Raw genomic sequence first — 57,671 nt, 5'->3', positions numbered from 1 at the left:
GCTAAATTATTGTTCGAAGTTTTTGGGGAGTCTTGGAACGCACACTTTGTCTTTGTTGCGGGAGTCCATCCCTTTAGACCTTAAGCGAGCAAACAATTCGCATGCCAGCTACTTTGCACCGTCCTCTGCCGGGCTCAAGCACGCCAGTTGGCCAGTTGCACGGTGGAAAGCCTATTGTGAAACGTTACCGACGCCTGCTGGGAATCGCTTCGCTTGCTTTGGCACTCACTCTCACCACAGTTTCTTGCACGCCGGGCCCTGCAATCCTCAGCCAGCATTCGGCTCTGCCCACCACAGCAAGTGGCCAAGACTCTGGTCTGCCAACAACCACTCCGTTGGAGACGCCCACAGCCAACCAGAAAATTCCTGTCTACTGGTTAGGGCACAGCAATGAATCGGTTTTTCTCTACCGTGAGTTTTCACCAGTGCCCACCACAGATGATCCGATCGTCGCTTCTCTTCGCATCATGATGGCTGACAAACCCCAAGACCCTGACTTCTTTTCGGTGTGGAATGAACCCTCTCAACTGGGGGCATCCATCTCTGCCAAGAACGTCATCACCATTGACATCTCCTCCGACGCCTTCGCCCAGAAAGTCGATGCAGGTATTGCAGAGCGCTCGATCGCACAGCTGGTTTACACAGCAACTGCGTCGGCGTCCATGTCAGGGCTCATCGACCCGTCAGCAAATATTGGTGTGTCCATCCTGGTGGATGGACACACTGGCTATAACGCTTTCGGGCATGTGCTCCTAGATAAGCCGCTCACGCGAAACACCGGGTTCGTAGCACCCGTGTGGATCACGGAGCCTAGCAACGGAACAGTTACCAAGGCCCTTCCTTTGAACGTCAGTGGATCGGGTATGTCTCCTACCGGAAAGCTTGTCTGGATCCTAGAAGCAATGGAGGACGGCAAAGTCTCACACGTAGCCATGTCCGGCACTGTTGAGATTAGCCAAGGACCTAATGAGCTAGGCTCTTTCAATTTCGTGTTGGTACCGCCGTTGGGAAACTATCAGGTCTCCGTGTTCATCGAAGATCCGAGCAGACCCGGGGTACGCGTCGGCGTCGACACCAAAGTCCTTTCGATCTCCGCGCCCTAAGACATAAGCGTCCAGGCCGATTTTTACCAGCGACCCAGTTCTGCGCTCAACAGGACGACGGCGGCCGGACCGGCTGTGGAGGAACGCAAGACATGCGGCCCCAGCAACGCAGTACGTGCTCCGGCTAGGCGAAATGCCGAAACTTCCGCAGGGCTCATGCCACCTTCAGGACCTACGATCAACACAATGCGACGGGGTACCGGAGCACTCGTGACCTCGTGCCTATTTTGCTCCGCCTGCCATGATCGAAGCACATCCGGCAGAGACTCGGTGGCATCCTCATGGAGAATTAAGGCCAATGAACAATCCCGGATCAAGTCGCAAAGAGCAGCCGTACCCACCAGTTCGCCCACCCAAGGAATACGCGAGCGGCGGGCTTGCTTTGCTGCCACAGCGACAACAGTTCTCCATTTAGTGACACCCTTGAGAGCCTTCTCTGACTTCCAACGCACAATGGAACGCTCTGCTTGCCATGGAACGACGCCGTTCACGCCCAGCTCAGTGACCGTCTCGACAGCAAGTTCATCACGATCGCCCTTGGCCAGTGCCTGCACCAAGACCAGCTCGTAGTCCTCTAGCTGATCGAAGCGAATCTCCTTGACCTCTACATCCAATACGCCAGCTGCTGCGGCTGCTACGACGCACACAAGACGGCGTCCAGCGCCGTCGCACAGGTCAACGGGCTCCCCCGCGCTTAGTCTCTTGACCGTTACAGCGTGCCGGCCCTCAGCTCCGTCCAGCGTATGGTGGTCGCCAACGCTAAGCTCTGCGAGTTGCACGGGATCGGCATAGAAGACTGGGTTACTCATAGCACTTAGAGGTTGCCGAGTTTATCGCGCAGCTTAGCAAACATCCCGCCGCTTGACACCAACTTGCCCTCGGTGAAGGTCTCCCCGCGAAGTGCCGCCAGTTGCTTGAGCAACTCTTCCTGCGCGGCGTCGGGCTTCGTGGGCGTCTCAACATGGACGTGCACCAACAAGTTACCGCGCCCATAGCCGCGCAGGTGCGTGACACCGAGGTTGCGTAAGGTCATGACTTCCCCTGCTTGAGTGCCGGGTTTGATGGAAATTGGCTGTTCACCATCGAAGGTTTCCAATGTGAGCTCAGTTCCCAAGGCTGCAGCTGTCATGGGAACACTGAGGGTTGCGTGAAGGTCATCTCCATCACGAAGGAAATTGGGATCGTTGCTGACCTTCATCTCTACATACAGATCACCCGCGGGACCACCTGCTGGCCCGGCCTCACCCTGTCCGGCAAGTTGTATACGAGTACCAGTTCCCACACCGGCAGGGACCTTGATGGTCAGTGTTCGCCGACTGCGGACTCGTCCTTCACCGAGGCACTCATTACAGGGGTCCTCGATCCGAGTTCCAAATCCTTGGCAGGAATTGCATGCAGCCAGTGTCATGACGTTACCCAAGATTGAGCGCATGGGACGCTGAATCTGTCCACTTCCGTGGCATACGTCGCAGGTGATGGGATGAGTACCCGGGCGGCAGCAGTCACCATCGCAGCTGGTGCACGTCACAGCAGTGTCTATTTCCAGCTTTTTGTTGACACCGAAAACGGCCTCCGCCAATTCCACGCGCACTGTGATCAGTGCGTCTTGTCCGCGTCGTGTCCGTGATGCTGGACCGTGGCTTTGGCCACTGCCGCCAAAGAAGGTCTCGAAGATGTCCTGGAACGCAAATCCCTGGCCATCATAATTCCCGGCACCGTTACCGTTGCTGTTGCCGTTCTCATTGCCGGTGGTGTCGTAGACCTGGCGTTTTTGCGGATCAGAAAGAACCTCGTACGCGTGAGTAACGGCTTTGAAGCGATCCGCGGCGTCGGGAGCATCGTTCACGTCCGGGTGCAGCTTGCGGGCAAGCTTCCGGTATGACTTCTTGATTTCTTCCGGCGTTGCGTTACGCGAAACGCCAAGTGCATCGTAATGGTTAGTCAAAATTATTGCTCTCTTTTGTGAAAGGTCGATACGGAAAAGCCCAGCTAGTATCAGCCGGCCAAAATTCTGGAAAGATAGCGTGCGACGGCACGAACGCTGGACATGGTGTTGGGATAATCCATCCGAGTAGGCCCCAACACGCCAAGCTTTGCGGTTTCCCCGCGACCGTAGGTGGTAGCTACAACAGACGCCTCAGCCAATGAATCATGGGGATTTTCCCTGCCGATGCTCACCGCCATGCCGAGGGAATCCTGTGCCATCTCTTCTAGGAGACGCAACAGGACCACCTGTTCTTCCAAGGCATCAAGAACTGGACCGATGCTCAGCGGGAAGTCCACGTTGGAACGCGCCAGATTGGCAGTTCCGGCCAGGACTATGCGGTCCTCACGGGCCGCCTGAGCCAGCTGCTCCAGACCGCGTGCAAGCTTGTAGGCCAGCTCTTGCTCATTCAGCGGCACAGTAGCCGGAATACCGGACAGTGCTGCCGGAAGTGAAGCAACAGTCAGGCCATAAACGCCGCCAAGGAACTTCTGACGTAGCCCGGTCAGCACACTTTCCACACAAGGTGTCTCAGCGTCGATCACAGATTGTTCTACCTTGCCGGTGGCCAGGATCAACACGATCAGCACTTGGGATGGGCCAAGTGAGACGAACTCTATGTGGCGCACCGTGGCCTTGGCGGCCCGTGGATATTGGACCACTGCCACCTGATTCGTTAGCTGCGCCAAGGTGCGTACAGTCCGATCCAAGACATCATCCAAGTCCGTAGAACCATCCAACAGCACAGCAATTGCTCGACGCTCAGGAGCTGAGAGCGGCTTGACGCTGGAAATCTGATCCACAAACAATCGGTAGCCCTTGTCGGTGGGAATCCTCCCAGAACTGGTGTGAGGAGCGACGATAAGCCCCTCTTCTTCCAATGCCGCCATGTCGTTACGGATCGTTGCACTGGAAACGCCTAGATGATGGCGCTCAACTAACGCCTTGGAGCCAACGGGTTCCCGGGAATGAACATAGTCCTCAACGATGGCGCGCAGAACCTCGAGTTTTCGTGGCTCACTCATGCTGATGCACCTCCCTCGTCGCTCTCCACATCGCCTTAGCAAAGTTGTTGACATGTACTTAGCACTCTAGGTGCCCAAGTGCTAAGTCTAATACCTTTAAACACCTACATTCCGGCACGTTGCCATGGTCTTGCCGCCGTGCCACGCTAGCATGGGCTTTTACCCAACTACGCACCACCAAGATGGCTTCAACACAAACGCGAAGCCACACCGGAAGACAGGGCCAAGAACGCAGTGCAGGATGAGAAGCATAGTGCAGTATGAGAATTGGGGTCCCCAGGACCTCAGCGCACCTAAACCTCGAACGCTGCGCAAGGTCCAGGCCAAACGCGAACTCGTCCTTGAGGACGTTCACACCGGCTGGGTTGGGGCCATCGTCAGGCTGGAAAAGTCAGGCGGCATGCTCATTGTGGAACTTGCGGATCGCAAAAACAGAATCCGCGCTTTCCCTTTGGGGCCTGGCTTTCTTCTCGACGGTGAGCCCATAGAGCTAGTCTCCCCTGCGGCAGGCCCTGTCACCACGGCACCCGTCCGGACAGCCTCGGGATCCAGGAAGGTCCAGGGGATGCGGGCCCAGGTCGCTAAAGCCAGCCGCATTTGGGTAGAAGGTAAGCACGACGCCGAACTCGTGGAAAAGGTCTGGGGCGACGATCTGCGCGTTGAAGGAATCGTGGTGGAAGCCCTTCGCGGGATCGACGATCTCACAGCAGCGGTGAATGACTTTCAGCCGGGGCCGGAGCGTCGTTTGGGAGTCCTTGTCGACCATCTTGTGCCGCACTCGAAGGAATCACGAATTGTGGCGGATCTCATGAGATCGCCATCAGCGAAATTCAACGTCCTGGTGGTGGGTCATCCCTATATTGACGTTTGGCAGGCCATTAAGCCTAGTGCCCTTGGAATCAGCTCCTGGCCAACGGTTCCACGCACTAAGGAATGGAAATTAGGAATTCTGGAGTCATTTGGATGGCCCCACCAAACGAAAGAGGACGTCGGCCTGGGATGGCAGCGGCTGTTATCCCAAGTGAACAGCTACGCGGATCTGGAACCATCCCTGTTGGGCAGAGTTGAAGAAGTCATCGATTTTCTCACGGCACCCGTATCCTAGAAGGTAGCGCGACAAAACGACCGTAGAACACAATGTCCGCATGGTGAAAGGGACACAACAGTGAGCAACCAGGGGAATTCTTCCCGCAATCCGGCCAAGCCCGCGCTCTCGCCTGCCGAAGACAATCAGTGGGCTTTCTTGGCACACTGTGGCGGAATTTTGGGCTGCATCCCGTCAGCGGTGATTTACTGGCTTTTTGCCACTCGAGGCCCGTTCACTGCTCAAGAATCTCGAGAGGCACTGAACTTCACTCTCCCACCCACTGTCCTGGCAATAGTGCTCTACATCATTGCTTTGCTCACCAGCACTGTATCCGCGGGCGCTGCATCAGTCTTTCAGCTTCTGGCCCTGATTGTGTGGGTTTTCTTGACGGTGTTTTCCGTTCTCGCTGCACTGGCGGTCAACCGTGGCAACCCGTACCGCTACCGGTGGAACCTGCGCCTGATGAAGTAATCAGCGATCGAACGCAATACCGGAAAAGCGAAGAGGTGCCATCGAGTACAACGTGTGGGTTCGGCACGAAAAAGTATTCTAGGCAAGTAGTGCCCGGGTCACTGCGTCACCGAGCAAACGCCCCTTCCGTGTGAGAACCAATGTCCCATTAAAGGCCTTGAGCGGATCAACAAGCTCTGCGGCGATGAGCCCGGCAATGGCCTTGCGGCCCTCTGGACTGAGTACACCCGTATCGAGACCTTCAGCTAGACGAGAAGTTAGCATGATTCTTTCCATGGTGCGCGTGTCAACGTCAAGGGTTTCACGCCCTGCAGCAGGAGATTCACCCTTACCGAGCCGATTGGCATAGGCCGTAGGATGCTTGACGTTCCACCAGCGCACACCACCAACGTGAGAATGTGCTCCTGGGCCGATTCCCCACCAGTCATCACCGCGCCAGTAGGCCATGTTATGTTGGCAGGCGTCGCCCGGAGTTCGGGCCCAGTTGCTCACCTCGTACCAGTCCAAGCCTGCCTCGGTGAACAGGGTATCGGCTAGCTCATACTTCACGGCATGGTCGTCGTCGTCGATATTTGGAACCTGTCCACGGCGGATTTGCGCGGCAAGTTTGGTTCCCTCCTCGACGATCAACGAGTAAGCGGAGATGTGGTCTGGATGGTACGACAATGCCGTGCGCACTGAGGTTTCCCAATCAACAAGGGACTCCCCCGGAGTCCCATAGATCAGGTCCACACTGACCTTTAGACCTGCTTCGCGTGCCCAAGAAACGGCTTGCGGGACGCGTTGGGGACTGTGGGTCCGGTCAAGGACCTTGAGTACATGGGGAACCGCCGATTGCATACCAAAGGACACGCGGGTAAAACCGCCCGCACGTAATTCCGCAAGAGACTCGGCCGTCACAGAGTCCGGATTGGCTTCCGTGGTCACCTCAGCACCGTCCTTGATTCCCCATTGCTTCACCGCTGCCCGTAGAACGGAAACAAGATCACCGGCAGGTAAGAGCGTGGGGGTGCCACCACCAAAAAAGACTGTGCTCAATTTTCGAGCGGGAACATTCGACTCTGCAAGCGCTCGCGCAGCAAACTCAATCTCCTGTATGGCAGTTGAGGCATATGCATCCTGGGATGCACCGCCACCTAGTTCGGTGGCCGTGTAGGTGTTGAAGTCGCAATAGCCGCACCGTACAGCACAGAACGGAATGTGCGTGTAGAGCCCAAATTGACGGGCCTGAGCCCCGACGGCAGCCTGCTCAGGCAGGATTCCGTCAGCTGGGGCAGGGTCGCCAAGGGGCAGTGCGGACGGCGTCACTTCTTCGACTTGTCCTTGGCAGATTCACCGGTCGTCAGGGCAGCGATGAAGGCTTCCTGAGGAACCTCAACCCGGCCCACCATTTTCATGCGTTTCTTACCCTCTTTTTGCTTTTCCAAAAGCTTGCGCTTACGTGAAATATCGCCTCCGTAGCACTTGGCAAGAACATCCTTTCGGATGGCCCGGATGCTCTCGCGGGCGATGATCCTTGCCCCGATGGCTGCCTGAATGGGTACTTCAAACTGTTGACGGGGAATGAGTTCGCGCAACTTTCCGGTCATCATAACCCCGTAGGCGTAGGCCTTGTCCCGGTGCGTGATGGCACTAAACGCATCAACTTGTTCACCCTGCAACAGGATGTCGACCTTGACAAGATCAGCGACCTGGTCGCCGTCGGCCTTCCAGTCTAAAGAACCGTAACCGCGGGTCTTAGACTTTAAAATATCGAAGAAGTCAAAGACAATTTCCGCCAACGGCAGACGGTAGCGAATCTCTACCCGATCCTCGGAAAGGTAGTCCATGCCACCGAGTATGCCGCGCCGGCTCTGGCACAACTCCATGATGGCGCCAACAAACTCGGTAGGGGCCAAGATGGTGGCAGCAACCATAGGTTCCCGGACCTCGGCAATTTTGCCTGTTGGATATTCGCTGGGATTAGTGACCTGCACGACCTTCTTGTCCTCGAGAGTGACTTCATATTCCACATTGGGAGCCGTTGAAATCAGGTCAAGGTTATGTTCACGTTCAAGGCGTTCGCGAGTAATTTCTAGGTGCAGCAGACCTAAGAAACCTACGCGAAAACCAAAGCCTAGAGCCGCTGACGTTTCGGGTTCGTAAATGAGCGCAGCATCATTGAGCATGAGCTTTTCAAGAGCATCACGGAGCACGGGATAGTCGGCGCCGTCCATTGGGTACAAACCCGAGAAAACCATAGGTTTTGCGTCGTGATAGCCGGCCAGTGCCTGGGTCGCTGGCTTACTGAAAGTGGTGACGGTATCACCGACCTTGGACTGGCGCACATCCTTAACGCCAGTGATCAGATAGCCGACTTCGCCCACTCCGAGCCCCTTGGACGGGACAGGTTCCGGGGAACTAACACCTATTTCCAACAATTCGTGGGTGGCGCGTGTGGACATCATTTGGATCTTCTCGCGTGGACTCAAGCTTCCATCGATGACCCGCACATACGTCACGACTCCACGATAGGTGTCATAGACGGAGTCAAAGATCATGGCCCTGGCCGGTGCATCCGGGTCCCCCTTCGGAGAGGGAAGATCACGGACAATCTGATCCAGAAGAGCCTCCACGCCGACGCCGGTCTTACCGGAGACCATGAGAACGTCCTCAGGCTTTCCACCGATCAGATTTGCGAGCTCTGCCGCATACTTTTCTGGTTGCGCCGCAGGAAGATCGATCTTATTCAGCACCGGGATGATCGTCAGATCGTTTTCCATTGCCAAATAAAGGTTGGCCAAAGTCTGGGCTTCTATCCCTTGAGCCGCATCGACAAGGAGGATGGCACCCTCGCAGGCGGCCAAGGACCGTGAGACTTCGTAGGTGAAGTCAACGTGCCCTGGGGTATCGATCATGTTCAAGCAGTAAGACGTTCCATCAAGCTCCCAGGGAATACGCACTGCCTGGGACTTGATCGTGATGCCACGTTCACGCTCAATATCCATGCGATCAAGATACTGTGCCTTCATGTCACGCTGCTGAACAACACCTGTCAGCTGGAGCATCCGATCCGCCAGGGTCGATTTGCCGTGGTCGATGTGAGCAATGATGCAGAAGTTTCTGATGATCGCCGGATCGGTTGCGGCGGGCACCGGGGCAGTGCGGGCCATGGGTGACACTGGGGTTTCCTTACTGTTGCATGAACGCAACGGACAAGCCTGGTCGGGCCACACCGTGCAGGGGGTTGTGTCCGCGCAAAGGATGCCGAACACTCATTGCCAACAAGTCTCCCACGTAACTCTCCGCGACAAAGAACCGGCGGATTTTTACTTGATCCTGGACGCATGACCTTGCTGTCACGAATCGATATCCTTGGAGCTATGGCTTCTACTAGTAAACGTCTCTTCTCCCTGCTGCGCGGCCTTGCCGAATCTCTCCTAAAGGCCGGAACCAGCGCCGCGCCCAAAAGATCCGCTGGCAGCCAGGCACCTCGCCCTCTCCGGCGCCCTGCCTCTACTTCTCCAGGGCGGAAGGCTTCCGGGAATGACCTCTCCCCCCTTTCCTCTCCCTATCCAGGCGATTTCAAGGGCACGGGCGCCGTGGTGTACTCGCCTCATCCAGACGGGAAGCCAGATCCCGGGGAAATCGTCTGGACATGGGTTCCATTCGAAGAAGATTACAGTCAGGGCAAAGACCGTCCCGTCCTCTTGATAGCTCACAACGGCAAACGACTATTGGGGCTGATGTTGACAAGCAAGGATCACTCGAATGACCACCGAGACGATAACGACTATCTCGATATCGGTACTGGTCCGTGGGATAGAGCGGGCCGTCCCAGCGAAGTTAAGCTCGATCGAGTGATACAAATCAACATGGCCGACGTTCGCCGCGAAGGAGCGATTTTGGATGCCAAACGCTTTTCTGGTGTAGCCAATGTCCTGCGGACACGGTACGGCTGGAAGTGAAAACCGCCGCGCGTATCTGCTAGACTTTTTGGTAGTGTGCACCCGTGCAGGTCGGCGGTTGCAACAGCTTGGCCTGACGTTCACCATAATTCGAGCATCCCCACGCCGCTGTCAATGGCCAAGCTACGCCCTCTACGACCGTATTTTCGTATCAAAAGAGAGTTATACAACGTGGCTAATATCAAGTCTCAGAAGAAGCGCATTCTCACTAACGAGAAAGCGCGTCAACGCAACATTTCGGTGAAGTCCGAGCTAAAGACCGCCATCCGTGCGGTCAATACGGCAGTGGCCAAAGCTGACAAGGATAGCGCTACGACTGCCCTGGTGAATGCAGGCCGTAAGCTGGACAAGGCTGTCAGCAAGGGCGTCATTCACGCCAATAACGCTGCCAACCGCAAGTCGGCCATCTCCAAGAAGGTTAACGCCCTCTAAGGAAGCTGATTCGCTTCGCAACTCATGTGTTGACCCCCACCCTTTGGTGGGGGTCAACACGTTTAAGCCGTATCTATAGCCAGACTCTCTGGACCCAGAATCATTCTCACAAAGCCCTGCCCGAGACTTACTCTGGATTCAGGACACCGCACTCTCACGACGCCCGCCAATATTCGAAGTTAGCGCCGGGCTGAGTTCGAGATGAGTGTCACGGCTCGTTCGACGGCGTAGACGGGGTCTCGCGACGCACCCTTAACCTCCGCGTCGGCCAAGGCAAGCGCCTTGATGGCTGCCACGAGACCCTCACTGGTCCAGCGTCCAGCATCGCGACGTGCAGAATCCACTTGCCATGGAGCCATGCCAAGTTCCCGCGCAAGTTGGGCGGAACTACCGTGAGCGGCGAATACTTTAGCTACTTGGCGAACTTTCATGGCAAGCGCTGCAACGAGAGGCACGGGATCAACCCCAGTCGCCAGGGCATGCCGCAGAGAAGACAGAGCCAAGGCAGCGTTGCCAGCCAGGGCGGCATCAGCCACCCTAAAGGCAGTGGCCTCTACCCTGCCGCCGTAGTATTTATCAACGTCATCACTGCCCACCAGGCCGTCGGTGTCAGAAATTAGTTGCTGGCAGGCAGCCGCGAGTTCAGAGAGGTTCGCACCGACTGCGGCAACGAGTGCCCGAACCGCGGCGTTATCTATGCGCCGCCTCGCGGCAAGAAATTCGTGACTGACGAACTGCGTCTTGTCTTGGTCCTTTTTGAGAGCCTGGCACTCGATGCGGGGGGCCCCGCAAGCCTTGAGCGCATCCAACAGTTTCTTCCCCCGGGTGCCGCCACTGTGCCAGAGAACCAGCGTCACATCCGGGGCCGGATCTTTCAAATAAGCGATCGCGTCGCTGAGAAAATCATCTGTCATAGCCGAAAGGCCTGAGACTTCGATGAGCTTTGGTTCGCTGAAGAGTGAGGGGCTGGCCACCATGGCCAAAGCTCCAGGAGTATATTGTGCGGCCTCGAGGGCGCTCAGCTCCAGCTCAGGGTCGGACGCTCGCAATTTTGCCCGCAAGTTCTCCCTTGCCCGGGAGGCAAGGTAGTCTTCTGGACCAAACAGCAACACGATGGGGGCAAGTGGTACGTCCCGCCAGTCTGATGCACCAGAGGCAGCCTTGGATGCCGGGCTCACAGTGCCTCGATGTTCGACTTTTTCATCATCAACTGCCGCCCGTTTCCCTGCTCCGCAATCAAAGGCTGCCCTTTTCGGCACTTTACGATTAACTGCTGGGGGATCGCTTGCTGCGCGTTTCGCTGCCGTGTGATTCTCTGCTGCGCGATCAATGGTCTGTTCACACACTCAACTCTGCCATCTGGACCCCCGATTCCCAAGCCGCTCACAATCCACCGATGGCCAGCGTCATTAGGGCACCGATTCCGGCAGCCAAAGCTGTTAGTGGACCGAAGCCTAGGAGAAAGCGCCACCGCCGAGACACCCTAGACTTGATCCAGGTAGAAACGGTAGAAGCGAATTTTGGATTTGCCAAGCTGGCTAAAGCCAGCATTATCAATGCTCCCAAAGTGGCCATGAGGACCACACCCGGCGCCCCCGACGGCCAAGCGACGCTGGAACCTGGCATCGCTGAGACCCAACGGGCAACCGTTCCAACCCACCATGCGCCGGCTCCGCTGATCCCCGCGCACACATCAGCGACTGCCGGCACAAAGACGGTGACCGCCATTCCTAGAGTCCCTACCGTTGTCACCAACGCCACAACGGGAGCGACAGCGATGTTGGCTGGAATCGAAAAAGGTGTCAGGCGAGGTTGGAGTAGCACCAATACGGGGGCACAGAGCAACTGGGCAATCATCGGAATCGCTGCAGCTTGGGCCAACCACTGTGGCATCCAAATACCGAGCCAGTAGGCGCAGCGTTTGCCAAAGAGGTGCAAACCCAAGGTGGCCACCACAGAAAGAATGAAGGCGTAGTCCAAGGCCAGCCATGGATCCATGACTATCAATGCGATGATACTCATCGACAGCAGCGTCCCTACCCGCCGGGGCCTTCCGCCCACCATTGCCAATGCACCTATGGCACCCATAGTCGCGGCTCGGAGCACACTGGGGTCCGGGCCGACCACAGCCACGAATCCCCCCAGTCCGAGGACTGCGACCATGACGCTGAGAAATCTAGGAATATGCCAAGACCGCAGCAGCGTCATGAGAAGTGTCAGGACTAATGTGCAATTTGCACCAGAGACTGCCGTCAAGTGGGTCAGCCCCGCTGTTTTCATGGCAGCTTCCAAACCCGGCGCCATGAGGCTTCGCTCACCCGTCACCATTCCTGGAAGCAAGCCCTGCGTGTCTGGTGATGCATGCCCCCATACGCGGCGAGCAGAAGCCTCCCACCCATTTCTGAGGGTACGCGAAGGCGAATCGACTGCTACCACAACGTTAAGGGGTGCAGTGGCCGGGTGTAGATATCCCACCGCCGGATCCTGCAATGGCGTTGGAGTGATCCGTCCCGAGGTGCTCACCTCCGAACCTTCTGCCAGGTCTTCCCATCCAGCTCCTGCTATGACGTGAACCCTGATGATCCCAGCGATAGCACGACCTTCAGCTCTTGCTTGAACTACGAGCGCATCAAAGATCACTTGGCGTGGTCCATGGACTGAATCCAGTGGTCTCGGTGCGGACATCAGCCGAAGCGTCATGGAAAGCTGCTGACCGTGGGCTACGGCTATGGATAGCGGGGTTGTAGTCCGCTCGTGTTGGCGAAGGCCAATGCTGAATAGCAGCGTGCTTAGACATACCATCAGCAGCACCGCAGAGAGCATCAGTCCGATCGATCTGAAGGGAGCACGAACCGGGACAATTCCGATCTGCGCCAACCTGATCACCAAGGCCAGTATGGCACCCACCACGAGTGCTACCAGGGATCCTGCGGCTGACCAGGCCCACGGGAGCGTGATGAATATGCCAGCACCGCTCCAAGTGGCAAAGGCGGCTGGCACGAGCCGAATATCCGCTCGCTGCCGTCGTGGCTCTGCCACGACATAACGTGACCGCTCCCCCATTCTGACGGCCAGAGCGCGAAGGGTCGATGGCCTCGGTCTTCTTGGCACTCGGACCCAGCTGAGTCTATGCTCCCCCTGGCCTTTTCCTTGCGCTGCTAAAGTGCGGATTGGGAGAAGATTTGAATCCGTATCAGAAGTGAGTTCTGCAGGCGTTTTCATTGCCAAACGCGTGTATTTGGCCCAAGGCGGACTCTCATCGTTCAAGAGACAACCACTAACGGGCGCAGTGCCTCAAGCAGCTTTGGACCCACGCCTGAGACGCCATCCAATTCGTTTATTGACTTAAATGACCCAAAATCCGCGCGCCACTTTACGATACGTTCGGCCATGACCGGACCAACCCCGGGCAAGGTATCTAGTTCCGCGGCGGTTGCGGTATTCAAATTGATCATGCCGCCTTGAAGTCCTGACTGCCCCTGCCCAGCAGTTTGGGACGTCTTGACTCCGGGGCCTATTTTCACGCCGGAACCAGGTTGGACGGCCTGGTCCTTGGCGTCATCCATGGTCGGGACCATCACTTGGGAACCGTCCACGACTTCGGCGGCAAGGTTCAGGGCCGACAGTGCGGCTTCGGGTAAGGCGCCACCGGCCGCATCTATCGCTTGATACACCCTGCTTCCACGAGGCAAGTTAATAATTCCGGGCGTCCGCACAGCGCCGGCAACATGCACCACCACACTCCTCGATGCCGTGTCTGTCTCAGTCTTCGCTGACGCACTTTTGGAATCCGTTGCCGTGCTGGCCACGGCCTTTGCTGAGGGGGCGGGCGAACTATTGGAACTGCCGGAGACATCTAAGGGAGGAACACTCACGGATACTTGTGACGAAGCACCCGCTGCTGCCGCCGCGATCCCCGCCTGTTGTAACCAAAGGACCGCCACGACGGCCACGGAGATAGCCAGAACTACCACCAGGGCCCGGACAGAAATTACCCACCGGGGCCTCCGTCCAGCCTGGTCAAGTGGCTGCGGATTTATCTCATCCGACAACCCTTGCCCGGTGGTTTCATCCGGCTTAGAAATCCAGCGCGTTTGGCGATTCTGTCCGCTCATGTCCATACATTAGGCCCGCAGGGAAACGCTTGGAGCCCTCGTCCCACGAATGTGGACTGTTAGTCCTTCCCACCTCCCTGTGGAGGACAATCCCGATCTGAGACGACAACTACCACTACTCCCAACCCAGCATGCGCGGCAAGTACTGCCGGTAACCGAGTCAAAACAGGAGCAGGCAGACCGGGGCAACGCACAGTCAGAGCTTCCGCCATAGTCTGTGCCTGCTGCTCGTTACCGAAATGGTGAAGATTAACCATAACCAGATCAGCGCCTCTGCCAAGGATTTCCTTGACAGCAAGCGCCTCCAAACGGGCTAGTGCTTTCTCGACACCCCGTATCTTTTCAAGGGGAACAACTGATCCGTCGCGGATACCCAGAATTGGTTTGACCGCGAACACGGTTCCAAGCCATGAGGACGCCAGACTGATCCGCCCCCCTCGACGCAACTGCTCAAGACTTGGGACGTAGAAGAAGACTTTGGTGGCCTCCACGGCAGCCAGAGCGGCGGCTAGTACACCGTCCATGGCCAAACCCGAAGCTGCCGCACACACGGCAGCTTCGACGCCTGCGCCTTGAGCCATTCCTACTGTGCGAGTGTCAAAAACCAGAACGGGAAGAGGTGCGCAGTCCGCTGCTAATTGTGCAGCATCATGGGTGCCAGAGAGGTTCGCAGAAATATGGATGGAAACGACTGAGTCGAAGCCTGCATCGAAGGCCGCCTGATAAGCGGCAGCAAATTGCCCTGGCGACGGTCGAGAAGTGCGAACTCCGCTTCCAGATGCCAAAGCGAGAGAAATATGTGCTTCAAGTCCAACGTCACCGTCGGAGTGAACACCTTCGCCAATGATGACGGGCATCGGCACAACGGCCAGCTGACCCGTAGTCTCATGGATGGCCACCCAATCAGGGGGAAGTGCTGCGGCCGAGTCAGTCACTACGGCGACTCGGTGCCGGGGCTGGCTGCTCGTGGGTATGGGCGAGGCGCGCAGGCGCTCGACCTGATGTCGAAACCACACGCCTACTGATTTCCTCTCCACCGAGCTCCCTTTCTGCTGCACAAATAGAAGCTCTCACTCTGACCGAGTAGCCAGCGCGAGAGCTTCTATTCGATGATGGCTTGACTACGCCGGAACGATATTGACCAGCTTAGGCGCCCGCACCACCACCGTGCGGATCTCGCGGCCATCCAAGACCTTCTGCACAGCAGCCGATCCCAGCGCAAGCTCGCGTAGCTGGTCCTCAGTGATATTCGGAGAGACCTCCAGACGGTCACGGACCTTGCCCGCCACCTGGACAATGGCTGTGATGCTCGCCTGCACCAGCAAACTCTCATCAACGGCAGGGAACCCGGCGTTTGCTACGGAGGCCGGGTGTCCTAGAGCCTGCCACATGTCCTCAGCTGTATAGGGGGCAAACAGGCTCAGCAAGACAGCTACAGCTTCCGTGGCCTCGCGAACTGCTGGATCTCCCGCCCCAGCACCCGTATCAATCACCTTGCGGGTGGCATTGACCAGCTCCATAATTTTGGCCACCGTCACATTGAACTTGTGGCCTTCCAACAAAGCTTTAGCCTCGTGGACACAGCGGTGAGTCAGAGAACGCAGGACGCGATCTCCCGAAGTCGCAGCAGTTCCGGGTTCGCTGGTCACATCTTGGCCTAACCGCCAGGCCCGGGCAAGGAACTTAGCCGAGCCCGACGGCGAAACATCCGCCCAGTCGACGTCGTCCTCAGGGGGTCCGGCAAAAACCATTGTCAGGCGCACGGCGTCGACACCAAAACGGTCCAATTGCGCGCCGAGGTCCACCCCATTACCCAAGGACTTACTCATGGCTTTACCGCCGTTGAGCACCTGACCCTGATTAAGGAGGCGGCTAAATGGCTCAGTGGCCTCCAGCATGCCCATGTCATGGATGACCTTCGTAAAGAAGCGCGCGTAGAGCAGGTGCAAAATGGCGTGCTCAACACCGCCGACATACTGGCCCACTGGCATCCAGTCGTTGACCTTTTCGGGGTCGAAAGGACCTTCGGTAAACTGCGGCGAAACAAACCGCAGAAAATACCACGAAGAGTCAACGAAGGTATCCATCGTGTCGGTATCACGCTTAGCTGCTCCACCACACTTGGGGCAGTCAACATTGACCCAATCTGATGCTGCGGCCAACGGTGATGTGCCCTTCGGCGAGAGATCCTCCCCGCGCAGGTTCTCTGGAAGCCGAACGGGAAGCTGATCATCCGGAACCGGAACCTCACCACAGTCAGGGCAATGGATAATCGGAATAGGTGTGCCCCAAAAACGTTGCCGAGACAGCAGCCAGTCGCGCAGGCGGAAGTTCACAAACTTCTCACCTGTGCCCAACTTTTCTAAGATTTCAATAGCGGCAGGGATGGCTTCAGATTTCGAAAGACCATTCAGCTCGCCAGAATTGATGAGGGTGCCCTCCCCCACCGTGGCAATGCCCGTCGCCTCCGGATCAGAACTTCCAGCGTCGACGACTGAACGCACAGGTAGACCAAATGCCTTAGCAAAATCAAGGTCACGCTGGTCATGGGCAGGCACAGCCATGATGGCTCCTGTGCCGTAATCAGCAAGGACATAGTCAGCGGCCCAAACGGGTAGCTTTTCGCCAGTGAGTGGATTTATCGCGAAACGGCCGGTAAATACTCCTGTCTTCGGGCGCTCCGTGGACTGGCGCTCTATGTCACTCAGAGCCTTAACCTGTTCACGGTAGTCACTGAGAGCCTCAGCATTTTCACCCGTGACCAGATCAAGAGCAAGGGGAGAGTCCGCAGCTACGACAAAAAAGGTAGCTCCATAGAGCGTGTCTGGGCGGGTGGTAAAAACGGTCAGTTCCCGTTGCGGCTTTTCGTCGCTAGCTGCCTCAATAACGAAACTCACATGGGCACCCTCGGAGCGGCCGATCCAGTTCCGCTGCATTGCGAGGACGCGATCGGGCCACAGACCCTTGAGCGCATCCATGTCTTCCAAAAGGCGGTCAGCGTAATCGGTGATCTTGAAGTACCACTGGTTCAAAGACTTCTTTGTGACGATGGCCCCGCAACGCTCACAAGTACCGTTAACCACCTGCTCATTGGCCAATACTGTTTGGTCCTGCGGACACCAATTAACAGGGGAATCTTTCCGGTAAGCCAATCCGCGTTCGTAAAACCGCTTGAATAGCCACTGAGTCCACCGATAGTACTCAGGATCCGAGGTCTGCAAACGCCGGGACCAATCCACAGAAATGGCGTAGCGCTTAAACGACTCCGCCTGAGTGTCGATGTTGGCATACGTCCACTCACTCGGGTGGGCATTGCGCTTGATGGCCGCGTTTTCGGCAGGCAAGCCAAACGAGTCCCAACCGATCGGGTGCAGAACGTCGTAACCGAGTTGGCGCCAATAGCGTGAGACGACGTCGCCCATGGCGAAAGCCTCAGCATGGCCCATGTGAAGGTCGCCGGACGGGTAAGGGAACATGTCAAGGACGTAGCGACGTTCCTTAGAACCATCGTCGAGAGGGGTGAAGACTTTAAGGTCATCCCAGACGGCTGGCCATTTGGCTTCCATCCTGGCGAAATTGTAGACGCCCTCTTCGCTGTTCTCATCAGTGTGGGACTGCACGCTCACGTACCCTGCCTCTTCATTCATCATTGGCTTCTTGCACCTCGCTCTTTACACACAAAAGCCCCTCGACAGAGCAAGGGGCGGCCGCAACTCTTCGTTGCGGCTAGCTAAGGAGGAGCCTCATTTCCATTCTCCTACTTTAGCGCATTCGGAATCCCCTTTATTAAGGTGTCCCCTAAAGCCAGAACACACTAAGGTGGGGCCCCACAACGTGTGGGGCCCCACCTTGGCATAGCTCGGCCTTTTTCAAACGGGCCCATATTCAACCGGACCCGTTCCCAACACTGCTAGCCGGGATGGGCTGGCAACACTAGGCGCCCAAACAGCGTTAGGCGTGCAAAGGGCTTACCTTACGTCTTCGTCTACCCAATCCATGGACTTGGTGACTGCCTTCTTCCACAGGCGCATCTGACGATCCCGCTCAGCAGAGTCCATGTTTGGCTCCCAGCGTTTGTCTTCGGACCAGTTGGAGGAGAGCTCCCCCAAATCCTTCCAAAAGCCCACAGCCAATCCTGCTGCGTAGGCCGCACCCAGGGCAGTGGTCTCGGTGACCTTAGGACGGATAACCGGCACACCCAGAATGTCGGCCTGGAACTGCATGAGGGCATCATTGGCAACCATGCCGCCATCGACCTTCAATTCGGTCAAGTCCACTCCGGAATCCGCGTTCACGGCATCCAATACCTCACGCGTCTGGAATGCCGTGGCCTCCAACGCAGCACGGGCAATGTGGTTCTTGTTCACAAAGCGAGTCAGGCCAACGATCGCTCCACGGGCGTCAGAACGCCAGTACGGAGCGAACAAACCCGAGAACGCCGGAACGATGTAGACGCCACCATTATCCTCAACAGCGGCAGCAAGCTCCTCGACCTCCGGAGCGGACTTGATCATGCCGATGTTGTCACGCAGCCACTGAATCAGTGAACCGGTAACTGCGATGGAGCCTTCCAGAGCGTAATGCGGTGCGGCATCACCTAGCTTGTAGCCGAGAGTCGTCAAAAGCCCGTTCTTGGAATGGACAATTTCCTCGCCTGTATTGAAGATCAGGAAACAACCGGTTCCGTACGTGTTCTTCGCCTCGCCGGCATCGAACGCGGCCTGGCCGAACGTAGCCGCCTGCTGATCTCCGAGGATCCCGGCCACCGGCACTTCGCGAAGTAGCTGGCTACCGTGGACGTGACCATAAACCTCAGATGAGGACTTGATGGCTGGCATCATGGACTTGGGCACACCGAAGATGTCCAGAATCTCGTCATCCCACTGCAAAGTTTCAAGATCCATGAAGAGGGTGCGCGAGGCGTTGGTGACATCGGTGATGTGCACGCCACCATCGGTGCCACCCGTCAGGTTCCAGGTAACCCAGCTATCAGTGTTACCAAACAGGAGATCGCCGGCTTCCGCCTTAGCGCGGGCGCCTTCAACGTTGTCCAAGATCCACTTGATCTTTGTACCGGAGAAGTACGTCGCCAGAGGAAGTCCGACTTTCGCCTTGAAACGCTCCACCCCGCCGTCGGCCGCCAGTTCATCAACGATCGACTGCGTACGCGTGTCCTGCCAGACGATGGCGTTGTAGACGGGCACACCGGTGTTCTTATCCCAGACAACAGCGGTCTCACGCTGGTTAGTGATACCGACGCCGACAATGTCATGCCGAGTCAGGTTAGCCTGAGCCAACGCGGTCCCGATCACTTCACGGGTATTGTTCCAAATTTCGGTGGCATTGTGCTCCACCCAACCGGCCTTCGGAAAGATCTGCTCATGCTCAAGCTGACCGGTTGAGACGATGTTACCGTCGTGATCAAACACGATGGCACGGCTGCTAGTTGTTCCTTGGTCAATGGCGATTACATACTGAGACATCATTGTTTCCTTTGCTTGTACCGTCTGCGAATGGTGGGCCCAATGTCCACTTCTTGGTCTACGTCATTGGGCCCTAAACAACAAGGGTTATTTCACTACCAGTGGCAGCCACTGTGCCATGAGACCACCCAGTGCACCACCTACCAGCGGTCCAACAACCGGAACCCAGGCATAGCTCCAGTCGCTGGAGCCTTTGCCCTTGATGGGGAGCAAGGCATGCGCGATGCGCGGGCCGAGGTCACGAGCAGGGTTGATGGCGTAACCGGTAGGCCCACCGAGGGAAGCACCGATACCGACAACGAGCAATGCAACTGGCAGCGGCCCAAGCCCTGTGACTCCGCCACCGAAGTGGAGGATCACGAAAACGAGAACAAAGGTACCGATGATTTCAGTGGCAACGTTCCAGCCGTAACTGCGGATGGCCGGGCCTGTGGAGAAAACGCCCAGTTTGGAAGCGGCGTCAGGCTCATTATCGAAGTGCTGCTTATAGGCAATCCAGCAGAAGACTGCACCCAAAAATGCGCCCAGCATTTCCGCACCGAAATACGTCATCGTCGAGGCAAATGTGATGGGTACATTCGGTGCATAGTCGGCTGCACCGCTGGAGAGGATACCCACTGTAACGGCGGGGTTCAGGTGAGCCCCGGACTTCGCGGCAACAAATACACCGGCCATAACGGCCAGGCCCCAACCCCAGTTGACGAGCAAAAATCCGCCCGAGTTACCCTTCGTACCCTTCAGGGCAACGTTGGCAACAACACCGCAACCGAGCAGCGTGAGCATCAAGGTTCCCATCACTTCCGACAGGAACACAATTCCTAGAGACATCTTTGACTCCTTTAGTTATTCATTTTTGTCATCGGCGCCCACCCGGTGGGGCGCCTATTTCTTGTGACTGATCCCCCCACGGGGTTTTAGTCGATCAAGCTTGCTACCTGAACGCCGTGAAAACGGGCCAGGATGTCCTGTGCGTGCAGAATTTCTTCCTCCTGCTTTTCTTTGGTCCAGGCCAAGGGGCCGGCCAGAGCGGAGGCCGTCTCACTCAGGAGTTCTCCTGAGACCAAGCCACGGAAGGCCAAAGAGGTGCGGCGAATAAACACGTCGATGAGGTGGCCGATCTGCTCGTGCTCCACCATGAATTCAACTTCCCGCACACTTAGCTCATGGGTCGAGGCAAATGGCGTGTCCATTCCAGCCGCCAAGAAGGTCAATACCTTCTCGGCGCGAGTCCCGTATCGGGTGAGAAGGACAGCGGCGCGCGTAGCATCGATGCTCTCGCTAGTATGCTCACGGATCCAGGCTTCGATACCAGCTTCAGTTGACGGGAAGTCGGCACCACCTCCGATGGCTAGCTTCGCCGTGGAGACTTTCCGTTCCAGGCCCAGGACCGCCAGTACATCATTGGCCATGTGTTCGGATAGGGCCCGGAACGTGGTCCATTTCCCTCCGACCAGGCTCAACACTGGTACGGTTGCACCCGCGATAGCACGCTCCGCACGTTCAATGCGGTAATCGCGAGAAACAAAACCTGGGGCCGTCTCATCATGGCGGGGCAAGGGGCGCACGCCGGCAAAACTGTAGACGATCTCGTCCCTGGTAACCACAATCTCCGGGAAAACGTGACCAATTAGGTCAAAGAAATAGTCGATCTCGGCATCAGTACAGACAGCGTCCTGAGTCATGTCCGCGTCGATGTCAGTGGTGCCAACCAGGACCCGGTCACCCATGGGGTAGATCAATACGATGCGCCCGTCGGTGTGTTCAAAGAAGATTTCGCCACCATTGCACGCCGCCAACAGTTCCGGGTGATCCAGAACAATATGGGAGCCTTTGGTGCCTCCCATGAATTGAGTCAGCGCACCCATGGCTTTATTGGTTTCATCTACCCACGCACCTGTGGTGTTGACGATGACGTCTGCTGTGAAATTGAATGATTCTCCCGAGAGTTGATCGGTGAGTTCGACGCCGTCCTTCGTGATGGAGGTGACCTTGAGGTAGTTAGTGGCCCGGGCCCCGGCGACACCGTCTGCCCGCAGCCCTGCCTTTTCGCCGTCTTGGAGAACATCCAAGGTAAGTCGCTCCGGATTATGGACGGAGGCGTCGTAGTATGTGGCAGCGTACTTGATGCCTGAATTCAGTGCCGGAAGTTCCGTAAGTGCCTTGGCGCGGCCCTTGAACTCATGACGCGGAACAGAGCCACCGTCACGGGAGAAGGAGTCATACATCGTAAGCCCGGCCTTGATGAGGAAGGCGCCACGTTCCTGAGGTTTCCCCTGTTTGTGGGTCAAAAAACGCATCGGCGCGGCCATAATGCCTGAGAAGGTGCTGAAGATTGGAATGGTGGTCTTCAACGGCTTGACATAGTGAGGGGCGATCTTCAGGAGGCGGTTGCGTTCGACCACTGACTCCTTGACCAGACGGAACTCACCGTTTTCTAGATAACGAATTCCCCCGTGGATCATATGCGAGGACGCCCCCGAGGCCCCCTGACAGTAGTCACCCCGTTCCACCAGAGCTACGTCGACACCCTGTAGGGCCAAATCACGGAAGGTTCCGACGCCGTTGATGCCGCCGCCGATGATCAACACTTGGGCGTGTGGGCGGTCCCGTAGTGCCTCCACTTGGGGCCGATTAGCCGCCTGTGTTTTTGTGGTTTGTACATTCTTGGCAGCATTGCCGAGGGTTCTCACGTTGACCTCATCCGAGTCTTCGTAGCTGTGCGCTGAGCGCCTGTTCCCACTAGTCTTGAGATAGGTGGAAAAACTAGTCAACCGGATTGCACAAACGTGCAGAAAGCTGAGGCTTCTCATGGCTAACAAGCACCCTAAACAGCTCGATGCCCTCCGCGCTGCACAAATGTACTATTTGCAGGATCAGACAATGGATGCAATTGCGCGTGAATTAGGCACGTCCCGATCCACGGTTTCGCGGCTGCTTTCCATGGCCAGAGAATCTGGACTTGTACAGATTCAAATCAAAACACCAGCGGACCGGGCACCTGAGTTGGAACGGGCAATCCGTGAGCGTTACAAGGTGGAAGTCCACGTAGTTCCGGTCGCGGACACGCTCAACGAGATTGAGGTGCTCGACCGTGTTTGCATGCAGGCCGCAAGGACGATCACTCCGTTGGTGGACTCCAACGCCGTGATTGGGGTGGCTTGGGGGTCAACGCTCAGCGCCGTGAGCCGGCACCTTACCCGCAAGACAACCCACGGGACTGTGATAGTTCAATTGAATGGAGCAGGCAACACTCAAACGACAGGTATCACCTACGCTTCGGAAATCATCCGCCGGTTCGGCACCGCCTATGGTGCAAAAGTGGAGCAATTCCCTGTTCCGGCCTTTTTCGACCATGCCGAAACCAAACGAATGATGTGGGAAGAACGCAGCGTGCAGCGAATTTTAGATCTGCAGCACCGGATGACGATCGCCATCTTTGGCGTGGGTTCCATAGATTCAGACGTACCCAGCCATGTGTACTCGGGAGGCTACCTCGATTCCACCGACATCGATTCCCTGGAAGCTAGCGGAGTGGCCGGGGACGTGGCCACCGTCTTCTTCCGCGATGACGGAACCGATGCGGGAATTGTGCTCAACGACCGTTCCAGCGGACCCAGCTTGGCCGACTTACGCAAGATTCGACGTCGGATCTGTGTAGTCTCCGGGACTAAAAAAATAAAGGGGCTCCGGGGGGCACTGGCTGCAGGACTGGCCACCGACTTGATACTCGATGAATCCACGGCCAGGGAGTTGGTGGAGGCCGAAAGCGCCTCAAGTGACCCGATTTTTGGCTTCCTCAATAGTCTAGAAGGCCTCTAAACCGTGGCATATGCACATGGTCTGACTTTGCTCGGTAGAGTCAAGATATGCATTTGGCTCCCAAGCTCACCCTCAATAACGGTGTCCGGATCGACGCACTAGGATTTGGTGTCTACAAAGTCCCGGCTGAAGACTGCGCGGATCTGGTCTCAACGGCCATCGAGTCCGGTTACCGGAGCGTGGACACGGCAGCCTTCTATGGCAATGAAGCCGGAGTGGGCCGCGCCGTCAATACCGCAGTCGCTGCGGGCAGCGCTCGGGAAGAGCTCTTCGTCACCTCAAAGGTCTGGAACGACTCTCACGGCTACGACGCGACACTCGCAGCCTTCGAGGCGTCAATGCAGCGGTTGCAACTGGACTATCTGGACCTGTTCTTGATTCATTGGCCCTGCCCGGAGCAGGACTTGTACATACCCACGTACAAGGCACTTGAAACCCTCTATCGCGAAGGCCGTGTCAGAGCCATCGGCGTCAGTAACTTTTTGCCAACACACTTGTTACGGCTTCTTGATGCCACCGACGTGGTACCGGCCATCCACCAGATCGAGCTCCACCCGTGGCTCCAACAAAACGAACTACGCGAATTGCATTCGAGCCTAGGCATAGCAACCCAGGCATGGAGCCCTTTGGCTCGCGGTAAGATACTTCACGACCCGGTGCTGGAATCCATCGCAGCAAGCCATGGCCGCTCTGTGGCACAAGTGGTGCTGCGCTGGCACGTACAAAGTTCGCACTCCGCAATCGTTAAGGCTTCCTCCGCGGCCAGGATCGCTGAGAACCTGCGGGTGTTTGACTTTTGTCTCACGGAGGCGCAAATGGAGTTGATCGCCGGATTAGATCGCGAGCAGCGCTCTGGTTCCCACCCTAACAACGTCAACTAATGATGGAAAAATCCTTGAAGGAAAACACAACGTCGACCCAAGCCCCGATCACCCTCAACCTGACCAAGAGGGTCAGCGAACATACCGTTGAGGTGACCGGCGCAGAAGTTCACTATTGGGACTATGCCCCGGAACAGTGGACCCCACAGACGCGCACCATCGTCATGGTGCACGGATTCCGTGGGGATCACCACGGGTTAGAACGCGTAGTGGAGCTGCTACCCAATCATCGGGTCATCATGGCAGACCTGCCAGGATTCGGTCTTTCGCAGGCATTCCCCCGGATCGAACACAGCGTAGCCAGCTATGGGGAATTCTTATCCGAGTTCTTGGACTGCCTGGCGCTGGGCCCCAACACCGTACTTTTGGGCCACTCCTTTGGCTCGATTGTGGCCAGTCATTTCGTTGCGAGCCATCCCGGACGTGTGCAACCTCTGATCTTGGTCAATCCAATCGCGGCTCCCGCCTTGGAAGGCCCCAAAGGCATCATGACCAAACTTGCCGTCTTCTACTATTGGGCCGCTGCCAAACTACCGGCCGCCCTTGGCAATTCTTTGCTACGTAGCAAACTTATAGTCCACGTCATGAGTGTCACGATGGCTAAAACTAAGGACAAGGCTTTGCTGACTTTCATTCATGGCCAGCACCACGCCTACTTCAGCGACTTCGCCAACCGCGACATGCTCCTTGAATCCTTCCGAGCCTCGGTAAGTGGCACTGTGCGTGAAGTGGCAGACCGTCTTAGTCTTCCTGTGCTGCTAATAGCTGGTGCACAGGATGAGATCGCTACACTGCCCAACCAACACAAGCTCCTATCTCTGCTTGTAGACGCACAATTGGTGGTCATAGAGGACGTCGGGCATCTGATCCACTATGAAACGCCCGCCCCTGCCGCGGCCGCCATTATTGACTTCTTGGAAAGGCACCCTGCCCCGTGACCGAAAGCAACACCAGTGCCGAGCAAGCCCGCCGCCCCCAACTTGTTATGGACGCCCGTTTTACTCGCATGGACCACCACGACGGCATCAGCCGTTACGGCGCAAGTCTCATAGCCGCCGTTGCGCCCTATGCAGATGTCACTATGCTCATCCATGATCGCCGTCAGTTGGCTCTGCTGCCAGATCTTCCCTGGGTATTAATCAATTCGCCACTTTCGCCCATGGAACTTTTTGTGGCCCGGCAGGTGAACAAACTTAACGCCGATCTGGTCTTTTGCCCCATGCAAACAATGGGCAGTTGGGGCAGGAAGTACCCACTAGTGCTCACGCTCCATGATCTGATCTACTACGAACACCCCGCCCCACCAGGTTTTCTACCGGCTCCTGTGCGGGTGCTGTGGAGGTTGTATCACAAGGCTTACTGGCCGCAACGCATGCTGCTGAACCGAGCGGATGTGGTGGCTACCATCAGTACCACCACGCTGAACCTTATGAAAAAGTTTAGACTCACGCGCCAGCCCATCCGCATAGTGGGCAATGCTCCACAGGCTGCGCGGGCGCCCCGTGACCCGAGTGTGGCTCCCGAGAAGACCCTGACATATATGGGCTCCTTCATGCCCTACAAAAACGTAGAAACGCTCATTGCCTCCATGGCGGAGCTTCCCGATTTCACCCTGAACCTGCTCAGCCGCATCACGCCGCAGCGCCGTGCAGAGCTCTCCGCTCTTATCCCGATTGGCTCAACTGTTAGATTCCATGACGGAGTGAGCGACGCCGAATATGACGATCTGCTCCTGCACACAACGGCGTTAGTCACCTTATCCAAGGCCGAAGGCTACGGTTTGCCACTGGTTGAAGCCATGGCACTGGGCACCCCGGTGGTAGTAGCTGACACTCCAATCTTTCGTGAGGTGGGAGGCAACGCGGCACACTACGTTCCGGCGGACTCTCCCATTGCCTTTGCTGCCGCCGTACGTGCCCTGGAGACGGATGAGACATGGGCAGCAAGTTCGACGGCGTCCATTGCCCAGGCCGCCACGTTCAGCTGGGATGCCTCAGCCAAAGAGTTGCTCGCAATCACCGCCGAACTCGTCGCCAAGCATCATCGGTGACCGGAAGCGGGTGACTGGAGGCGGTAGGCGGGTGACTGGAGGCGGTAGACGGGTGCCTGGAGGCCGGACACGGGTGACCGGAGTCGGGTGCCGGAGTCGGGTGACCGGAGTCGGGTGCCGGAGTCGGGTGATCGCAGGCCGCAGCGCGCGAAGACTACATAAATGTTGGTCGCAGGTAAGCGTCCCGGAGATGTGATCGACCAGACGGCATCGAGCAGACGGCATCGAGCGCTCACCAACGATGTAGAAGATCCGGCTTTAGATGACGTCCACCCCGTCACAGCGCACCTGAACTGGTGAGCCGACACGTCGTGCGGCATTGCTGGCCTTCAACGCCCGCATGGCAGCAGTGACAGAGAGGGCCATCCCGTATGGGAAGAAAAGAAGCATCCGGTAGTCTGGCTCGTCCTTCGGATCCGATGGCGATGAAAAAGCTCTCGCTAGGGGTGCTGGACCAATGACTCGCACTGACAACGGCAATTTAAGCGCCTCCGTGAAAGCGACAACGTCGGCCTCACGCCCGGTCAACGCCGCGACTCGCACTGCAGGTGGCAGACCTAATTCGTGGCGCAGCGCGAACTCACGTTCGGCGTAGCCAGCCGGGTCCCAACGCACCAGAGCAGATAATTCCACGCAATCATCCGCAGTGATTACCACTGTCCCCCCGTCTTTAGCCGGGCGGACCAAGGCCGCTGCATTCATCCAGCGGCGGAGAGTATCTTCTCCAGAACGCAGGGATTCGCGCCGCAGCAACGAGTCGCCGTCGAGTAGCAGCGCGGCAGCATAGCCATGAGCGGCCACCGGTTCAGCGCCTACCGTGGCGACGACAATTGCTGGACGGTCAGGCACAGTTGCTTTCACGTGATCGCCGGCGGATGAAATCACGGGCACGGAGGGAAAAGCGCGCCCCAGTTCTTCTGCGGTGCGAGATGCCCCAACAGCTAGTGCCCGCAAGGACTGGTTTCCACACGTGGAACAGGTGAAATGTGTTTCGACCCGCGCGCACCATCGGCAAGTCAGCAGAATCTGGGCAGACCCTGCAGATTTGGATTGCATGAGGGGCCCGGTGCAATCCGCGCAGCGGGCTACCTCACGGCAGCGCTGACAAGCCAGAGCTGGCGCGTAACCGGTTCTCGCCACTTGCACCAGTACCGGTCCGGCCAAAAGCGCTGACTTGGCACTCTCCCACGCCCTATGTGGTAAGCGGGCCAGGGAAGCGAGTGGATCGCGTTCTTGTTCGTAACTGTCCGCGGTACTGATTACTCTGGCCGTGGACATCCGGGCTACGGTGCGTTCTGCGACCATAGATTGTGCCCAGCCTGTGGCCACGAGGCGCTGGGCTTCACTACTTCGGCTATGGCCGGCCATCAGGACGGCGGTTCCCTCTGCCTCAGAGCGCAGTAGGAGCACGTCTCGGCTGTGCTGGTATGGCGCCCGACGCTCAATATGGAGCTCGTCGCCATCGTCCCAACAACAAACTAGTCCTAGGTTCCATACCGGGGCATAGGCCGCTGAACGAGTACCAATAACAATCTGAACTTCCCCATTTAGAACCCGCAGAAAGTTCTCGTAGCGTACTGCCGGACCATCATCCGCCGTCAGCTTCACGAAACTATCCGCAGCCAGCACCGCGGAGCACGCATTCTCCAACAAGTGAAGGTCGCGAAGATCCGGCACCACGATGATGGTGCCACGCCCGGAAAGTTGAGCGTAGGAAGCAGCCTGAGCGAGCTGATGGTGCCACGATTGTGGCCCATAGCCAGCTAGGGAGCCTAGGACTGCTCTGGGGGAGGCACCGAGTGCGAGCTGGGTGAGGAATTCATCCCCGTGGCTGTAACCGGTGAATAGGGAGCGAGCAGGTCGTGGTAGCGTTGCCGGACTTTGGGGCGCGTGGCCCGCTTCGGCAACGGCGACGGGCGCGTGGCCACCTCCAGCCGATTTATCTCCTGACTGGAATGATCCGGCTGTTTTGGCCGCTGCCCGATCCGCCGCCGTTTTCAGAAACAACTTATCCAAGCTGGCGACGCGCGGCGGCACAGCCACTCGCAGCACATCTGCCACCGTTCCGCTATAACGTAGTGCAACGCTCTGAGCTAGCTCGAGTATCTGCGGTGCCAGAACCGGGACAGCCGAATAGACCCGGGCCAGTGGCACTAGTCGTTCACTTTCTGAAACATCGACGCGCTCGATCAGAAAGCCATTGAGGTCCTGGCCGGAGAACTTCACCCGGACACGCACACCCGGGCCTGCGACGTCGTCGAGCTCGCGGGGAACAGAGTAGTCAAAAACCCTGTCCAGGTGCGGCAGTGGCGAGTCAATGATCACGCGTGCCACGGGAAGGGATTGTGCCAGTTCAACGCCCGAGTGCGGATCCGCAGTTCGCTCCCGCCCAACAAAGCCGCTCAACAAGCTTAGTTGGACGCCATGACTCTCCTGTTCGGACATCGCAGCCTCCTTAGCTCATTGCCAGTCTTTTAGCTCATTGCAATATCTGCTAGACGCTTCATCGAGATAAGAAGCCCTTAGCCTGCAACCAGTCAAGCACGCGCCACTGACATTTACCTGTCCGCTCAAACCGACTGTGGAGAACTCAGCTGTTTTGCTTGATTCAATGAAGACTTTAGACGTTGAAGAAAGCTTTCAAATTATCAACGCGATCCAAGTACTCCCACGTAAAATCGGGGTCCTCCCGGCCAAAATGCCCATGGGCCGCAGTCTTGGCGTAAATGGGTCGTTTAAGGTCCAAGTCTTTGATAATAGCCGCCGGACGCAGGTCGAAGACAGCGGCAATTGCTTCCTCAATGCGGCGTGGGTCAACCGTTTCGGTGCCGAACGTCTCAACATAAACGCCCACGGGCCGAGCAACGCCGATGGCGTAACCGACCTGGACTTCGGCCCGGGATGCCAACCCGGCTGCCACAACGTTCTTGGCAACCCAACGCATGGCATAGGCTGCGGACCGGTCCACCTTTGACGGATCTTTGCCGGAAAACGCTCCTCCACCATGGCGAGCCATGCCACCATAAGTATCAACAATGATCTTCCGACCGGTCAGACCGGCGTCGCCTACCGGTCCACCGACCACAAAGGCGCCTGCGGGATTCAAGTACATCTTGATAGCCGAAACATCAAGCCCTGAGGCGTCCATGACGGGAGAGATGACAAACTCTTGCAAGTCCGCGCGCAGCTTCTCCAAGGATGTCCCCTGCGCGTGTTGGCTGGAGATGACAACGGTGTCTACAGAAACGGGTACGTCACCGTCGTACCCGATGGTGACTTGGGTTTTGCCGTCCGGGCGCAAGTAGTCCAACAGTCCAGACTTACGCACGTGGCTAAGGCGCTCGGAGAGCCTGTGTGCTAGATAGATGGGGGTCGGCATGTAGGAAGCTGTTTCATTGCTCGCGTAACCAAACATGATGCCCTGGTCTCCGGCGCCCTGGGTATCGTAGTCGTCGACGGCAGTACCCTCACGCACTTCCAGGGCGTTGAACACGCCGTCAAAGATGTCCTGTGACTGCTGTCCGATCGACACCGAAACCCCACAACGAGCGCCATCAAAACCATTGGCCGAAGAATCATAGCCAATGTCCAAGATGGTATTGCGAACAATGGCTGGGATTTCCACATACGCATTGGTAGTGACCTCACCCGCCACATGAACTAGGCCCGTGGTGGCCATTGTTTCCACGGCAACACGAGAATCTGGGTCCTCGGCCAGGAGCGCGTCCAAAATGGCGTCACTAATTTGATCGCAAATTTTGTCGGGATGCCCCGCCGTGACGGACTCGGAGGTAAAAAGGCGCAATGGGTTAGGTGAAGTCACTGATCTACTCTACTTTGTTCTCTCCGCGAGCCCATGGCTCGCGGCATGAAATGTCACATGGCAATGAATGCAGGGCTAGCTGGTACCCAGACGCTCCGCCACGAGAGCTACGACGGCGTCCGCCACTGCCCGCTTTGAACCGGCAGCATGCACCGGCTCGGCTCCATCAAGGGCAATGATTTCCACGGTGTTGGATTCTTGCCCAAACACTCTCTCTGCACCATCCTCATCAGGACCAACTTCGTTGACCACCAGCAAGTCACACCCTTTACGTTTCAGCTTCGCTTCCGCGTAACTTCGAGCATCGCAGTCGGCGTCACCGGTTTCGGCAGCGAAGCCCACAATCAGCTGCGAAAGATTCTGAGCGGACCGGTGGGCCACAACTTCCACGAGAATATCTGGATTGCGGACCAAGCTAATTACCGGGTCGGCGACGTCGTCGCGCTTTTTAATCTTTCCCATGGAAACACTTGCCGGACGGAAGTCTGCAACGGCAGCTGCCATAATAACAACGTCAGCACCGGCTGCCGCTGATAAAGTGGCTGCTCGCAGTTCTAGAGCTGTCTGAATGCTGTGTAGTTTGACGTTCTGCGGCGGGGCGACGTCCATGTGTCCGTGGATCAAAATGACGTCCGCTCCGGCATCCACGGCAGCTTCAGCGAGGGCAACGCCCTGTTTGCCAGACGACTTGTTGCCCAAGAAGCGGACAGGGTCCAGGGGTTCTCTGGTTCCTCCTGCCGTGATGACGACCCTCTTGCCCAACAGTTTGCCGGTCTTGCGCGACCCGCCGTTTCCAGAGTGTCCCCGCGCAGGCCGCCCGACGAAATCGGCCGGGAGAACATCATCCTCCGAGCTCACGCCAACAGCCTCGCCTACGGCGTGCCCTGGAGATCCCATGAGCGCCATAGCCGCGGCGAAGATGGCAGAAGGTTCCGGGAGTCGTCCGGGCCCGGTGTCAGGACCGGTGAGCCGACCAACATCGGGGTCAAGAACATGCACTCCACGCGAACGCAGGGTAGCGACGTTAGCCGTGGTGGCAGCATGGCGCCACATTTCCGTGTGCATGGCCGGCGCGAACAGCACCGGTCCCTTGGCCATCAAAAGCGTGGTGGTCAATAAATCATTGGCCTGCCCGGCCGCTGCTCTAGCGAGTAGATCAGCGGTTGCCGGGGCTACGACTATCAGGTCCGCCTCATGGCCCAGACGTACGTGGTTAACAGTGTCAACGGCGTCAAAGACGCTATTTGTAGCGGGATGCCCGCTCAATGCTTCCCAAGTAGCCAGCCCAACAAACTTCGTGGAAGCCTCTGTGGGAATCACAGTGACCTGGTGCCCAGCCTCAGTGAAGAGGCGGAGCAACAGAGCCGACTTGTAGGCGGCGATGCCGCCGCCTACTCCCAGAACAATGTTCAGCGCGCTCACTTGATCCGCAGCGTTGCCGCTACTAGAGAGTCTCTACGGGCTTAGAGACCAGTAGGCCTTCATTGATTTCGCGGTAAGCGATGGACAGTGATTTCTCGTTCAGCTTGGTGTCAACAAGCGGACCCACGTACTCAAAGAGGCCCTCATGCAGCTGAGCGTAGTAGGCGTTGATCTGGCGCGCACGCTTGGCCCCAAAGATGACCAGTCCATACTTCGAGTCCGAACGCTCAAGCAGGTCGTCAATGGGCGGGTTGATGATGCCTTCGAGCTGTGTAGTCAATTACTTCTCCAAAATCGTGTGGTGGTGGTGCCGGCTAGCCAGCATGGCTGGGAGTGAGCCCCATCAAGGTGACTAGCGCGTCTGCGGCACGGCTAACATCATCGTTGACGATGGTGTAATCAAACTCCGGATGGGCAGCAAGTTCTAGTTTAGCTGTTTCCAGCCGCCTTTGCTGCTCTTCGCTCGTTTCCGTGCCGCGACCGACTAGCCGCCGGACAAGTTCATCCCAGCTGGGCGGTGAAAGAAAGACAAAATCTGCTTCCGGCATGGCTGCTTTCACCTGACGTGCGCCTTGCAAGTCAATTTCTAACAACACCGACTTGCCAGCGGCAACGGCCGCATCCACTGTGCTGCGAAGGGTTCCATAACGGTTGACTCCATGGACCACCGCCCATTCAAGAAGCTGACCTTGCTCAACGAGCGAATCAAAATCTTCAGCCGTCTTGAAAAAGTAATGGACTCCTTCCACTTCGCCTGGCCTGGCCGGGCGGGTCGTGGCGGAGACAGAAAGCCAAACCTGAGGGTAGTGGTCGCGGATAAACGTAGAAACAGTCCCTTTGCCGACTGCCGTGGGCCCGGCCAAAACCGTCACTCCGCTACGTGGCTTGGAGCGTACTGTGCATTCCATAGGAACTACCACCTCGCTCACTGCTGCTGACCTAAATGCTCTACGAGGGCGCGCCGCTGGTGAACGCCCAGTCCCCGCACCCGGCGCGTTGGGGCTATGCCCAGCTCGCTCATGATCAATGTTGCACGTACCTTTCCAATGCCCGGAAGGGCTTCCAATAAGTCTGTCACCTTGAGTCGGCCTAGAGCAGGTTCCTCGCTTGCAGCACCAATGACGTCGGCTACCGACACCGATCCAGTCTTGAGCCCCGACTTGATGTCGGAACGGATGGTCCGGGCTGCGACGGCTTTTTCCAGTGCTGCTGCGCGTTCTTGCGCTGTCAGTGACGGCAAACTCACAACTTGGCTCCTTGCGATGGCCACAGCGCGGACGGGTTCGTACACAGCGGGTGTCTACTGAACTTATCCGCACTGGGGCGTGAAAATCAATCCACGCGAGCTAGAGTCCTCGCAGCGTCTCCACGGTTGCCTGCTGCAAAGCGGAGATATTCGGCCCCGCCCCTAGGATTCCACGGCTAGACGTCGCCAGAACGGCTTGATAAGCATCACCAAAGGTGGCACGCATGTCGGCACCCGTCGCCCCCTGGGCACCGAGCCCGGGCGCCAGGATTGGTCCACGCACGGCTGCCAAGTCAATCCCCAAATCGTTCAAGGCTGTTCCAACCGTCGCTCCCACAACCAGGCCCACAGAACCCAATGTCTCCTTGGCGTAGCGCTCGTTCTCCCTGGCTGCGGCCTGCACAATACCTTTGGCAACCGACTGGTTCCCGCCCACATGTTGCACGGACGCACCCTCCGGGTTGGAAGTGAGCGCCAGCACAAAAACTCCCCGACCGTTCTCCGCCGCCAGATCCAACGCCGGACGCAGAGACTCAAATCCGAGATACGGGCTCAGAGTCAGCGCATCTGCCGCCAGCGAGGACCCATCCCGCAGCCAAGCATCCGCATAACCGGCCATAGTGGAGCCAATATCGCCGCGCTTGGCATCAGCGATGCTAAGTACCCGAGCCTCCCTGGCTGCTGCCAGGAGCTCCTCCAACACCGCCAATCCAGCAGAACCGTGGCGCTCGTAAAGGGCTACCTGAGGTTTGACCGCTGCGGCCAGAGGCCCCACGGCTTCTAGGACCGTACGAGAAAAGCTACGAAGCCCTGCAACGGAATCCTCTAGCCCCCACTTCAATAGCAGACCCGGATGCGGATCTATGCCAACACATAGCGGCCCCCTAGCCCGCATGGCCTCAGCTAGCCGCGTCCCAAATGCAACCTTCGGGCTCTCCGTGGACTTTACCTGTGCATCAGGAGTGCCATCCGGCTCAGCCACGCTGTGCCGCCTGTCCGGCCCGCAGGACCTTCGCGTGCTCCTGCAAACTCGTCACGTCCCATTCGTAAGTGCGGAGCGCCTCCATGGCTTGGACGGCTACGTTGAACTCGGCCACTGTAGTGATGCACGGCTTGCCGTTGGACACGGCGGCAGCTCGGATCTCGTACCCGTCACCACGTGCTTGACCGCCCGTCGGGGTGTTGAAGATCATATCGATTTCGCCGTTGTTGATCAGGTCCACAATGCTTTCGCCGCCATCGTTTTCCTTACTAGAACTTTCCCCAGCTGCGGGGCGTTCTTCACTGATCTTGCGCACCGTACTGGACGCGATGCCGTTGCGGCGAAGTACGTCCGCGGTTCCTCCGGTGGAGACAATCTCATAACCAAGATCGACTAGGCGCTTGACCGCCATGATGATGGAGCGCTTGTCCCGGTTGGCAACGGAGACGAACACCTTTCCGGAGACCGGAAGAGCCCCGTTTGCCGCTGCCTGGCTCTTGGCGAAGGCTGTGTCAAAGTGCTTGTCAATGCCCATGACTTCGCCTGTAGATCGCATTTCCGGGCCCAAGAGCGAGTCCACAACGTGTCCTTCGGGAGTCCGGAAGCGACTAAACGGCATGACAGCTTCTTTGACTGCTACAGGGGCACTATCTGGCAAGGTACCGCCGTCGCCGACCTCCGGGAGAATGTGATGGACGCTCCTCAAATGGGCGATCGAAACCCCTACACCGATCAGCGCGGCCGCCTTAGCCATCTGCACTCCGGTGGCCTTTGAAACGAACGGCACAGTTCGTGAAGCGCGCGGGTTAGCTTCTAGCACATACAAAATATCTGCCGCCAAGGCGAACTGAATATTTATCAGGCCCCGGACGCCTACTCCTTCAGCGATAGCTCGGGTGGCCTTACGGACCCTCTCCTGAACGTCCTTACCCAAAGTGATCGGAGGCAGGACACACGCGGAGTCACCGGAGTGAATCCCGGCTTCTTCAATGTGCTCCATGATTCCGCCCAAGTACATGTCCTTGCCGTCAAAGAGAGCATCGACGTCAATTTCGATCGCATCCTCCAAGAAACGGTCAATCAGCACGGGGTGTGCTTGGGTGATTTCCGTGGCGTTCTTGATATAGCGAGACAGATGGGCCTCATCGTAGACGATCTCCATGCCCCTCCCACCGAGAACGTATGACGGGCGTACCAGCACGGGGTATCCGATTTCATCGGCGATCTTTTTGGCATCGTTGAAGGAGACGGCGGTGCCGTTCTTCGGCGAGATCAGCCCGGCTTCGTCGAGAACGCGTGAGAACATGCCACGGTGCTCAGCTAGGTCGATTGCTTCCGGTGAGGTACCAAGAATCGGCACGCCGGCGTCGGCAAGTTCTTGAGCCAGCTTCAGTGGTGTTTGGCCGCCAAGCTGAACAAAGACACCCATGACGCCGCCGGTGCGTTCTTCTGCCGCAATGACTTCCAGTACGTCTTCTAGTGTCAGTGGCTCGAAGTAGAGTCGTGTAGAGACATCGTAGTCAGTGGAAACTGTTTCCGGGTTGCAGTTGACCATAACGGTCTCGTAGCCGGCCTTCCGGAGTGCCATCGAGGCATGGACACAAGAATAATCGAACTCAATACCCTGGCCAATCCGGTTGGGACCTGAGCCGAGGATGATGACAGAGGGCTTTTCATGCAGCGCAATCTCGTCCTCTTCATCGTAGGAAGAGTAGTGATAGGGGGTGTAGGCGTTGAATTCCGCCGCACAGGTGTCCACGGTCTTGTAGACCGGGCGGATAGCCAATGCCTGGCGCACCCCTCGCACCACAGCTTCAGAGTTGAACGTCAGCGAGCCGATCTGGGCGTCGGAGAAACCATGACGTTTGGCCAGTTTCAACATCTCCGGCGTCAACGCCGCAGAGGTTCGGATTGTTTCTGAAACCTCGTTCAAGAGCACCAGCTGGTCAAGGAACCAGGGGTCGATCCCGGTGGCCGCGTAGAGTTCTTCCACACTGCCCCCACCTAAAAGAGCTCGCTGGACTTGTGACAGGCGTTCAGTGGTCGGCCGTTTGGAAGCCTCGATCAAATCCGGGACATCCAAGGCGTTTACCGAACTGAAATCCAGGCTGGCACCCTTTTGTTCTAATGAACGCAGCGCTTTCTGCAGGGCTTCGGTGAAGTTACGGCCCAGGGCCATTGCCTCTCCAACACTCTTCATGGTGGTGGTCAGGGTGGGGTCCGCGGCCGGGAACTTCTCGAAAGCGAAGCGGGGCACCTTGACAACAACATAGTCAAGAGCAGGCTCAAATGAGGCTGGCGTCTTCTGCGTGATGTCGTTGGGAATCTCATCCAAGGTATAGCCCAAGGACAGTTTTGTGGCGATCTTGGCAATGGCGAAACCGGTCGCCTTGGAAGCTAGTGCAGAGGAACGGGAGACGCGCGGGTTCATTTCAATAACGACCACGCGCCCGGTATCTGGCTCAATGGCAAATTGGATATTGCAACCGCCCGTGTCAACACCTACTTCTCGAATGACGGCGATCGAGATATTGCGCAGGTTCTGGTATTCGCGGTCGGTCAACGTCATGGCCGGGGCTACCGTGATGGAGTCACCCGTGTGGACACCTACGGGATCAAAATTCTCGATGGAACAGACTACGACGACGTTGTCGTTCTTGTCCCTCATCATCTCCAGCTCGTATTCCTTCCACCCAAGGATGCTCTCTTCCAAAAGAACTTCCGTAGTGGGGCTGTATTGCAGGCCTTGCCCGACGATCCGATCGAGATCAGAGGGCGTGTACGCCAATCCGGAGCCTAGGCCTCCCATGGTGAATGATGGCCGCACTACCATCGGATATCCGAGGTCCTCGGCCGCTACATGCGCTTCGGAAAGCGTATGGATAATGTGACTGCGAGCTGATTCGGCGCCACAGCGCGCTACAACACCCTTGAACTTTTCGCGGTCCTCACCGAGTTCGATGGCGGCGATGTTCGCACCGATCAGTTCGACGTCGTATTTGGCCAAGACGCCAGCCTTATCCAAGGCAATCGCCGTGTTCAGCGCTGTCTGACCGCCGAGCGTGGGAAGAATCGCGTCGGGGCGTTCCTTGGCAATGATCTTCTCAACTACCTCGGGCGTAATCGGCTCAATATAGGTGGCGTCGGCAAACTCGGGGTCGGTCATGATCGTCGCAGGATTGGAGTTGACGAGGATTACCCGCAGGCCCTCCTCCTTCAACACTCGCAGCGCCTGTGTGCCTGAGTAGTCAAACTCGGCGGCCTGACCAATGACGATGGGCCCGGAACCAATAACCAGAACGGACTTCAGATCTTCTCTCTGCGGCATTACTTATTTTCCTCAGTCTTCGTCGCGGCGTTGCCGGCCATCAGGTCTATAAAACGGTCAAACAGGTAGGCGGAGTCGTGTGGGCCCGCGGCTGCCTCAGGATGGTACTGGACGGAAAAAGCAGGCACATCCAGGCACGCCAGACCCTCTACGACGTCGTCGTTGAGGGAGACATGACTAACTTCAACACGGCCGAAGCGTGCCTCCGGGGCGGTTACCGGGCCATCTTTGGGGGCGTCAACGGCGAAGCCATGATTTTGGCTCGTGATCTCAACCTTGCCGGTAGAGCGATCCAGGACCGGTTGATTGATACCCCGGTGACCGTAGCGCAACTTGTAGGTACCAAAGCCTAGGGCTCGGCCAAGGATCTGGTTGCCGAAGCAGATACCAAAGAACGGTGTGCGCGAGTCTAGGACTTCTCGCAACAGCGCAACCTGGGCATCGGCCGTTGCAGGGTCCCCGGGACCGTTGGAGAGAAACACTCCATCCGGGTTGACGGCCTGGACTTCTTCAAATGTGGATCCCGCCGGCATGACGTGCACGCGCACGCCGCGTTCGGCAAAGCGTTGGGGCGACATCCCCTTGATTCCCAGGTCCAATGCGGCGATGGTGAATTTCGTCTCACCTTCCCAACCATGATCGGAAGGCTCGACGACGTAAGTTTGCGTTACGCTGACTTCCTGCGCCAGTTCCAAACCCTCCATGGACGGTTGGGCTTTGACGGCAACGAGGAGTTCAGCCTCTGAGCGGGCGGCATCGGCACCGGAAAAGATACCGGCTTTCATGGCACCGCGTTCGCGCAGGTGACGCGTGATGGCCCGGGTGTCAACACCTTGAATACCGACGATTCCCTCGGCGGTGAGCTGGCCATCCAAGGTTCCTTCAGAACGCCAATTAGAGGGCCGACGAGCAGCGTCGCGCACTATGTAACCAGCGGCCCAGATCCTGGAAGACTCGTTGTCTGAGGAGTTGACTCCGGTGTTGCCAATATGGGGTGCCGTTTGGACGATCAGCTGGCGGGCGTAGGACGGATCAGTCAGTGTTTCCTGATAGCCGGTCATCCCAGTAGTGAAGACTGCTTCACCCAAGGTAGTGCCGATTGCCCCGTAGCTGGTGCCACGAAACGTGCGGCCGTCTTCTAAGACCAGAACTGCCTGTGCAGGCATGGTTGCTTCACTCATTCTCATTGTTCTTTCTGCTGATGTCTGCGTCAGGTGTCTGTGTGTTGTCGGCTTGGTCGGCGTCGGAGCCAAGCAGTTCTCTCAAGGTATTAACCAAAGGCCTCTTGGCTTCGGCTTCAGTGGTTCTAAATCCTGTGTCGACGTCTAGAGCGCCTAGCACCCAGGTGATGACCACCAGGCCTTCCTTTTCCACAAATTTTCCGGCCATACCGCTTTGCGTCGTGATCTCGCGCAGTTCGTCCGCAGCGATGTATATGTCAGCGGAACCAGTCCGGGCAATCAAGATGCCGCCGGGGTAAACGTCCAGAGTTGCTCTAGTACGGATACCAAGGCCGTGCACAGCGATCCGGTCCAGCCAGTCACCGGCGCTGGTAGTAACCACGTACTGACCCGAAACGCTCATGGTGGGCGTCCCTAGATCGTCCGGAACCACGGGCAAGGGAGCCACATCCGATTGACGTTTGAGCTTGCTGCGCCAGCCCCACCACATAAGTCCAAAGACGACCACCACAAGTAGCATGGTCAAAATTGCAGGTACGGTCCGCTCCCCCATCAGTTCCCACCTGTCTGGGTAGCACCCTGAAGTCTTCGTGGAGTATTCAGTCGGCCATCGAGCACGGTGGGGTGCCCATGGAAGAACGTGGCGACCACTTTGCCAGGCAGTTCCATGCCAGCGAAGGGTGAGTTCCGACCCTTAGTAGCCATGAGCGTTTGGTCCACGGCCCTGCGCGCGGCCGGGTCAACGAGCACAATGTTGGCTGGCTCACCCACATTCAAGGGCCTTCCTTGATCGACTACCCTGCCTATCTTGGCCGGCGTCGTGGACGTGACACGAGCAAAGTCAGCCCACGACATCAGGCCGGTTTCGATCATGGTTTCCTGGACCACGGAGAGTGCTGTCTCCAGACCGGTCATGCCCATGGCTGCGGCTGCCCACTCGCATTCCTTGGCCTCACTGGGGTGCGGGGCGTGGTCAGTACCAACTATGTCAATGGTTCCATCAGCTAGGGCTTTGCGGAGTGCTTGAACATCGGAATCAGCGCGTAGCGGCGGGTTGACCTTGTAGACCGGGTTATAGCTACGGACCAGTTCCTCCGTCAGCAAAAGGTGGTGCGGGGTAACTTCCGCTGTGACGTTAATGCCACGCTCCTTGGCCCAACGGATAATCTCAACCGAACCAGCTGTGGAGACATGACACACGTGAAGGCGAGAATCTACGTGCTGGGCCAGTAGGACATCACGGGCGATGATGGATTCCTCGGCAACGGCAGGCCAGCCTGCTAGACCGAGAACAGCTGATACCTTGCCCTCGTTCATTTGAGCGCCTTCGGTGAGGCGCGGCTCCTGTGCGTGCTGGGCGATAACGCCGTCGAACGCCTTGACGTATTCCAAGGCCCGACGCATCATCACAGGATCGCTGACGCAGATTCCATCGTCTGAGAAAACTCGGACGCGAGCCCGGGAATCGGCCATGGCACCGAGCTCAGCAAGCTGTTTTCCGGCAAGACCTACAGTCACAGCGCCCACGGGCCGCACATCCACCCAGCCAGATTCCCGGCCTAAGGAGTACACCTGCTCCACTACTCCGGCTGTGTCGGCGACAGGGGAACTATTTGCCATAGCGTGCACCGCGGTGAAGCCGCCCAAGGCTGCGGCACGTGTACCGCTCTCAACGGTCTCCGCATCTTCGCGGCCAGGCTCGCGGAGGTGAGTATGCAGGTCAACCATGCCAGGCAGGGCGATAAGAGTCCTCGCATCTATTACCGTGGCATCACCGATCACCTCATTGCCCAGATCCTCCCCAAGAGCCGTGATGATGCCACCTTGAATGAGGATGTCCGCTCGTTCCCCGCCGAGAATAGACGCCGAACGAATCAGGTAACGTGCGGAGCTCATGAATTATCCTTTGCTGGCATTGCTGTGGCCGGTGCTGTGGGGTTTTGTTTTGAGTTGGGCTGTGGGTCACGAATTTCCCCTGCCAGGAGCAGGTACAAGACAGCCATTCTGACCGAAACACCGTTGCGGACCTGGGCTAGCACTGTGGATCGCACTGAATCCGCAGCGGCTGAAGAGATTTCAAGTCCGCGGTTCATGGGCCCCGGGTGCATGATGATGGTGTCTTTGAGATTTAGCCGGTCCAAGGTAGCGAGCCTGGCATCGTCGAAACCCCATCGTCGGGCGTATTCCCTTGTGGAAGGGAAGAAGGATGCTTTCATCCGTTCCGCCTGAACTCGCAGCATCATAATGGCGTCCACGCCAGCCTCGAGTGTGGCGTCCAGGTCATAGCTGACCTTGCACGGCCAGTGCTCGACGCCGACGGGCAGCAATGTGGGTGGGGCAACGAGGGTGACATGCGCGCCCAAAGTGCGCAGCAGCCATACGTTGGACCGGGCTACCCGGGAATGTAAAACATCCCCGGCAATGATGATTCGCATTCCCTTTAGATCTGCACCTACGGAAGGAATCCCCGACAGCTTGGACCAATGTGACCGCATGGTAAAGGCATCAAGGAGCGCCTGGGTGGGGTGGGCGTGGGTACCATCACCGGCATTGATGACCGCTGCGTCGATCCAGCCAGAGTTGGCAAGCCGCGCCGGAGCACCGGATGCCCAGTGCCGGATGACAACGGCATCTGCACTCATGGCTTCAAGAGTTTGCGCCGTATCCTTTAGAGATTCTCCTTTGGAGACTGAAGAACCCTTGGCAGTGAAATTGATGACGTCGGCAGAGAGGCGTTTGGCTGCGGCTTCGAATGAGATTCTGGTGCGGGTTGAGTCCTCAAAGAACAGGTTCACGACGGTGCGCCCCCGCAGCGCTGGCAGTTTCTTAACCTCACGCTCCCCCACCGCGGACATCTCTTGAGCAGTATCCAAGATCTGGACTGCGTGGTCCCGGCTGAGGTCTTCGGTATCTAAAAGATGCCTCATATGCCGGCCTCGATTACAACTTCATCCCGCACCGTTGGCCCATCGATCTCCGCTAAGCGGACTCGAACCTTTTCGGTGGAGGAAGTGGGTAAGTTCTTGCCCACATGGTCTGCGCGGATGGGCAGTTCGCGGTGGCCTCTGTCTACGAGCACCGCCAAGCGCACTGCCTGGGGACGACCCAGGTCTACAAGTGCATCCAACGCGGCACGGATAGTGCGCCCGGAATACAGGACGTCGTCAACGAGCACAATAACTTTATTGTCAATGCCAGAGACCGGAACTCGGGTGCGTTGGGGGGCTCGGGTGGGTTGATGGGCAAGATCATCACGAAACATTGTGACGTCTAGTTGGCCCACAATGGCCGCGGCATCGATGCTGGGGTCCGTGGCGGCCAGTTTATTAGCCAGACGTTGGGCCAGTGGGTAGCCACGGCGTGGAATTCCAAGCAGCAACAGATTTGCTGAGCCCTTGTTCGCTTCCAGAATTTCATAGGCGATACGAGTCAACGCACGGTCGATGTCAGCGGCCGTTAGGACCACGCGTGACACAATCACAGGCTCTGCGTTGAATGGGGCGTCCTCAGATGGTGTTGAGGGGCTATTCATTTTCTCGCGTCCCCTTTCCCCGCCTCACAGGACGGAATTAAAAGGATGTTTGCGCTTTCAAAACTATCACAAGGAACGTCAGCGTTCTGCCGCGCGTAAATTCGGTTCAGCCTCTGACGCGCTCCACTGCCGGCAGCCTCCAATTTGGAGATCTTGGAGAGCCGCCTTCTTTGTGGAAATCCGGAGTTCTTGGAGAGGGGTGACACTACCTTTAGGCTTGAGCCATGACTGATCCGAGTGGCTGGCAAAACAAGCATTGGCAGCAACCAAGCCAACCGCACGCAACACAAGCACCCCAAGCGACGCAACCCTGGCAACAACAGGGCCAACCCCAAACAACGCAACCCTGGCAACAACCATCACCGGATTATTGGACGAGCAATGCGAAGGCCCCACGGAATCGCTCGTCTAAAGGGACAGGCCTGCGAGTAACGAATGTCATCTTGTTGTGCCTGATAGCGCTGCTGACCTTTGGAATCTTGGCCTTCTTCGCCGTTGCTATTGGTATCAACGTCTTTCTGATCTGCGGCGCTTTAGCGCTGATTCCGTTGGCCATCTGTGTGCTGACCCTGATCTGGGTTGACCGCTGGGAGCCTGAGCCTAAGTCCGCACTCTTCTTCGGCTTCTGCTGGGGCGCAGGTATGGCCGTAGTGACCACGCTGGTTGTCGGTAGCTGGGTGCAGCCGGTGTTGATGGCCTCAAACTCATCTGCAGATCCAGACATGGTAGGCGCCGTACTGCAGGCGCCACTCGTGGAAGAGTTCTGCAAGGGTGCTGGTGTTCTTGTACTTTTTTTCCTACGGCGGCGCACATTCGATGGCCCTATCGACGGTGTTGTGTATGCGGGAATCATTGCTGCTGGCTTTGCTTTCACCGAAAACATCCTCTACTTTGGCCAGGCACTGACGGAGAGTGACGGGAACGCTGGCGGCTTGGTGGGTATTTTCATCCTGCGCGGGCTCATGTCCCCCTTTGCGCATGTGATGTTCACGGGCGCACTCGGTGCCTGTGTTGGTTACGCTGCACGTCACGGCGGAACCATCATGGTGCTGTGCGCTTGGGTCCTTGGACTGGTCCCGGCGATGCTCTTGCACGGTCTTTGGAATAGCCTGACGTTCATCGGAGGTAACTTCCTCCTGCTGTACCTGGTACTCCAGGTTCCTCTTTTCGCTGGGTTCATCCTCAGTATCATCTTCCTGCGCCGCTCAGAGGCCAAGCTAACGCGCAGCAGGCTTTCTGACTACGTACCCTCGGGCTGGTTCAGTTCCCAAGAAGTACCGATGCTGGCTTCCGGGGCAGGCCGCCGTCGTGCCTTGGCATGGTCAAAATCCTTCGGTGCAGCGGCAACAATGAAAGAATTCATCAGGCTGGCAACACGTCTAGCCTTCACACGCCAGCGGTTGTTAGTTGACGCCAATGGATTACCTGGAACGTCCCGGGCCAAACGATTTGCTGCGGAGCAGTCACTTGAGCTCAGCCTGCTGCGTAAGTCTGAGGCCACGCGCAGCGAACTCCTCGGAAAGCACCAAAGTGCCCTATGGCAGGCCCAGCAGTTCCACCCATAAATATGCCCGTTTAAACAACTGAGCCGCAGTACGTGCTGAAAACAAGGCGTTTTCATGCACGTACTGCGGCTCAGTTCAAGTGACTAAGGTCTTCCTGAATCGACTCGGTTCGCCGTGAACGATCTACGCGAGGAGGGTCGGTTTGATCTGCTGAAGACGACCCAACAGTCCATTGACGAACTGCGGGGACTCATCCGTGGAGAGGACCTTCGCCAATTCCACGGCTTCGCTGACAGCAACCGCGTCCGGGACGTCGTCATTGAACAACAGTTCCCAAGCTCCGAGGCGCAAGATAATGCGGTCCACGGCGGGCATTCTCTCCAGCGTCCATCCCTGCGAGTAGGTCTGGAGGTGCTCGTCAATGACTTCCTGCATTGACGTGACACCCTCCACCAGCTCTACCGTGTAAGGGTTGATGATCTGATCGGTCTTCTCACGCCGTGCCGTCAGGGCTGAAAATGCGGTGACATTTCTTTGCTCCGACTCAAATAAAATATCCAAGGCACGACGGCGAGCTTTGCTGCGAGCCGAATTCGGCTTACCTGAGGGGTTGGGTTGACTGCTTGCCACTACTCGCTGACACGTCCCAGGTAGCTGCCGTCTCGAGTGTCAACCTTAACCAGGGTGTTGTTCTCAACGAACAAGGGAACCTGAATTTCATAGCCTGTTTCCACCGTGGCGGGCTTAGTACCTGCCGAGGATCGGTCACCTTGTAGGCCCGGCTCCGTGTAGGTGATGCGCAACTGCACGGACGGCGGCAATTCAAGGTAAAGAGGGTTACCTTCATGCAGAGCAATCGTCACGTTGAGGTTTTCCAGCATGAAGTTGGTGGCGTCCCCGACCGTCTTACCAGTGACGGTCAGTTGGTCATAATTGTGGGTATCCATGAAAACGTAGTCTTCACCGTCTTGGTACAAGTACTGGTAGTCAGAGCGATCGACCGTCGCGGTCTCGATCTTCAGGCCTGCATTGAACGTCTTATCGACAACCTTGCCGGACAGGATATTGCGCATCTTGGTGCGGACAAACGCTCCGCCCTTGCCAGGCTTAACATGCTGGAACTCAATGATGTTCCACAGTTGTCCCTCAAGCTTGAGAACGGTGCCGTTCTTAATGTCGTTAGTCGTTGCCACAATTGCCTCTTACGTATAAGTGTTATCAAAAATCCATTGACCATACTACCGCATCCGCTTCTACTGGCGTTTGCTTTTACTGACGTTCGGCAAGATCCAGTGCCCGTTGCAGCGAAACTGTTGAGGAATAGATCGCCGCAGCGTCAGCCCCCGAGGCCACCCGCTGCTCTAAAGCGGTCGTGAAACTCCTCGCTGCAGCATCGAAGTTGTCGTTAGAAAAATAGACTTTGCCAAGCTGCTGATGAATCCAGGCCTCCACGGGTGTACCGGCTACCGATGAAATCAGGGCTTTCAGTACTCGCTCGGCCCTGTCAAAGTGCCGGGTAGCCCGCAAAACCTCGGCATCTAGCACCTGCAGTCGAATCGACTCTGGATCAACGAGCCTTGCAGTTGCGGCCATCTCGGCAGCCTCGCTAGTGAGCCCCCGCGCCAGCAGAACAAATACGTGGTCGGCGGCATCAGTGGTGACCTCTAACGCGGCGGTGCACTGTTCTTCGTCCACCACCTCAGGCAGCAAAGTTTCTGGATTCACCGCAGTACCGGGGAATCCTGCAGCGGGCCAATCTTTTAGTCCCATTTATGAAGCAATCTCCTGGTAGGCGGCAAAGAGCAGTGAGGAATCAGGAACTTCGAGCACCCCGGGGCGGCCGATTCCGTCTAGCACGATAAAACGAAGTAAATCACCCCGCGTTTTCTTGTCCCGGCGCATTCCGTCAAGCAACGCCTGCCAGCGATCCTTACGGTACGTCAGTGGAAGCCCGAGCTGGTCCAAGATGGTGCGGTGACGGTCAGCATCGGCGTCATTGAGACGTCCCACACTCCGGGCCAGTTCGGCGGCGAACATCATGCCCACAGATACTGCAGCACCATGACGCCAGGCGTATCGTTCGGCGTGCTCGATTGCGTGCCCCAGCGTGTGACCATAGTTCAAGGTTTCCCGTGGTCCATGATCTTTTAGGTCCGCCGAAACAACTTTGGCTTTGACATCAATGGATCTGACAATGAGCTCACGCAGCACGTCCGAGCGGGGGTCTAGCACCGAGACCGGATTGGCCTCAACCAAATCCAGGATGACCGGGTCAGCAATGAAACCGCACTTAACTACCTCTGCCATACCGGAGACAAGTTCATTCTTGGGCAGCGTATCCAGTGTGTCCAAATCAACCAGCACTCCGGCCGGTGGATGAAAGGCACCCACCATATTTTTGCCTTCAGCCGTGTTAATGCCTGTCTTTCCGCCCACGGAGGCGTCAACCATGCCCAGTAACGACGTTGGTAAGTGGATAACCTTAACCCCCCGCAACCATGTTGCCGCAACAAAACCCGCCACATCGGTCACCGCTCCACCACCGACGGCGACAATTGCATCCGAACGGGTGAAGTCATTTTGGCCCAGCACTTGCCAGCAGAAGGATGCAACCTGAATGTGCTTTCCCTCCTCCGCATCAGGAATCTCCGCGGTCAAAGAGGTGAATCCGGCCGCGGCCAGATCGTCCCGCACAGCATCCCCGGTCAGGCGGAGGGCCCGAGGGTGGATGACCAATACCCGTTTAACCCGTTCACCAAGCAAGGCAGGGAGCCCCGCCAGCATCCCTCGGCCCACCACGACGTCGTAGTTCTCCCCCGGATGTGAGCCGGTGACCTTGATGACTGTGTTCTGTTCGCTCACGGTGCTGTGTTCTCTTTCTTTGATTCTTCGGCCAGAATGTCAATGAGTCTTGTAACCACATCTGGAACGCTTGAGTTGTCAACATCAATAGTGATATCAGCCAGGCGGGCATAAACGGGGGCACGCGCAGTGGCCAGCCGCGTCCACGCTTCCACGGGGTCCACCGCCAGAAGTGGCCGGCCCGTGGTACGTTCAATTCTCTCCCGGATCGCGTCAACGGTGGCCCTTAGGTGGACGACGGTGGCACCGGCAAGCAACTGCTGTGTCCCTGAGTCAAGTACTGCGCCCCCGCCCAAGGACAACACCACCGTTTTCGGCTTAGCCACATCTAAAACGGATGCTACGGCGCGCGCCTCCAACTGCCGAAAATAATGCTCCCCACGGGCAATAAACAGACGCGGTATAGGACCGTGTTTTGCTACGATCCGCTGGTCAGTATCGATGAACTCCAAGCCAAGCATCCGCGCAAGCTCGGCCCCTATGACGGACTTCCCAACCGCCATTGCGCCAATCATGACGATGGGCCGCTCCGGATGGAAGTTCACCTTACTGGCATGATCCTTGCCTGCGCTCATCCGTGTCCCAGCGTGTCCAAATTCGTCGGGATAGCGGCAAGATAACTGTCCATGTTGCGCTTGGTCTCAGTCATGGAGTCCCCGCCGAATTTCTCCATAAGCGCCTCGGCTAACACCAATGCTGTCATGGCCTCAGCCACAACACCAGCAGCCGGGACAGCGCACACATCCGAACGCTGATGGTGTGCTTTGGCAGGCTCGCCCGTAGCGATGTCGATGGTCGCCAAGGCACGAGGCACGGTTGCGATCGGCTTCATAGCGGCCCGGACGCGAACTACGTCTCCAATACTCATGCCACCTTCAATGCCCCCAGCACGATTTGAGGTGCGGGTGATACGGCCGCGGTCGTCACGGACAATTTCGTCGTGGGCAACTGAGCCTCTACGAGCGGCAGTGGCAAAACCATCACCGATCTCTACGGCCTTAATCGCCTGTATGCCCATGAGCGCACCCGCAAGGCGGGAGTCCAAACGACGATCCCAGTGCACATAACTACCCAGTCCTGGCGGCAGTCCGTAGGCGAGCACCTCAACAACACCACCAAGGGTCTCGCCCTCCTTATGCGCGGCATCGACCTCGGCGACCATGGCGGCCGAGGTGGTGGGATCAAAACACCGCAAAGGGTCCGCATCCAAAGCGGCAACATCGGAGAAAACCGGGATGGCGGCGTCTACCGGGCATGCAACACCGGCGATCTGGACGGTGTGGCTTAGAAGTTCAACGCCCACCGCGGCTAAAATTTGTGCGGCCACAACACCGAGGGCTACACGAGTAGCCGTCTCGCGTGCGCTCGCCCGCTCTAGGACGGGGCGAGCTTCGTCAAAGCCGTATTTTTGCATTCCAGTGAAATCTGCATGACCAGGGCGTGGGCGTGTCAGCGGCGCGTTGCGCGCCTGGCTCGCGAGCACCTCTGCGGCCACAGGATCCGCAGACATAATCTGTTCCCACTTGGGCCATTCTGAGTTCGCGACCTGGATGGCGATGGGCCCGCCTTGAGTTAGACCATGGCGCACACCGCCCAGAATGGTCACCACATCCTGCTCGAACTTCATACGAGCACCGCGGCCATAGCCCAGTCGGCGCCGTGAAAGTGCTTCTTGGACCAGGGCACTAGTGAGCTCAACTCCGGCCGGTACGCCTTCGATAATTCCAACTAGGGCCGGTCCATGTGATTCCCCGGCGGTCAACCAACGCAACATACTCTCCATCCTGCCATGCTCTACGGGTGCTATTCGTGCGGGGGACGCCGGGCTAGACCAAGTGCGTCGCACATCACATTGAGAATCTCCGCTGTGCGCCCCTGCATGCAATCGGCATTACCACCGGCAGCTACAAACAGTTTGGCCTGTTCCACACCTTGATACAAAAGCATCTCAATCCCCGGAATCACCGTCCCACCTTGGTGCTCCCAAGTCTGGGCCAATGCACTGGGCCAGGGATCGTAGGCAACATCGAGCAGGCAAGCGCCGGCCACTGATTCAAGACTGTGCAGCATTTTCTCCGCAAGGGGGTCACCGGCATGCGGTGGCAAAGTGGAGATGACGACGTCGTAGCCGCCCAATGATTGTGCGGCATCGTCAAAACGCAGTAAGCGCAGTTGTACTCCAACGTTCTGTGCCACGTCCTCGAGGGCTACCGCCTTTTCCGGGCTACGAACGTAAACATCGACTCCGGCAGCCCCCAAAACTGAAAATGCAGCCACCGCAGAAGCTGCCGTGCCACCGCCTCCGAGCACGGCGGCGCGTGGCCGCGCACATACACCGGCATGGATCAGTGCGTTGATAATCCCAGCGACATCCGTGTTGTCGCCCAAAACATGGGTGGCGCCGTCGTCGCCGTCTGTCATGACCAAAGTATTGGCGGCGCCAAGAGCCCTCGCGGCGTCCGTAAGTTCATCGGCTAACGCAGCAGCTGTATTTTTCAATGGCATGGTTACTGAGAGCCCATACCAATTACTCTCTGTTCTTACTCGTGCCAAAAATGGTGCAAGCTCAAACTTCTGGACGTCAATGGCCGTGTACGTATAGCCCAATTCCAACGCCGCATAAGCAGCATTATGCAACGCCGGTGACTTGGAATGTCCGATCGGATACCCAATTACTGCACCGTGCCGCCGCATTACCAACTACTTACATTCCCCAGCGTTGGCTGCACACCACGCGGTGTATTTCGCCACGTTTTGCAGGTGTTGTGCATAGGTGGTGGCATACAGCGTCTCACCCGTTTTCAGATTGACTGTGACCCAGAAGTAGTAAGGGTTAGCCTCTGGATGGGCGGCAGCTCGGATGGCCTCAAGGCCAGGTGAACCGATAGGGCCGATTGGCAGCCCGGCGTTGGCAAAGGTGTTGTAGGGGTTGGTTTTGTCCGCCTTTTGGGCGTCGGAAATATTGTACGACTTGATCCCCAGCCCATAGGCAACAGTGGCATCCGATTCGAGCCGCCCACCGGTCTCCCCGTTGGGGTTGTTGATGCGGTTCTCTATGGCGCCGGAAATCTTGGCGTAATTTGCCGTGTTCCCCTCAAATTCAATAATACTGGCGATGGTCAAAACCCGGAACTGTTCGGCAGGATCACTTACTCCAACACTCACAAGGTTCTTCTTGGTTCCCTCGACCATCTGAGTCAGAATCCCCTTGGCGTCCAGCTCGACGGCGAAACGGTACTCACCTGGGGATAGATACCCCTCAAGTGTCTTAGCCTGCACCGGAAGACCGAATTGTGCTGGTGAATTCGCCAGTGCGGTGAACTGCGCAAGTGGAATGCTGGTGCTCTTGGCGAGAACTTCCAACACTTCACCAATTCGCAGATTCTGTGCCACCGCAGCGTAGTGAACCTTGGATGGGTCTCCTGCCAATAGGACGCCAACGGCGTCTGTCGCCTTCATCTGCTTGCGCATATTGAACGTTCCAGGTTGAAGAGATGCAGCACCTTTCGCTGCACTGAGCGCATCCAAGAAGGCCTGTTCGCTCGCCACAATGTCCTGGGTGCGTAACTCGGCGGCTACTGAACGTGCGGTAGCTCCATCCTGGACGACCAACTCCACTGTGCCAGTTCCCGGGCCGGGGTAGTCGGAAGCTGAAAAACCGCCCAGCATGGGTTTAACCGTCTGAACCACGAAGAACACCACAACCGCAAACAGGGCAAGAATCACGAAGAACGCAAGCGTCCGACGACGTTTACGGACCCTTTTGGAGACACGAGTGGTGCGTCTAGAGGGAAGGGGTGGCTGCTCAAAATACTCTTCAGAAGGGGGCCGACCATCTCCGTGAAGGGAGCTTGATTCGACGGGGTCTTCGGCTGCATGCGGAGGATAGCCGTTGCCGTTGAAAAGATCACTCATGACGCGGACCATGGGGTGCGGGGCGTTAGTGCTTCCGTGGTAATGGCTAAACCTTCTTCTGTTCGGGAATGCGCTCCATCACCAGGGACGGTCGCAACGTCTGCAGGCACCAGCTCCCCCACAATGCCATTCTTTCCTTTTTGCATGTCTAAGGCGTGCTGCAAGATTCCTACGGCAGCCGCCTGATCAACTACTTTACGGTGTTCCCGACCGTCGAGGCCAGCCGCATGCAGCGCCTGGTGTGCACTCACCGTCGTTAACCGCTCATCAATGAGCCGCACGGGGGTGTCCAGACCAACGCGCGCCAGTTCAGTCACCAACAGAGCCGCATATCCCCGTGCCATCTCAGCGGACGCCTTTTCGGCACCCTTTAGGGTGCGCGGAAGGCCTACAAAGACCTCAACTGCATTTCGGGTGCCGGCTTCCTTGGCCACCAGACGGATATCGGAATTTCGTTTGGCATCACGCGTCAGAGTCTTCACAGGCGTGGCCAGGATGCCGTCTGGGTCGCAGGCGGCCAAGCCGACGCGGACCATGCCCACGTCAACTCCCAACTTCACTCCGTGTGGATAATTTTTTCCTTTCACGCCCGACCTAGCGGTCCCTGACGGCTGCCACTACGGCAGCCAAGGCGGCCGGAATCGCGGAGACGTCCGTACCACCACCCTGCGCGACGTCCGGCTTGCCTCCACCGCCACCACCCAGTACTCCAGCGGCCAGTTTTACAAGGGCGCCGGCCTTCACACCGGCGTCGCGGGCACCTTCATTTGTCGCAATAAGAATGACGGGGCGGCCATCGCTAGCACCGGCTACTGCCACAACAGCGGCATCGGAGCCCAGGCGTTGGCGCAGATCAAGCCCGAGTCCGCGCAAGTCATCAGCGCCGCGGACTTCTCCGGCGTCATGGGCCAGGACTTTCACACCGGTAGCGTCAACAGCGCTGCCAAGCAATGCTCCCGCTGTCGCGGCAAGTTGCTCGTGGCGCAACCTGTCAAGTTCTTTTTCGGCGGCCTTCAGTTTGTTCACCGTTGCACCGACGCGCTCGGCCAGTAGGTTCGAGGGCACTTTGAGCATGTCCGACAAGGACGCTACGAGGGCGCGCTCGGCTGCTAGATGCCGGAACGCGTCCATTCCTACGAATGCCTCGACCCGTCGGTTACCGGAGCCCACGGACTGCTCGCCGAGCAGCGTCAGCGAACCAATGCGTGAAGTACTCTCCACGTGTGTGCCTCCGCACAGCTCACGGGACCAGGCGCCGTCGATCTCCACGACCCGCACCTCCGCTCCGTAGTTCTCCCCGAACAGTGCCGTGGCTCCCAAAGACTTTGCCGCGTCCAAATCCATGACGGTTGTGCTGACACGGAAATTGTTCCGGATGGCGATATTGGCGACTTCTTCGATTTCGGAGCGGGTAGCCTGGCTCAGACCCTCGCCCCAGGCGAAGTCGAAACGTAGATAGCCAGCCTTATTGAACGAACCACGCTGCAACGCTTCAGGGCCAAGGATTTGGTGGAGTGCGGCGTGCACAATGTGCGTGCCGGTATGAGCTTGCTCGGCGGCATGACGGCGTTCACGGTCGACGGCGGCACGCACCACGGCATCCGCCGGCAGTTCACCTTCCCGCACGATCGCGTGGTGAACACTGAGACCCTTAATGGGCCGCTGAACGTCAAGAACTTCTACGACGAAACCATCCCCGGTGATGAGACCCGTATCCGCAGCCTGTCCGCCAGCCTCAGCATAAAACGGAGTTTGGTCAAGGACGAAGGAAATCTCATCCCCAGTGGTGGCATGGGACACCTGCACGCCGTTGGCGAGAATGGAACGCAGCTTCCCTTCCCCCTCCAACTCTGTGTAGCCGGTAAAGACTGTTTGACCATGGCTTAGTAGCTCGTTGAATACCGAGAGATCAGCGTGGCCGCCCTTCTTGGATTTGGAATCCTTACGAGCCCGATCACGCTGCTCGTGCATGAGAGCCCGAAAACCAGCCTCATCCACTGACAAGCCGGCTTCGCCCGCCATTTCTAAGGTTAGGTCGATCGGGAAACCGTAGGTGTCGTGCAGGGCAAAGGCCTCAGCGCCAGAGAGCCCGGTGTTGGCCGCCTTGGATTCCTTCACGGCATCTTCTAGCCGGGCAGTGCCGCTGGCAATCGTGCGCAGAAAGGCGCGTTCCTCTGCGTACGCAATTCGTCCGATGCGGGCGAAGTCGCTCTCCACAATTGGGTAAGCGCCCTTCATAGCATCACGCGAGACCGGCAACAGTTCCGGCAGCACGGCACTCTCGACGCCAAGCAAACGCATAGATCGCACGGCGCGGCGGATTAGCCGGCGCAGCACATAGCCGCGTCCCTCATTGGACGGGGATACTCCGTCCGAAATGAGCATCAATGACGAGCGGATGTGATCGGCTACGACGCGCAGACGAACATCGTCGATGTGGTGAGGGTCCGCTGGGTCTTCCGTTGACGTGTAAGTCTTGCCGGCAAGCGCTGCGGCTTTGTCCAGTACGGGGCGGACCTGGTCCGTCTCATACATGTTTTCCACGCCCTGCAGGATCATTGCCAGACGCTCTAGGCCCAGACCTGTGTCGATGTTCTTATTAGGCAACTCACCGACGACGTCAAACTCGGTCTTAGAGGTGACATTGTCGATCTGGTACTGCATGAAGACCAGATTCCAGATCTCGATGTAGCGGGTCTCATCAGCGATGGGTCCGCCCTCAACGCCATACTGCGGTCCGCGATCATAGAAAATCTCCGAACAAGGACCGGCGGGGCCCGGCTGGCCCGTAGACCAGTAGTTGTCTTCCTTGCCGATTCGCTGAATACGTTCAACAGGGACGCCCACGTCATCACGCCAGATGGCCAGCGCCTCATCGTCTTCCTTGTATACCGTGACCCACAGACGGTCCGCTGGAAGGCCAAAGCCGCCGTCGGCCACGGCAGTTGTCAGCAGTTCCCATGCGAAGGGAATCGCCTTCTCTTTGAAGTAGTCACCAAAGGAGAAATTACCGCACATCTGGAAGAAAGTACCGTGGCGGACAGTCTTTCCCACCTCGTCGATATCGCCCGTGCGGATGCACTTTTGAACGCTTGTGGCCCTCTTGTAGGGCGGTACTTCCCGGGCAGTCAGGTATGGAATGAAGGGGACCATGCCAGCGACGGTGAACAGAAGTGAAGGGTCCTGGGAAATGAGCGACGCCGACGGAACGGCTACGTGACCCTTAGCAGTAAAGAACTCGATCCAGCGATCAGCAATTTCATGGGACTTCATTAGCCTGTTGGCTCCTTCAATAGTGAAAACAGTTCAGTAACGCGCTGCCGTGTGGTGCGTGGTCAAGGAATTAGATGGTTAAATTTACGCTGACGCAAACAGCGCAAAAAGCGAACCTGACTGGTGGCCAAGGGCTAACGTCAGTGACGTGGACTCGATTGCTTTTCCGACTCCAACCCCAGTGCCAGGCGTAAGTCACCTTCACGCTGGTCCATGTTTTCCCGCAGCGCATCCGCGAAGTCATGGACGGCGTCGCTCATCTTGCCCACTGCGCGGTTGAGCCCTTCAGGGCCAATCGCTCCCTTGGCGGCAGCAACTTTGCGGGCGGCAATGACTCCAACGGTAATACCCAGACCAAGCCAAAAGATCTTCTTCATGAGTGTGTTTCCTCCATCAATGTGAGGGTTAGCGGCTACGGCGGGCGCGCGTGGGCTTGCCTCGGCTAGCAAAAGCTTGACGGATGCCATAGGAGAACGCCGCTACTTTGATGACCGGTTGACCTACCGTGGCAGCGAGCAGAGACGACAATGCCGAAATATTGGCTGTCGCATCAGAGATGTTGTTGGAAATATCATCAACCTTGCCCAGCTGGGCATTCGTGCTGACCACAGTGTTGGTCACTTCATCGATGAGTGGGGTCGTTCCGTCACCGACCTGACGGATGGTGACACGAATTTCGTCAAACACCTTGCCGAGTTTGAAGATTGGAACTGCTAGTAGGGCCACCAACACGGCGAAGACGCCGGCTGCAATCAATCCCGCTATATCTCCACCGCTCATGGATAGCGCCTCATTTCAGTCGATTAGACAAGTATTCCATTAGATACCATAACCAAAAGCAGCCCGCGGCGCGTGCCACGGGCTGCTTTGGGGTGTCGAACCGGAACTAGCCGGCCCACAAACGCTAAAGACTTAGCGTGAGTAGAATTCGACGACCAGCTGCTCTTCACAGGTTACGGGAACCTCAACACGCTTGGGCTTGCGCACCAAACGAGCCTGCAGGCTTTCCAGCTTCACGTCCAAGTAGGCCGGAACCATGGGAAGCACATCGCGGTGAGCACCAGCAGCAGCAAGCTGCAACGGGGTCATAGTCTGGCTGCGCGGGTGCACGTGGATCAGCTGACCCTCAGCAACGCGGAATGACGGGCGGTCCACGCGGGCGCCGTCAACCATGATGTGACGGTGAACAACCAGCTGGCGGGCCTGAGCCGTGGTGCGGGCGAAGCCGGCACGCAGAACCAAAGCATCCAAACGGGTTTCCAAGATCTCCACCAGGTTTTCGCCGGTCATGCCCTTGGTGTGCTTGGCTTCCTCGAAGGCACGAGTCATCTGTGCTTCACGGATGCCGTACTGGGCACGCAGACGCTGCTTTTCGCGCAGACGCACGGCGTAGTCGCTGTCCTGTTTCTTGCGGGCGCGACCATGCTCACCGGGGCCATACGGGCGGCGCTCTAGGTACTTAGCAGCCTTGGGAGTCAAAGCAATGCCGAGGGCACGCGAAAGGCGTGCCTGCCGGCGGGCACGTGTGTTGTTAGCCACTTGTGTCCTTCCAATATGTGCAACAATCTTGTGTTCTGGCCTCCGGTACGGAGAGTTAGGGCTGTTGCGGCCCATCGCTGCAGCACCCGGGCATGTTCCTACACGTCAAAGATCACGCGACCAAAGGTCGGGACGATTCATGGTGTTGGGCATGGAGCCGGAGCTTGCCAGTGCGCCACCAACTCTACCACCTGTCACAACACGTGTTCCACGTCGTTCTGCACCCAAGAAAGACGATTGATGGGTGGGCGTTTGGCGTCACTTCGGCAAGGGGCCTTTGCCACGGATGATGGAACGCAGCCTCTCAACCCGCACTGTGAGGTCCCGTTCAGCGCCATTACCGGTGGGGTTGTAGTAGTTCGTTCCAACAAGGTCGTCGGGGGCATACTGCTGAGTCGCGATTGAATGCGGTTCATCGTGAGAATAGATGTAACCCTTCCCATGGCCCAGGCCGCTGGCACCGGCGTAGTGGGCATCTCGCAGAGGCAACGGGACACTTGTTCCGCGTCCAGCACGGACATCTGCGATGGCGGCATTGATGCCCAAGTACGCCGCGTTTGATTTTGGTGCCGTCGCCACGTGGACGACGGCTTCTGCCAAGATGATCCTCGCCTCAGGCATACCGATCAGGGCGACGGCTTGGGCAGCTGCAACGGCTGTTTGTAGTGCCGTGGGATCTGCCATACCAACGTCTTCTGCTGCGGAAATCATGATCCGCCGACTAATGAACCGCGTATCTTCGCCAGCCTCTAGCATCCTGGCCAAGTAGTGCAATGCGGCATCAACGTCGGATCCCCGGATGGACTTAATGAATGCGCTGATGATGTCGTAGTGCTGATCTCCGGCTCGGTCATAGCGCACGGCGGCGGCGTCGATCGCACGTTCTGCGATGTCGAGGTCGACAACTGCGGGCTCTTCCCCGCCGGCATGCCCCTCGTGCCTTTGAGATAGGGCCACACCAGCAGCAGCTTCAAGTGTGGTGAGCGCCCGGCGCGCATCGCCGGAAGCTAACCGAACCAGATGGTCAAGGGCCTCATCAGTGAGGCTAACCACATTATCGAGTCCACGCGGATCGGTGATTGCACGCTCTATAAGAGCGTGAATATCAATGTCCGTTAAAGGCTTCAAGGTCAGCAAGATGGACCGGGAAAGAAGAGGCGACACAACAGAAAATGACGGATTTTCCGTGGTTGCCGCGATCAGGACCACCCAACGATTTTCCACTCCAGGCAAAAGCGCATCTTGCTGGGCTTTGTTGAAACGGTGAATCTCATCAAGGAACAGAATCGTGGTGCGCCCATGCAGGTCGCGGTCGATGAGAGCCTGGTCCATGACCCTGCGCACGTCCTTGACGCCTGCGGTAATGGCCGAAAGTTCCACGAACTTCCGGCCTGGACCGCGTGCAATTACATGTGCCAGAGTGGTTTTCCCTGTGCCAGGAGGCCCCCACAGCATGACGGAAGCGGGGCCAGCTGGTCCAGAGGAGTCTGCCGCCGCGAGCACACGCAGCGGGGATCCAGGGCCGAGGAGGTGCTGTTGACCAACTACCTCCTCCAGAGTGCGCGGCCGCATACGAACCGCGAGGGGATTGCGCGGACGTGACTCGCCGTTGCCTGTACGCACGCCGTGGACTGTGACACCGGCATCGTCGTCGTCGAGGTCGTCGCTAAAGGCGCTATCAAAAAGGTCGCTCACCCCACTAGGCTAACGGGCTAGGCTGACAGACGTGACTTCTCCGACCCGCTTCACCTTTGTACCCGCCGGCCGGCTCGACGGCTGGGTCGAGCGTTTTAGCTCCGCTCATGGTGGGTGTGACACTCTCACTGACACGGACGACGGCGTCAGACTGAACATGAAAGACGGCACCTTGGCAGTGCTCTCACCGCCATGGCCTGATGACGGACGCCCCGGGAAAGGGCCTGACCTACTGCATCGGCTAGTCTCCCTCGCGTCGCAGGAACGCACTATGGGAATTGTTCTGATGCGTCGCGGTGGCTATGCCATCGGGGTTGCATCATCCGGAAAGCTTCAAGCCCACAAATGCGGCGGTAAGCATGCGCAGCCGAAAAAGAACAACAGCACTCTCATCCTCAAAGCGGCCGAGGATGGTTCCCGAGTTTTTTCTGCCAACACCTTTGAATATCTGGCCACCGGCGGTGATCGGGAACTAGTAAAAGCTGTTCTGTCCGAGTCTGTACTTCGTGCATATACTCTTCGTCCACGGATTGATCCATTGCAGGTCGGTGAACCCAATTTGGCTGTCCTCAGTAAAGCTGCAGCCGACTTCGCTTCTATTCGAGTCCGTGTAACCGACAGTCAATAGGGCCAGGAATCGTCTTTTTCCCTCCACGGATTGGGAACACCTGGCATGAATTGACCCGGTAAAGATTGACCCGGCATGAGCACGCTGGTATCGAATTGAACGCGTACGCCATGCCATGCCGTGCCGACAGGTCGGCTATATTGCCCGCCTTCGAGGACCATCCATCGGCGGCCACGAGACTGCCGGGCAAGAAACTTGGCTGTTTCCCGACACAGACCCTTGACCCTTGACCCTTGACCCTTGACCCTTGACCAGCAAAGCGGCGTGGCCTGTATTTGGGGCTTTTTGGGTGTTTAGGGTGTTTTGGGTGTGCGTGGGGTGGCGTGGTGGTAACTGTTGTGGC

51 protein-coding genes are annotated in these 57,671 nt (G+C 57.6%); 11 read left to right on the top strand and 40 right to left on the bottom strand.

Annotated features, from left to right (window positions below):
- The first annotated feature begins 176 nt into the window (after positions 1-176).
- Positions 177-1,103, top strand: coding sequence for a GerMN domain-containing protein (locus LOH53_RS14235; protein ID WP_230068408.1), 927 nt, complete (start codon positions 177-179; stop codon positions 1,101-1,103).
- 23 nt (positions 1,104-1,126) lie between these two features.
- On the opposite strand, the gene LOH53_RS14230 is transcribed toward LOH53_RS14235, so the two are convergent.
- The 3 genes from LOH53_RS14230 to hrcA are packed head-to-tail and all read right to left on the bottom strand — an operon-like array spanning position 1,127 to position 4,112.
- Positions 1,127-1,912, bottom strand: coding sequence for a 16S rRNA (uracil(1498)-N(3))-methyltransferase (locus tag LOH53_RS14230; RefSeq protein WP_230068407.1), 786 nt, complete (start codon positions 1,910-1,912; stop codon positions 1,127-1,129).
- A 5-nt stretch (positions 1,913-1,917) separates the two neighbouring features.
- A complete protein-coding gene (gene dnaJ, locus LOH53_RS14225) occupies positions 1,918-3,048 on the bottom strand; it encodes a molecular chaperone DnaJ (protein WP_230068406.1) in 1,131 nt (376 codons plus the stop codon).
- A 50-nt stretch (positions 3,049-3,098) separates the two neighbouring features.
- Positions 3,099-4,112 (bottom strand): heat-inducible transcriptional repressor HrcA, encoded by a 1,014-nt coding sequence (gene hrcA / locus LOH53_RS14220; RefSeq protein ID WP_230068405.1) that lies wholly within the window; start codon positions 4,110-4,112, stop codon positions 3,099-3,101.
- 253 nt (positions 4,113-4,365) lie between these two features.
- Here hrcA and LOH53_RS14215 point away from each other — a divergent pair, with 253 nt between their 5' ends.
- Entirely contained in the window at positions 4,366-5,217 is an 852-nt protein-coding gene (locus LOH53_RS14215; RefSeq protein ID WP_230068436.1) for a DUF3097 domain-containing protein, read from the top strand.
- A 60-nt stretch (positions 5,218-5,277) separates the two neighbouring features.
- Positions 5,278-5,670: a DUF4870 domain-containing protein gene (locus tag LOH53_RS14210; RefSeq protein ID WP_230068404.1), complete on the top strand. Its 393-nt coding sequence runs from the start codon at positions 5,278-5,280 to the stop codon at positions 5,668-5,670.
- Between the two features lie 78 nt (positions 5,671-5,748).
- Here the strand turns inward: LOH53_RS14210 and hemW are convergent, their stop codons facing one another.
- Positions 5,749-6,978 (bottom strand): radical SAM family heme chaperone HemW, encoded by a 1,230-nt coding sequence (hemW, locus tag LOH53_RS14205; protein ID WP_230068403.1) that lies wholly within the window; start codon positions 6,976-6,978, stop codon positions 5,749-5,751.
- Positions 6,975-8,831 carry a translation elongation factor 4 gene (gene lepA / locus LOH53_RS14200; protein WP_230068402.1) on the bottom strand — a complete coding sequence of 619 codons (1,857 nt, stop codon included), beginning with the start codon at positions 8,829-8,831 and terminating at the stop codon, positions 6,975-6,977. Before lepA ends, hemW begins: the two co-directional genes overlap by 4 nt.
- 165 nt (positions 8,832-8,996) lie before the next feature.
- On the opposite strand from lepA, the gene LOH53_RS14195 reads away from it, so the two are divergent.
- Both LOH53_RS14195 and rpsT read left to right on the top strand, forming a co-directional pair.
- Entirely contained in the window at positions 8,997-9,617 is a 621-nt protein-coding gene (locus LOH53_RS14195; RefSeq protein ID WP_230068401.1) for a type II toxin-antitoxin system PemK/MazF family toxin, read from the top strand.
- A gap of 171 nt (positions 9,618-9,788) precedes the next feature.
- Complete coding sequence (rpsT, locus tag LOH53_RS14190; RefSeq protein WP_230068400.1) at positions 9,789-10,049, top strand: 30S ribosomal protein S20; 261 nt, start codon at positions 9,789-9,791, stop codon at positions 10,047-10,049.
- 179 nt (positions 10,050-10,228) lie between these two features.
- On the opposite strand, the gene holA is transcribed toward rpsT, so the two are convergent.
- From holA to LOH53_RS14150, 8 genes are all read right to left on the bottom strand, one after another.
- Positions 10,229-11,227: a DNA polymerase III subunit delta gene (gene holA / locus LOH53_RS14185; RefSeq protein ID WP_230068435.1), complete on the bottom strand. Its 999-nt coding sequence runs from the start codon at positions 11,225-11,227 to the stop codon at positions 10,229-10,231.
- Between the two features lie 205 nt (positions 11,228-11,432).
- On the bottom strand, positions 11,433-13,088 hold the full coding sequence (locus tag LOH53_RS16955) for a ComEC/Rec2 family competence protein (protein ID WP_230068399.1): 1,656 nt from the start codon (positions 13,086-13,088) through the stop codon (positions 11,433-11,435).
- Positions 13,089-13,312: 224 nt separating this feature from the next.
- The gene (locus LOH53_RS14175) at positions 13,313-14,164 is read right to left on the bottom strand and encodes a ComEA family DNA-binding protein (RefSeq protein ID WP_230068398.1); all 852 of its coding nucleotides are present in this window, start codon (positions 14,162-14,164) and stop codon (positions 13,313-13,315) included.
- A 59-nt stretch (positions 14,165-14,223) separates the two neighbouring features.
- Positions 14,224-15,099 carry a DegV family protein gene (locus LOH53_RS14170; protein ID WP_230068397.1) on the bottom strand — a complete coding sequence of 292 codons (876 nt, stop codon included), beginning with the start codon at positions 15,097-15,099 and terminating at the stop codon, positions 14,224-14,226.
- A 186-nt stretch (positions 15,100-15,285) separates the two neighbouring features.
- Positions 15,286-17,790: a leucine--tRNA ligase gene (gene leuS, locus LOH53_RS14165; protein WP_376991303.1), complete on the bottom strand. Its 2,505-nt coding sequence runs from the start codon at positions 17,788-17,790 to the stop codon at positions 15,286-15,288.
- Positions 17,791-18,132: 342 nt separating this feature from the next.
- Complete coding sequence (glpK, locus tag LOH53_RS14160; RefSeq protein ID WP_230068396.1) at positions 18,133-19,647, bottom strand: glycerol kinase GlpK; 1,515 nt, start codon at positions 19,645-19,647, stop codon at positions 18,133-18,135.
- Positions 19,648-19,734: 87 nt separating this feature from the next.
- Positions 19,735-20,475: an MIP/aquaporin family protein gene (locus LOH53_RS14155; RefSeq protein WP_230068395.1), complete on the bottom strand. Its 741-nt coding sequence runs from the start codon at positions 20,473-20,475 to the stop codon at positions 19,735-19,737.
- An 86-nt stretch (positions 20,476-20,561) separates the two neighbouring features.
- On the bottom strand, positions 20,562-22,268 hold the full coding sequence (locus LOH53_RS14150) for a glycerol-3-phosphate dehydrogenase/oxidase (protein ID WP_230068433.1): 1,707 nt from the start codon (positions 22,266-22,268) through the stop codon (positions 20,562-20,564).
- Positions 22,269-22,455: 187 nt separating this feature from the next.
- Here LOH53_RS14150 and LOH53_RS14145 point away from each other — a divergent pair, with 187 nt between their 5' ends.
- The 4 genes from LOH53_RS14145 to LOH53_RS14130 are packed head-to-tail and all read left to right on the top strand — an operon-like array spanning position 22,456 to position 26,397.
- Positions 22,456-23,466: a sugar-binding transcriptional regulator gene (locus LOH53_RS14145; RefSeq protein WP_230068394.1), complete on the top strand. Its 1,011-nt coding sequence runs from the start codon at positions 22,456-22,458 to the stop codon at positions 23,464-23,466.
- A gap of 47 nt (positions 23,467-23,513) precedes the next feature.
- A complete protein-coding gene (locus LOH53_RS14140) occupies positions 23,514-24,347 on the top strand; it encodes an aldo/keto reductase (RefSeq protein WP_230068393.1) in 834 nt (277 codons plus the stop codon).
- Complete coding sequence (locus LOH53_RS14135; RefSeq protein ID WP_376991290.1) at positions 24,347-25,285, top strand: alpha/beta fold hydrolase; 939 nt, start codon at positions 24,347-24,349, stop codon at positions 25,283-25,285. Before LOH53_RS14140 ends, LOH53_RS14135 begins: the two co-directional genes overlap by 1 nt.
- 47 nt (positions 25,286-25,332) lie before the next feature.
- Entirely contained in the window at positions 25,333-26,397 is a 1,065-nt protein-coding gene (locus tag LOH53_RS14130; RefSeq protein WP_230068431.1) for a glycosyltransferase family 4 protein, read from the top strand.
- Between the two features lie 258 nt (positions 26,398-26,655).
- On the opposite strand, the gene LOH53_RS14125 is transcribed toward LOH53_RS14130, so the two are convergent.
- The 13 genes from LOH53_RS14125 to pyrR form a co-directional block, all read right to left on the bottom strand.
- Entirely contained in the window at positions 26,656-28,842 is a 2,187-nt protein-coding gene (locus LOH53_RS14125; protein ID WP_230068392.1) for a primosomal protein N', read from the bottom strand.
- A 175-nt stretch (positions 28,843-29,017) separates the two neighbouring features.
- Positions 29,018-30,220 carry a methionine adenosyltransferase gene (metK, locus tag LOH53_RS14120; RefSeq protein ID WP_230068391.1) on the bottom strand — a complete coding sequence of 401 codons (1,203 nt, stop codon included), beginning with the start codon at positions 30,218-30,220 and terminating at the stop codon, positions 29,018-29,020.
- 75 nt (positions 30,221-30,295) lie between these two features.
- Positions 30,296-31,633 (bottom strand): bifunctional phosphopantothenoylcysteine decarboxylase/phosphopantothenate synthase, encoded by a 1,338-nt coding sequence (locus LOH53_RS14115; RefSeq protein WP_230068430.1) that lies wholly within the window; start codon positions 31,631-31,633, stop codon positions 30,296-30,298.
- 31 nt (positions 31,634-31,664) lie between these two features.
- On the bottom strand, positions 31,665-31,922 hold the full coding sequence (rpoZ, locus tag LOH53_RS14110; RefSeq protein WP_230068390.1) for a DNA-directed RNA polymerase subunit omega: 258 nt from the start codon (positions 31,920-31,922) through the stop codon (positions 31,665-31,667).
- Between the two features lie 34 nt (positions 31,923-31,956).
- Positions 31,957-32,550, bottom strand: a complete 594-nt coding sequence (gene gmk, locus LOH53_RS14105; protein WP_230068429.1) for a guanylate kinase — start codon at positions 32,548-32,550, stop codon at positions 31,957-31,959.
- Between the two features lie 17 nt (positions 32,551-32,567).
- Positions 32,568-32,888, bottom strand: coding sequence for an integration host factor, actinobacterial type (gene mihF, locus LOH53_RS14100; RefSeq protein WP_230068389.1), 321 nt, complete (start codon positions 32,886-32,888; stop codon positions 32,568-32,570).
- A 100-nt stretch (positions 32,889-32,988) separates the two neighbouring features.
- Positions 32,989-33,870 carry an orotidine-5'-phosphate decarboxylase gene (gene pyrF / locus LOH53_RS14095; protein WP_326832794.1) on the bottom strand — a complete coding sequence of 294 codons (882 nt, stop codon included), beginning with the start codon at positions 33,868-33,870 and terminating at the stop codon, positions 32,989-32,991.
- Positions 33,863-37,198: a carbamoyl-phosphate synthase large subunit gene (carB, locus tag LOH53_RS14090; RefSeq protein ID WP_230068388.1), complete on the bottom strand. Its 3,336-nt coding sequence runs from the start codon at positions 37,196-37,198 to the stop codon at positions 33,863-33,865. Before carB ends, pyrF begins: the two co-directional genes overlap by 8 nt.
- Positions 37,198-38,379 carry a glutamine-hydrolyzing carbamoyl-phosphate synthase small subunit gene (gene carA / locus LOH53_RS14085; RefSeq protein ID WP_230068387.1) on the bottom strand — a complete coding sequence of 394 codons (1,182 nt, stop codon included), beginning with the start codon at positions 38,377-38,379 and terminating at the stop codon, positions 37,198-37,200. Before carA ends, carB begins: the two co-directional genes overlap by 1 nt.
- Positions 38,372-38,932, bottom strand: coding sequence for a PH-like domain-containing protein (locus tag LOH53_RS14080; RefSeq protein WP_230068386.1), 561 nt, complete (start codon positions 38,930-38,932; stop codon positions 38,372-38,374). The genes carA and LOH53_RS14080 overlap by 8 nt, the downstream gene beginning before the upstream one ends.
- Entirely contained in the window at positions 38,932-40,275 is a 1,344-nt protein-coding gene (locus LOH53_RS14075; RefSeq protein WP_230068385.1) for a dihydroorotase, read from the bottom strand. The genes LOH53_RS14080 and LOH53_RS14075 overlap by 1 nt, the downstream gene beginning before the upstream one ends.
- Positions 40,272-41,306 (bottom strand): aspartate carbamoyltransferase catalytic subunit, encoded by a 1,035-nt coding sequence (locus LOH53_RS14070; protein WP_230068384.1) that lies wholly within the window; start codon positions 41,304-41,306, stop codon positions 40,272-40,274. Before LOH53_RS14070 ends, LOH53_RS14075 begins: the two co-directional genes overlap by 4 nt.
- Entirely contained in the window at positions 41,303-41,911 is a 609-nt protein-coding gene (gene pyrR, locus LOH53_RS14065) for a bifunctional pyr operon transcriptional regulator/uracil phosphoribosyltransferase PyrR (RefSeq protein WP_230068383.1), read from the bottom strand. Before pyrR ends, LOH53_RS14070 begins: the two co-directional genes overlap by 4 nt.
- A gap of 224 nt (positions 41,912-42,135) precedes the next feature.
- On the opposite strand from pyrR, the gene LOH53_RS14060 reads away from it, so the two are divergent.
- Positions 42,136-43,476, top strand: a complete 1,341-nt coding sequence (locus tag LOH53_RS14060; RefSeq protein WP_230068382.1) for a PrsW family intramembrane metalloprotease — start codon at positions 42,136-42,138, stop codon at positions 43,474-43,476.
- A gap of 123 nt (positions 43,477-43,599) precedes the next feature.
- Here the strand turns inward: LOH53_RS14060 and nusB are convergent, their stop codons facing one another.
- From nusB to LOH53_RS13990, 14 genes are all read right to left on the bottom strand, one after another.
- Positions 43,600-44,046 (bottom strand): transcription antitermination factor NusB, encoded by a 447-nt coding sequence (gene nusB, locus LOH53_RS14055; RefSeq protein ID WP_230068381.1) that lies wholly within the window; start codon positions 44,044-44,046, stop codon positions 43,600-43,602.
- Positions 44,046-44,609: an elongation factor P gene (gene efp / locus LOH53_RS14050; RefSeq protein ID WP_230068380.1), complete on the bottom strand. Its 564-nt coding sequence runs from the start codon at positions 44,607-44,609 to the stop codon at positions 44,046-44,048. The genes nusB and efp overlap by 1 nt, the downstream gene beginning before the upstream one ends.
- Before the next feature lie 76 nt (positions 44,610-44,685).
- Complete coding sequence (locus LOH53_RS14045; RefSeq protein WP_230068379.1) at positions 44,686-45,186, bottom strand: tetratricopeptide repeat protein; 501 nt, start codon at positions 45,184-45,186, stop codon at positions 44,686-44,688.
- Entirely contained in the window at positions 45,187-46,278 is a 1,092-nt protein-coding gene (gene aroB, locus LOH53_RS14040) for a 3-dehydroquinate synthase (protein ID WP_230068378.1), read from the bottom strand.
- Positions 46,275-46,853: a shikimate kinase gene (locus LOH53_RS14035; protein ID WP_230068377.1), complete on the bottom strand. Its 579-nt coding sequence runs from the start codon at positions 46,851-46,853 to the stop codon at positions 46,275-46,277. The genes aroB and LOH53_RS14035 overlap by 4 nt, the downstream gene beginning before the upstream one ends.
- Positions 46,850-48,052 (bottom strand): chorismate synthase, encoded by a 1,203-nt coding sequence (gene aroC / locus LOH53_RS14030; RefSeq protein ID WP_230068427.1) that lies wholly within the window; start codon positions 48,050-48,052, stop codon positions 46,850-46,852. The genes LOH53_RS14035 and aroC overlap by 4 nt, the downstream gene beginning before the upstream one ends.
- Positions 48,053-48,081: 29 nt before the next feature.
- Positions 48,082-48,972 (bottom strand): shikimate dehydrogenase, encoded by an 891-nt coding sequence (locus LOH53_RS14025; protein WP_230068376.1) that lies wholly within the window; start codon positions 48,970-48,972, stop codon positions 48,082-48,084.
- A gap of 6 nt (positions 48,973-48,978) precedes the next feature.
- A complete protein-coding gene (gene mltG / locus LOH53_RS14020; protein ID WP_230068375.1) occupies positions 48,979-50,193 on the bottom strand; it encodes an endolytic transglycosylase MltG in 1,215 nt (404 codons plus the stop codon).
- On the bottom strand, positions 50,190-50,753 hold the full coding sequence (gene ruvX, locus LOH53_RS14015; protein ID WP_326832793.1) for a Holliday junction resolvase RuvX: 564 nt from the start codon (positions 50,751-50,753) through the stop codon (positions 50,190-50,192). The genes mltG and ruvX overlap by 4 nt, the downstream gene beginning before the upstream one ends.
- Positions 50,754-50,787: 34 nt before the next feature.
- Entirely contained in the window at positions 50,788-53,466 is a 2,679-nt protein-coding gene (gene alaS, locus LOH53_RS14010) for an alanine--tRNA ligase (protein ID WP_230068374.1), read from the bottom strand.
- 140 nt (positions 53,467-53,606) lie between these two features.
- Positions 53,607-53,843 (bottom strand): hypothetical protein, encoded by a 237-nt coding sequence (locus LOH53_RS14005; RefSeq protein ID WP_230068373.1) that lies wholly within the window; start codon positions 53,841-53,843, stop codon positions 53,607-53,609.
- A 28-nt stretch (positions 53,844-53,871) separates the two neighbouring features.
- Positions 53,872-54,246, bottom strand: a complete 375-nt coding sequence (locus LOH53_RS14000; protein WP_230068372.1) for a DUF948 domain-containing protein — start codon at positions 54,244-54,246, stop codon at positions 53,872-53,874.
- Between the two features lie 132 nt (positions 54,247-54,378).
- Positions 54,379-55,005: a 30S ribosomal protein S4 gene (rpsD, locus tag LOH53_RS13995; protein WP_230068371.1), complete on the bottom strand. Its 627-nt coding sequence runs from the start codon at positions 55,003-55,005 to the stop codon at positions 54,379-54,381.
- A gap of 258 nt (positions 55,006-55,263) precedes the next feature.
- Positions 55,264-56,700 carry a replication-associated recombination protein A gene (locus LOH53_RS13990; RefSeq protein ID WP_230068370.1) on the bottom strand — a complete coding sequence of 479 codons (1,437 nt, stop codon included), beginning with the start codon at positions 56,698-56,700 and terminating at the stop codon, positions 55,264-55,266.
- Between the two features lie 31 nt (positions 56,701-56,731).
- Between LOH53_RS13990 and LOH53_RS16950 the strand changes: the two genes are divergently transcribed.
- Complete coding sequence (locus tag LOH53_RS16950; RefSeq protein ID WP_230068369.1) at positions 56,732-57,328, top strand: Vms1/Ankzf1 family peptidyl-tRNA hydrolase; 597 nt, start codon at positions 56,732-56,734, stop codon at positions 57,326-57,328.
- The last annotated feature ends 343 nt before the right edge of the window (positions 57,329-57,671 follow it).

This window comes from Arthrobacter cryoconiti (assembly GCF_020905375.1).
Taxonomy (GTDB): domain Bacteria; phylum Actinomycetota; class Actinomycetes; order Actinomycetales; family Micrococcaceae; genus Specibacter; species Specibacter cryoconiti.
The sequence above is the reverse complement of the archived record's forward strand: the minus strand, read 5'-3'. Positions and strand labels throughout refer to the sequence as shown.

What these genes read in the sequence shown, in the direction of transcription:
- pyrR (WP_230068383.1), bottom strand. Translation starts at nt 41,911, where the DNA reads ATGAATAGCCCCTCAACACCATCTGAGGACGCCCCATTCAACGCAGAG.
- mltG (WP_230068375.1), bottom strand. Translation starts at nt 50,193, where the DNA reads ATGAGTGATCTTTTCAACGGCAACGGCTATCCTCCGCATGCAGCCGAA.
- LOH53_RS14140 (WP_230068393.1), top strand. Translation starts at nt 23,514, where the DNA reads ATGCATTTGGCTCCCAAGCTCACCCTCAATAACGGTGTCCGGATCGAC.
- LOH53_RS14175 (WP_230068398.1), bottom strand. Translation starts at nt 14,164, where the DNA reads ATGAGCGGACAGAATCGCCAAACGCGCTGGATTTCTAAGCCGGATGAA.
- LOH53_RS14075 (WP_230068385.1), bottom strand. Translation starts at nt 40,275, where the DNA reads ATGAGCTCCGCACGTTACCTGATTCGTTCGGCGTCTATTCTCGGCGGG.
- carA (WP_230068387.1), bottom strand. Translation starts at nt 38,379, where the DNA reads ATGAGTGAAGCAACCATGCCTGCACAGGCAGTTCTGGTCTTAGAAGAC.
- LOH53_RS14230 (WP_230068407.1), bottom strand. Translation starts at nt 1,912, where the DNA reads ATGAGTAACCCAGTCTTCTATGCCGATCCCGTGCAACTCGCAGAGCTT.
- LOH53_RS14070 (WP_230068384.1), bottom strand. Translation starts at nt 41,306, where the DNA reads ATGAGGCATCTTTTAGATACCGAAGACCTCAGCCGGGACCACGCAGTC.
- gmk (WP_230068429.1), bottom strand. Translation starts at nt 32,550, where the DNA reads ATGGAATGCACAGTACGCTCCAAGCCACGTAGCGGAGTGACGGTTTTG.
- LOH53_RS14135 (WP_376991290.1), top strand. Translation starts at nt 24,347, where the DNA reads ATGATGGAAAAATCCTTGAAGGAAAACACAACGTCGACCCAAGCCCCG.
- LOH53_RS14060 (WP_230068382.1), top strand. Translation starts at nt 42,136, where the DNA reads ATGACTGATCCGAGTGGCTGGCAAAACAAGCATTGGCAGCAACCAAGC.
- alaS (WP_230068374.1), bottom strand. Translation starts at nt 53,466, where the DNA reads ATGAAGTCCCATGAAATTGCTGATCGCTGGATCGAGTTCTTTACTGCT.
- aroC (WP_230068427.1), bottom strand. Translation starts at nt 48,052, where the DNA reads ATGTTGCGTTGGTTGACCGCCGGGGAATCACATGGACCGGCCCTAGTT.
- LOH53_RS14005 (WP_230068373.1), bottom strand. Translation starts at nt 53,843, where the DNA reads ATGAAGAAGATCTTTTGGCTTGGTCTGGGTATTACCGTTGGAGTCATT.
- carB (WP_230068388.1), bottom strand. Translation starts at nt 37,198, where the DNA reads ATGCCGCAGAGAGAAGATCTGAAGTCCGTTCTGGTTATTGGTTCCGGG.
- glpK (WP_230068396.1), bottom strand. Translation starts at nt 19,647, where the DNA reads ATGTCTCAGTATGTAATCGCCATTGACCAAGGAACAACTAGCAGCCGT.
- LOH53_RS14035 (WP_230068377.1), bottom strand. Translation starts at nt 46,853, where the DNA reads ATGAGCGCAGGCAAGGATCATGCCAGTAAGGTGAACTTCCATCCGGAG.
- LOH53_RS14045 (WP_230068379.1), bottom strand. Translation starts at nt 45,186, where the DNA reads ATGGGACTAAAAGATTGGCCCGCTGCAGGATTCCCCGGTACTGCGGTG.
- LOH53_RS14080 (WP_230068386.1), bottom strand. Translation starts at nt 38,932, where the DNA reads ATGGGGGAGCGGACCGTACCTGCAATTTTGACCATGCTACTTGTGGTG.
- LOH53_RS14130 (WP_230068431.1), top strand. Translation starts at nt 25,333, where the DNA reads ATGGACGCCCGTTTTACTCGCATGGACCACCACGACGGCATCAGCCGT.
- LOH53_RS14155 (WP_230068395.1), bottom strand. Translation starts at nt 20,475, where the DNA reads ATGTCTCTAGGAATTGTGTTCCTGTCGGAAGTGATGGGAACCTTGATG.
- LOH53_RS14195 (WP_230068401.1), top strand. Translation starts at nt 8,997, where the DNA reads ATGACCTTGCTGTCACGAATCGATATCCTTGGAGCTATGGCTTCTACT.
- hrcA (WP_230068405.1), bottom strand. Translation starts at nt 4,112, where the DNA reads ATGAGTGAGCCACGAAAACTCGAGGTTCTGCGCGCCATCGTTGAGGAC.
- LOH53_RS14025 (WP_230068376.1), bottom strand. Translation starts at nt 48,972, where the DNA reads ATGCGGCGGCACGGTGCAGTAATTGGGTATCCGATCGGACATTCCAAG.
- LOH53_RS14125 (WP_230068392.1), bottom strand. Translation starts at nt 28,842, where the DNA reads ATGTCCGAACAGGAGAGTCATGGCGTCCAACTAAGCTTGTTGAGCGGC.
- LOH53_RS14145 (WP_230068394.1), top strand. Translation starts at nt 22,456, where the DNA reads ATGGCTAACAAGCACCCTAAACAGCTCGATGCCCTCCGCGCTGCACAA.
- LOH53_RS14000 (WP_230068372.1), bottom strand. Translation starts at nt 54,246, where the DNA reads ATGAGCGGTGGAGATATAGCGGGATTGATTGCAGCCGGCGTCTTCGCC.